Annotated in this window: 48 protein-coding genes (1 of these 48 running past the window's edge); 19 read left to right on the forward strand and 29 right to left on the reverse strand. The window is 35.8% G+C overall.

Features of this window, described 5'->3' with window-relative positions; all coding sequences use genetic code 11:
* Positions 1 to 29 precede the first annotated feature (29 nt).
* Both C1631_RS01310 and C1631_RS01315 read right to left on the reverse strand, forming a co-directional pair.
* Positions 30 to 260: a hypothetical protein gene (locus C1631_RS01310; protein WP_109709907.1), complete on the reverse strand. Its 231-nt coding sequence runs from the start codon at positions 258 to 260 to the stop codon at positions 30 to 32.
* 53 nt (positions 261 to 313) lie between these two features.
* Entirely contained in the window at positions 314 to 1,423 is a 1,110-nt protein-coding gene (locus C1631_RS01315; RefSeq protein ID WP_109709908.1) for an epoxide hydrolase family protein, read from the reverse strand.
* Between the two features lie 363 nt (positions 1,424 to 1,786).
* Here C1631_RS01315 and C1631_RS01320 point away from each other — a divergent pair, with 363 nt between their 5' ends.
* On the forward strand, positions 1,787 to 2,428 hold the full coding sequence (locus C1631_RS01320) for an NAD(P)-dependent oxidoreductase (protein ID WP_109709910.1): 642 nt from the start codon (positions 1,787 to 1,789) through the stop codon (positions 2,426 to 2,428).
* A 59-nt stretch (positions 2,429 to 2,487) separates the two neighbouring features.
* On the opposite strand, the gene C1631_RS01325 is transcribed toward C1631_RS01320, so the two are convergent.
* Positions 2,488 to 3,255, reverse strand: coding sequence for a methyltransferase domain-containing protein (locus tag C1631_RS01325; RefSeq protein WP_103249771.1), 768 nt, complete (start codon positions 3,253 to 3,255; stop codon positions 2,488 to 2,490).
* A gap of 99 nt (positions 3,256 to 3,354) precedes the next feature.
* Positions 3,355 to 6,147, reverse strand: a complete 2,793-nt coding sequence (gene uvrA, locus C1631_RS01330) for an excinuclease ABC subunit UvrA (RefSeq protein ID WP_109709912.1) — start codon at positions 6,145 to 6,147, stop codon at positions 3,355 to 3,357.
* A 540-nt stretch (positions 6,148 to 6,687) separates the two neighbouring features.
* Here uvrA and C1631_RS01335 point away from each other — a divergent pair.
* Together C1631_RS01335 and C1631_RS01340 are read left to right on the forward strand one after the other, a co-directional pair.
* A complete protein-coding gene (locus tag C1631_RS01335) occupies positions 6,688 to 8,589 on the forward strand; it encodes a TonB-dependent receptor (protein ID WP_228440959.1) in 1,902 nt (633 codons plus the stop codon).
* Positions 8,590 to 8,660: 71 nt separating this feature from the next.
* Positions 8,661 to 9,377: a DUF2490 domain-containing protein gene (locus tag C1631_RS01340; protein WP_109709914.1), complete on the forward strand. Its 717-nt coding sequence runs from the start codon at positions 8,661 to 8,663 to the stop codon at positions 9,375 to 9,377.
* Here the strand turns inward: C1631_RS01340 and C1631_RS01345 are convergent.
* The 10 genes from C1631_RS01345 to C1631_RS01390 all read right to left on the reverse strand — a co-directional run bounded on the left by C1631_RS01345 (position 9,374) and on the right by C1631_RS01390 (position 20,145).
* Positions 9,374 to 9,820: a phosphohydrolase gene (locus tag C1631_RS01345; RefSeq protein ID WP_109709915.1), complete on the reverse strand. Its 447-nt coding sequence runs from the start codon at positions 9,818 to 9,820 to the stop codon at positions 9,374 to 9,376. The two genes, C1631_RS01340 and C1631_RS01345, sit on opposite strands and share 4 nt — an antisense overlap.
* A 251-nt stretch (positions 9,821 to 10,071) precedes the next feature.
* On the reverse strand, positions 10,072 to 10,404 hold the full coding sequence (locus C1631_RS01350) for a YegP family protein (RefSeq protein ID WP_109709917.1): 333 nt from the start codon (positions 10,402 to 10,404) through the stop codon (positions 10,072 to 10,074).
* 334 nt (positions 10,405 to 10,738) lie between these two features.
* Positions 10,739 to 12,514 (reverse strand): acyl-CoA dehydrogenase FadE, encoded by a 1,776-nt coding sequence (locus C1631_RS01355; RefSeq protein ID WP_109709919.1) that lies wholly within the window; start codon positions 12,512 to 12,514, stop codon positions 10,739 to 10,741.
* A gap of 82 nt (positions 12,515 to 12,596) precedes the next feature.
* Positions 12,597 to 13,775, reverse strand: coding sequence for a thiolase family protein (locus C1631_RS01360; RefSeq protein WP_109709921.1), 1,179 nt, complete (start codon positions 13,773 to 13,775; stop codon positions 12,597 to 12,599).
* A 50-nt stretch (positions 13,776 to 13,825) separates the two neighbouring features.
* Complete coding sequence (locus C1631_RS01365) at positions 13,826 to 14,179, reverse strand: four helix bundle protein (RefSeq protein WP_103249978.1); 354 nt, start codon at positions 14,177 to 14,179, stop codon at positions 13,826 to 13,828.
* Between the two features lie 38 nt (positions 14,180 to 14,217).
* Positions 14,218 to 16,611 carry a 3-hydroxyacyl-CoA dehydrogenase/enoyl-CoA hydratase family protein gene (locus C1631_RS01370; RefSeq protein WP_109709922.1) on the reverse strand — a complete coding sequence of 798 codons (2,394 nt, stop codon included), beginning with the start codon at positions 16,609 to 16,611 and terminating at the stop codon, positions 14,218 to 14,220.
* 55 nt (positions 16,612 to 16,666) lie between these two features.
* On the reverse strand, positions 16,667 to 17,119 hold the full coding sequence (locus tag C1631_RS01375; protein ID WP_103250073.1) for a MarR family winged helix-turn-helix transcriptional regulator: 453 nt from the start codon (positions 17,117 to 17,119) through the stop codon (positions 16,667 to 16,669).
* A 169-nt stretch (positions 17,120 to 17,288) separates the two neighbouring features.
* The gene (locus tag C1631_RS01380; RefSeq protein WP_103250072.1) at positions 17,289 to 18,209 is read right to left on the reverse strand and encodes an ABC transporter ATP-binding protein; all 921 of its coding nucleotides are present in this window, start codon (positions 18,207 to 18,209) and stop codon (positions 17,289 to 17,291) included.
* A 379-nt stretch (positions 18,210 to 18,588) separates the two neighbouring features.
* Entirely contained in the window at positions 18,589 to 19,560 is a 972-nt protein-coding gene (locus tag C1631_RS01385) for a FecCD family ABC transporter permease (protein ID WP_185144649.1), read from the reverse strand.
* A gap of 24 nt (positions 19,561 to 19,584) precedes the next feature.
* A complete protein-coding gene (locus tag C1631_RS01390) occupies positions 19,585 to 20,145 on the reverse strand; it encodes a TlpA family protein disulfide reductase (protein WP_109709926.1) in 561 nt (186 codons plus the stop codon).
* A gap of 32 nt (positions 20,146 to 20,177) precedes the next feature.
* Here C1631_RS01390 and C1631_RS01395 point away from each other — a divergent pair, with 32 nt between their 5' ends.
* Both C1631_RS01395 and C1631_RS01400 read left to right on the forward strand, forming a co-directional pair.
* Positions 20,178 to 21,302, forward strand: a complete 1,125-nt coding sequence (locus C1631_RS01395) for a ferredoxin--NADP reductase (protein WP_109709928.1) — start codon at positions 20,178 to 20,180, stop codon at positions 21,300 to 21,302.
* A complete protein-coding gene (locus C1631_RS01400) occupies positions 21,299 to 21,916 on the forward strand; it encodes a SanA/YdcF family protein (protein ID WP_109709930.1) in 618 nt (205 codons plus the stop codon). The genes C1631_RS01395 and C1631_RS01400 overlap by 4 nt, the downstream gene beginning before the upstream one ends.
* On the opposite strand, the gene tamL is transcribed toward C1631_RS01400, so the two are convergent.
* Positions 21,913 to 24,513 carry a translocation and assembly module lipoprotein TamL gene (gene tamL, locus C1631_RS01405; RefSeq protein ID WP_109709932.1) on the reverse strand — a complete coding sequence of 867 codons (2,601 nt, stop codon included), beginning with the start codon at positions 24,511 to 24,513 and terminating at the stop codon, positions 21,913 to 21,915. The two genes, C1631_RS01400 and tamL, sit on opposite strands and share 4 nt — an antisense overlap.
* Here tamL and C1631_RS01410 point away from each other — a divergent pair.
* A complete protein-coding gene (locus C1631_RS01410; RefSeq protein WP_109709934.1) occupies positions 24,499 to 25,224 on the forward strand; it encodes a TrmH family RNA methyltransferase in 726 nt (241 codons plus the stop codon). The two genes, tamL and C1631_RS01410, sit on opposite strands and share 15 nt — an antisense overlap.
* A 104-nt stretch (positions 25,225 to 25,328) precedes the next feature.
* Here the strand turns inward: C1631_RS01410 and C1631_RS01415 are convergent, their stop codons facing one another.
* From C1631_RS01415 to porQ, 5 genes are all read right to left on the reverse strand, one after another.
* The gene (locus C1631_RS01415) at positions 25,329 to 25,826 is read right to left on the reverse strand and encodes a phosphoribosyl-ATP pyrophosphatase (RefSeq protein WP_103250277.1); all 498 of its coding nucleotides are present in this window, start codon (positions 25,824 to 25,826) and stop codon (positions 25,329 to 25,331) included.
* 3 nt (positions 25,827 to 25,829) lie between these two features.
* The gene (locus C1631_RS01420; RefSeq protein ID WP_047496002.1) at positions 25,830 to 26,138 is read right to left on the reverse strand and encodes a phage holin family protein; all 309 of its coding nucleotides are present in this window, start codon (positions 26,136 to 26,138) and stop codon (positions 25,830 to 25,832) included.
* Between the two features lie 83 nt (positions 26,139 to 26,221).
* Positions 26,222 to 26,572, reverse strand: coding sequence for a YtxH domain-containing protein (locus C1631_RS01425; protein WP_109709937.1), 351 nt, complete (start codon positions 26,570 to 26,572; stop codon positions 26,222 to 26,224).
* Between the two features lie 95 nt (positions 26,573 to 26,667).
* A complete protein-coding gene (gene cmk, locus C1631_RS01430) occupies positions 26,668 to 27,342 on the reverse strand; it encodes a (d)CMP kinase (RefSeq protein WP_109709939.1) in 675 nt (224 codons plus the stop codon).
* A gap of 72 nt (positions 27,343 to 27,414) precedes the next feature.
* Entirely contained in the window at positions 27,415 to 28,407 is a 993-nt protein-coding gene (gene porQ, locus C1631_RS01435) for a type IX secretion system protein PorQ (protein WP_109709940.1), read from the reverse strand.
* 167 nt (positions 28,408 to 28,574) lie between these two features.
* On the opposite strand from porQ, the gene pyrH reads away from it, so the two are divergent.
* From pyrH to C1631_RS01450, 3 genes are all read left to right on the forward strand, one after another.
* A complete protein-coding gene (gene pyrH / locus C1631_RS01440) occupies positions 28,575 to 29,282 on the forward strand; it encodes a UMP kinase (protein ID WP_109709942.1) in 708 nt (235 codons plus the stop codon).
* Between the two features lie 395 nt (positions 29,283 to 29,677).
* Positions 29,678 to 30,232: a ribosome recycling factor gene (gene frr / locus C1631_RS01445; protein WP_109709944.1), complete on the forward strand. Its 555-nt coding sequence runs from the start codon at positions 29,678 to 29,680 to the stop codon at positions 30,230 to 30,232.
* Positions 30,233 to 30,459: 227 nt separating this feature from the next.
* Positions 30,460 to 31,518 carry a 3-oxoacyl-ACP synthase III family protein gene (locus tag C1631_RS01450; RefSeq protein WP_109709945.1) on the forward strand — a complete coding sequence of 353 codons (1,059 nt, stop codon included), beginning with the start codon at positions 30,460 to 30,462 and terminating at the stop codon, positions 31,516 to 31,518.
* A gap of 46 nt (positions 31,519 to 31,564) precedes the next feature.
* On the opposite strand, the gene C1631_RS01455 is transcribed toward C1631_RS01450, so the two are convergent.
* From C1631_RS01455 to C1631_RS01470, 4 genes are all read right to left on the reverse strand, one after another.
* On the reverse strand, positions 31,565 to 32,350 hold the full coding sequence (locus C1631_RS01455; protein WP_109709946.1) for a hypothetical protein: 786 nt from the start codon (positions 32,348 to 32,350) through the stop codon (positions 31,565 to 31,567).
* Positions 32,351 to 32,473: 123 nt separating this feature from the next.
* Positions 32,474 to 33,931: an LptF/LptG family permease gene (locus C1631_RS01460; protein WP_109709947.1), complete on the reverse strand. Its 1,458-nt coding sequence runs from the start codon at positions 33,929 to 33,931 to the stop codon at positions 32,474 to 32,476.
* 121 nt (positions 33,932 to 34,052) lie between these two features.
* The gene (gene lolA1, locus C1631_RS01465) at positions 34,053 to 34,700 is read right to left on the reverse strand and encodes an outer membrane lipoprotein periplasmic chaperone LolA1 (protein ID WP_109709949.1); all 648 of its coding nucleotides are present in this window, start codon (positions 34,698 to 34,700) and stop codon (positions 34,053 to 34,055) included.
* A gap of 190 nt (positions 34,701 to 34,890) precedes the next feature.
* Positions 34,891 to 37,458 (reverse strand): FtsK/SpoIIIE family DNA translocase, encoded by a 2,568-nt coding sequence (locus tag C1631_RS01470; RefSeq protein ID WP_109709951.1) that lies wholly within the window; start codon positions 37,456 to 37,458, stop codon positions 34,891 to 34,893.
* Between the two features lie 629 nt (positions 37,459 to 38,087).
* Here C1631_RS01470 and C1631_RS01475 point away from each other — a divergent pair.
* Both C1631_RS01475 and C1631_RS01480 read left to right on the forward strand, forming a co-directional pair.
* Positions 38,088 to 39,776, forward strand: coding sequence for a DUF8202 domain-containing protein (locus tag C1631_RS01475; RefSeq protein WP_109709953.1), 1,689 nt, complete (start codon positions 38,088 to 38,090; stop codon positions 39,774 to 39,776).
* A 10-nt stretch (positions 39,777 to 39,786) separates the two neighbouring features.
* Positions 39,787 to 40,287, forward strand: coding sequence for a phage tail-like protein (locus tag C1631_RS01480; protein ID WP_109709955.1), 501 nt, complete (start codon positions 39,787 to 39,789; stop codon positions 40,285 to 40,287).
* Positions 40,288 to 40,359: 72 nt separating this feature from the next.
* Here C1631_RS01480 and C1631_RS01485 read toward each other — a convergent pair whose 3' ends face one another.
* From C1631_RS01485 to C1631_RS01495, 3 genes are read right to left on the reverse strand one after another with little or no spacing between them, the layout of a single operon-like run.
* A complete protein-coding gene (locus C1631_RS01485) occupies positions 40,360 to 41,052 on the reverse strand; it encodes a DUF3823 domain-containing protein (protein WP_165828213.1) in 693 nt (230 codons plus the stop codon).
* 16 nt (positions 41,053 to 41,068) lie between these two features.
* Positions 41,069 to 42,838 (reverse strand): RagB/SusD family nutrient uptake outer membrane protein, encoded by a 1,770-nt coding sequence (locus C1631_RS01490; RefSeq protein WP_109709959.1) that lies wholly within the window; start codon positions 42,836 to 42,838, stop codon positions 41,069 to 41,071.
* A 32-nt stretch (positions 42,839 to 42,870) separates the two neighbouring features.
* Positions 42,871 to 46,125 (reverse strand): SusC/RagA family TonB-linked outer membrane protein, encoded by a 3,255-nt coding sequence (locus C1631_RS01495; RefSeq protein ID WP_109709960.1) that lies wholly within the window; start codon positions 46,123 to 46,125, stop codon positions 42,871 to 42,873.
* Positions 46,126 to 46,701: 576 nt separating this feature from the next.
* Here C1631_RS01495 and C1631_RS01500 point away from each other — a divergent pair.
* The 3 genes from C1631_RS01500 (at position 46,702) to C1631_RS01510 (ending at position 51,627) form a co-directional block, all read left to right on the forward strand.
* Positions 46,702 to 47,346, forward strand: a complete 645-nt coding sequence (locus C1631_RS01500) for a cysteine hydrolase family protein (protein WP_109709962.1) — start codon at positions 46,702 to 46,704, stop codon at positions 47,344 to 47,346.
* A gap of 57 nt (positions 47,347 to 47,403) precedes the next feature.
* Positions 47,404 to 47,973, forward strand: coding sequence for a Crp/Fnr family transcriptional regulator (locus C1631_RS01505; RefSeq protein ID WP_103248757.1), 570 nt, complete (start codon positions 47,404 to 47,406; stop codon positions 47,971 to 47,973).
* 378 nt (positions 47,974 to 48,351) lie between these two features.
* A complete protein-coding gene (locus C1631_RS01510) occupies positions 48,352 to 51,627 on the forward strand; it encodes a cytochrome c biogenesis protein CcsA (RefSeq protein WP_109709964.1) in 3,276 nt (1,091 codons plus the stop codon).
* A gap of 72 nt (positions 51,628 to 51,699) precedes the next feature.
* Here the strand turns inward: C1631_RS01510 and C1631_RS01515 are convergent, their stop codons facing one another.
* A complete protein-coding gene (locus C1631_RS01515) occupies positions 51,700 to 52,473 on the reverse strand; it encodes a T9SS type A sorting domain-containing protein (RefSeq protein WP_109709966.1) in 774 nt (257 codons plus the stop codon).
* A gap of 167 nt (positions 52,474 to 52,640) precedes the next feature.
* On the opposite strand from C1631_RS01515, the gene C1631_RS01520 reads away from it, so the two are divergent.
* From C1631_RS01520 to C1631_RS01530, 3 genes are all read left to right on the forward strand, one after another.
* Positions 52,641 to 53,507, forward strand: coding sequence for an SPFH domain-containing protein (locus C1631_RS01520; RefSeq protein ID WP_109709967.1), 867 nt, complete (start codon positions 52,641 to 52,643; stop codon positions 53,505 to 53,507).
* A 39-nt stretch (positions 53,508 to 53,546) separates the two neighbouring features.
* The gene (locus C1631_RS01525) at positions 53,547 to 53,735 is read left to right on the forward strand and encodes a type II toxin-antitoxin system antitoxin (protein WP_103250095.1); all 189 of its coding nucleotides are present in this window, start codon (positions 53,547 to 53,549) and stop codon (positions 53,733 to 53,735) included.
* A 159-nt stretch (positions 53,736 to 53,894) separates the two neighbouring features.
* Positions 53,895 to 55,283, forward strand: coding sequence for a T9SS type A sorting domain-containing protein (locus tag C1631_RS01530; protein ID WP_165828214.1), 1,389 nt, complete (start codon positions 53,895 to 53,897; stop codon positions 55,281 to 55,283).
* Between the two features lie 52 nt (positions 55,284 to 55,335).
* On the opposite strand, the gene C1631_RS23910 is transcribed toward C1631_RS01530, so the two are convergent.
* Positions 55,336 to 55,485 carry a hypothetical protein gene (locus C1631_RS23910; protein WP_165828215.1) on the reverse strand — a complete coding sequence of 50 codons (150 nt, stop codon included), beginning with the start codon at positions 55,483 to 55,485 and terminating at the stop codon, positions 55,336 to 55,338.
* Positions 55,486 to 55,620: 135 nt separating this feature from the next.
* On the opposite strand from C1631_RS23910, the gene amaB reads away from it, so the two are divergent.
* Entirely contained in the window at positions 55,621 to 57,171 is a 1,551-nt protein-coding gene (amaB, locus tag C1631_RS01535; protein WP_109709971.1) for an L-piperidine-6-carboxylate dehydrogenase, read from the forward strand.
* A 113-nt stretch (positions 57,172 to 57,284) separates the two neighbouring features.
* Positions 57,285 to 57,671, forward strand: the beginning of a protein-coding gene (lat, locus tag C1631_RS01540) for an L-lysine 6-transaminase (RefSeq protein WP_109709973.1). The gene runs 939 nt beyond the window's last position; only the first 387 of its 1,326 coding nucleotides appear in the window; the start codon lies at positions 57,285 to 57,287; the stop codon falls past the right edge of the window.

The following is a 57,671-nucleotide window of genomic DNA, read 5'->3' on the forward strand; positions in this document are numbered from 1 at the left end:
CTCTGGAATATCTCTGATACAATGTAGTATTAATATACACATCCGCATCCTGTTTCCCATGGCATGCAATCACGCATGGGCTCATGGCAGCCACCACCTGGATTGCTGCCGCCTGTAGATCTGTAGCAGATTCCTCCACTGCAATAATATGATCCCGTAACAGCAGGGCAATTACCGTCAATGTCACAGTCTGCATAAGCATAATCACCACCACTAATCAATATCAGGTGGCTTCTTTTTAATTTTTTTAAATTCTTCATAGTTATTGATTTTTAATATTTTGTATTTGTTTTTAGAATGACTGTATACTTGTTTATTTTACAGAATAGAAAAAGGATCTGAGTTCATCAGCAAAAACTTTAGGGAGTTCAAGGGCTGCAAAATGCCCGCCTTCATCCATATTTTTAAAGCTGACAACATTAACGAAACGCTCTGCCCATTCTTTTGGGAATTGCGCCTCACGAGGGAATACGGCAATACCGGCAGGAACATTACTTTTTTTAAGAGGCTCACCCCCGCTCCATAACGCAGCAGCATCTTCCTTATACATTTTTGCGGATGAGCCAATGGTTTGGGTTACCCAATAAATCATGATATTGGTAAGAATTTCGTCTTTTCCTCCCATTGCTTTCTCTATTAATTCAGGGGGAGTGCCTGCATTGATAAAACTAATAATCCATGCGGCAAGCCCTACAGGTGAATCATTTAAGCCATATGCCAGTGATTGCGGCTTGGTAGACTGAACCATAGCATAAGCTCCCTCACTATACCACCATTGTTGTACAAACTGGGCAAATTTCTTTTCATCCCCGCTCATACTTTCAGGATCTTCCTGACCCATTGGGTATCCTGCATCCGTAAGGTGAATAGCTTCTATCGTATCAGGGTATTTTGAAGCGAGAGCTTTTACAACTCCCATTCCTATATCGCCTCCTGCGGCACAAAAATTTTTATATCCCAGAATTTCTGTCATCAGTTTTTTCCACAGATCGGCTACAGCTTCACTACTGATGGCTTTCTTATCAGAAAATCCAAAACCCGGAATAGAAGGAATTATAAGGTCAAAACTCTGTTCCCCTTCTGTAAGTAAAGGAATAATCTTATGAAAACGATAATAAGAGTCTGGCCAGCCGTGGGTCAGAATCAAAGGTTTTGGATTGGGGCCTTTTCCTTTTATATATTGAAAATGAATTGAAATACCATCTATGAGTACGGTATATTGAGGATATTGATTCAGTTGTTGTTCATATTTCCTCCATTCATACTCATTTTCCCAATAATTGGTGAGTTCTTTCAGGTACTTTTCGTTGGTGCCATAATGCCAGTCTGAGCCTTCAGCTTCTCCTGGCCATCGGGTATTCCGGATGCGGTTTTTCAAATCGGAGATCACCGATTCGGGAATGTTAACAGTAAATGGTTCCATAATAATATATTGTATTGGTGTAAGTCAATTTTTTATAATGGGTTGATAACAAAACTATTATCAAAGTTAATGACTTTAATTTTTAAATAACGTTTCTGTAACCATAAAATTTTTATTCTTTTTCAATCCTGAAAAAAAATGTATCTTTAAGTCATTAAAATCTCGTAATCAATATTACCCCGTTCAGGACTTATTCTAACCCCTGAAAACTTAAGGCTCAATTTATGAGCCCGGACTAATCATTATCATTAAATAAGGAAAAAACAGTGGAACAGGTATTACCTGTTTCCCTGTATCGATTGTGAAAGACTGTTTATTTGTTTTTTGACAATTGACCTTTATAAACTCCTATATAATTTCATTATGAAAACACATACAGTTGCCGTTATTGGCGGAACCGGAAAATCCGGAAAATATCTAGTACAAAATCTACTTAAGAAAGAATATTCCATTAAACTTTTATTAAGACATCCTGAAGATTTTAAAATAAAAGATCCCCTGATTGAAGTAATGAAAGGTGATGCAAGAGATGAAAAATCAATCAGCTTATTTCTTCAAGGTTGTCATACGGTAATAAGTACACTAGGACAGCCGAAAGGAGAAAAGTCTATATTCAGTGATGCCACCAGCAATATCATTAAAGCCATGGACGAACAGGGCCTTAAAAGATATATTGTAACTACGGGGCTAAGTGTAAATACAGAAGACGACCATAAAAATGACCGTGTAAAAATGGCCACAGAATGGATGCACCAGAATTACCCCGAAACTACTGCAGACAAACAGAAAGAGTACAATCTCCTCACAAAAAGTAACCTGGATTGGACTTTGGTACGATTACCTCTGATTCATCTGACAAACGAAACTTTCACTACTGAAACCAGCCTGATTGATTGTAAAGGTGAAAATATCAGTGCTACTGATCTTGCCCGATTTTTAGTTACTCAAATTGACGACCCGGAGTATATACAAAAAAGTCCGTTTTTGTACAATCTGAATGAGTAGATTTTTTTAAATCCCATGAATAAAGACAGTCACGATTTTGTGGCTGTTTTTATTTAATTTTATTTTTTACGGCCATACATGAGTATTCGTTTAAATGCATAAATAGCAGGATATCGGGTAAACCTATGTGCAATACGCGATTTAAATTCTGCGATAAAACGATCTTTTTGTTCTTTTTTGAGACGTTCAAGATAAGGTAGCAATGCAGTTCCGGAAATAAATGTATACAGAGTCTCACAATCATCAGCAATAATTGGGTATACCTTCTGATATATTTCTATTTCCTGGATTCCGTTATCAAACAAAATCTGAGCATATTCATCCATAGAAAGTACCGGTGAACTGCGGTTGAAATGGTTCAAATAGGATGAATAAGGTTCTTCATCTGCCAGTTGCATCAGGATCTGATTCAGGACATTTTCATTCTGAACGGGCATCTGGATGGCTAGCTGGCCTTCAGGAGATAGAGATCCAATGATTTTAGGAAATAAAGTTTCATGATCATCTACCCATTGCAGGGCTGCATTGCTAAAAACAAGATTCCATTTCTGGCCTGACTCTGCGGCATTTTCAATACTCTGAAGTTTGAAGTGTAGGTTTCCATTTTCATATTTTTTTGATTTTTCAAGCATTTCTGCTGATGAATCAATTCCTAAAAATGTGGAACCTGTCAGTTTTTCAGTTAAAATGGAGGTTTGTTCGCCGGTACCACAACCCAGATCAATGGACTTGATATCGTTTTCCGGCCTGATCAATGCTGCCAGATCATAAAATGGTTTGTAGCGTACATCTTTGTACTGATCGTAAAGCTCGGGATTCCAGGGCATAAAAATAATTTTGAAATGATACTATAAAGATAAGATAATCAATTGTAAAAATAGATTCAAAAATCAAAAAAGCGACTGTCTCAGACGGTCGCTTTTAATTTATTGTTCAAGTTTTTCCTTGATATATTTTGCTGTATAAGACTTTTTATTTTTTGTCAGGTCTTCAGGGGTTCCGGAAAAGACTACTTCACCGCCATGTTTTCCAGCTGCCGGGCCAATATCAATGATGAAATCAGCACATTTGATAATATCAGGCTGGTGTTCAATGACAATCACAGAATGTCCGAGTTCAATCAGAGCCTGAAGTGATTTTAATAACTTTTGAATATCATGGAAATGAAGTCCGGTAGAAGGCTCATCAAAGACAAATAAAGTCTTATCCGTAGTTACTCCTTTTACAAGGAATGAAGCCAGCTTCACACGCTGTGCCTCACCGCCGGAAAGAGTAGAAGAGCTTTGTCCTAACTGTAAATAACCTAGACCCACCTCCTGAAGAGGGCGCAGTTTAGTAACGATTTTCTCTTCATTATTATCTTTAAAGAATGCTAAGGCTTCATCTACGGTCATATGAAGGATATCAGAGATGCTTTTTTCATCAAATTTCACCTCCAGAATCTCACTCTTGAAGCGGGTTCCTTTACATACTTCACATTCCAGCTCGATATCTGCCATAAACTGCATGGAAACATTGATTACTCCCTCACCTTTACATTCGTCACATCTTCCGCCATCTACGTTGAAAGAGAAGTGTTTAGGTTTATAGCCCATCATTTTTGCTACTTTCTGCTTAGCAAAAAGATCACGGATGTCATCATAAGCCTTAAGGTAGGTTACAGGATTGGAACGTGATGATTTCCCGATAGGGTTCTGATCAATCAATTCAATATTTTTGATCAGTTTTTTAGGAAATTCTACAGAATCATAATCTCCTTTTTTTCCTCCCATTCCCAGTTGAATCTGGATGTCGTTGGTTAAAATTTCTTTCATCAACGTAGACTTTCCACTTCCTGAAACTCCTGAAATGACGACAAGGTTTTCTAATGGAATATCTACATCAATATTTTTAAGATTATTCTGACGGGCTCCCTTAATGTGGATCCATTCTTTTGCTTTTCTTCGTTTTTCAGGTACTTTTATTTCCAGTCTTCCGGTAAGGTATTCGGAAGTAAGAGTGTTGGCCTTTTTAAGGTCTTTATAATCCCCTGCAAATACAAGTTCCCCACCAAGATAGCCTGCTTCAGGGCCAATATCAATAATGTAATCAGCCGCTCTCATCACATCTTCGTCGTGTTCTACAACAATGACGGTATTTCCAAGATCACGAAGATTTTTCAATACTTCAATCAGGTTTTCCGTATCCTTTGAGTGAAGACCTATGGAAGGTTCATCCAGTATATAAATAGAACCTACTAAAGAACTTCCCAGGCTTGTGGCCAGATTGATTCTCTGACTTTCACCTCCTGAAAGGGTATTGGAGGTTCTGTTTAATGTTAAATATCCTAAGCCTACTTTTAATAAAAATTCAAGACGGGTAGTGATTTCATATAACAATCTCTTGGCCACTTCCTGATCATGCTCAGACAGTTTTAATCCATTGATTAACGGAGCCAGCTCATCCAAAGGAAGCTCTATCATAGACTGAATATTATGTCCGTCTACCTTTACCCAGCTTGTTTCTTCACGCAATCTCAGGCCTTCACAGGTAGGGCACAGTGTTTTGCCTCTGTAACGGGAAAGCATCACACGATACTGGATTTTGTATAAATTTTCTTCAAGCATTTTGAAGAAATTATTAATGGACGGGAAGCTGCCCTTTCCATCACCTTTCCAAAGGAAATTTTTTTGTTCTTTTGTTAATTGATGATATGGCTTATGAATAGGGAAGTCTCCTGCTTTTTTAATGAAATCTTTTTTCCATTCGCTCATGGTTTCTCCTCTCCAGGAGACAACAGCATCTTCATATACAGATAATGTTTTATTGGGAACTACAAGATCTTCATCAATCCCGATCACTTTTCCATATCCTTCACAGGCAGGGCATGCACCGTATGGGTTATTGAAACTGAAAAAGTGAATGTTGGGCTCAAGAAATTCTATACCATCCAGTTCAAATTTATTTGAAAATTCTTTTACTTTTCCGGTGTCTGTATTTTTTAATGAACAATAACCGCGGCCTTCATAAAATGCCATTTGGATAGAGTCTGCCAATCGTTGCAAAAAGCTTTCGTCTTTTTCATAGGAAAAACGGTCAATCACAAGATTGATCACCATTCCTTTTTCGGGAACGAATCCAAAGCTCTCCAGATCCTCTATTCCTGCAACATTTCCGCTGATTTCAAGTCTCGTAAAACCTGCCAGTTTTAAAATATTCAGCGTTTCCTTGAAATTGTCTGCATTATATTCCAAAGGAGCAGTCAGCAGAAAAGAAGTATCCTTTTTGGAAGCTTTGATAAAATCTACTACATCAGAAACTGAATCTTTTTTTACTTCTTCCCCGGAAACCGGAGAAAATGTTTTTCCGATTCGGGCAAATAAAAGTTTCATATAGTCATAGATCTCTGTAGAAGTTCCTACCGTAGATCGCGGGTTGGACGAGATTACTTTCTGCTGGATAGCAATAGAGGGAGCCAGCCCCTTGATATCATCTATTTTAGGTTTTTCTAATTTGCCTAAAAACTGACGGGCATAAGAACTTAAGCTTTCCACATATCTTCGCTGGCCTTCTGCATAAATCGTATCGAATGCCAGAGATGACTTGCCACTCCCTGAAACTCCCGTAATAACAATCAACTTGTTTTTAGGGATCAGGACGTCTATATGTTTCAGATTGTTAAGGTGGGCATTCTTAACGAAAATCTGTTTTTTAATATCTATTTCTGTAATATTAGCCATATTTTGTTTATTCTAAAAATACCTGTACAGCGTATAAACTGCCAGTATAATGGTGTTTTGTCCCAAAAAGTTCAGAACATGTCATCAATTGAACGTTAAATATATTCTCGACTCTCAGGGAGCATTCTTAAAAATGTTACCAGAATTATTGTTGAAAACGAACACCGTTATCGTAAAATTAAGACCCACAAAATTACGAATTTTTTGGCGAAAATGGTGTGCTTATTCTTTTTCAAAATTATCTATAGGTAAAGCCGAAAAAAGAGTTTTTTGGAGGAGGTAAGGTCATGAAAATAAGGCGGATATGTTTTATTTTTTTAGAATTATCTTGTTTTTTATGTTTATTTTTATTGTAATATAGCCTATTTTGCAATTTTCATTATGTTTTTGCATTGGGGTATTGTTTTATGTTTTAAAATTATTTAAAATTGTATTCATAAATATGTAATATAGAAATGAGAAAATTATTCAGAGATCTAGTTACGCATTTAATGAGAAAAAGATAAAATTTTCTCCCTCAGAACCAGATGTAGCATTTCGATGTTACATCTTTTTTATGACAAGTATCATTTGGCTGTCTTGATGAACTCTCTTACTTTTGAGTCCTTTAAAGAAACTACGGAAACGATTATGATCAAAAAGATAGGAAGTGTTTTTTTTGTGAGCTCTTTGCTTTGGGTAAATGCACAGGAAAAAATTACAGATATTGAAAGCGTTGAATTTCAGGGAAAATTTATTTCAACCCCCTATAAAAGTGCCAATCAGAATATTACAGTTATTAGCAGAAATGACATTGTGAATTCGCCGGCTAAAAGTATAGATGAAATCCTTCAGCAAGTTTCCGGAATGGATATTAGAAGGAGAGGAGCAAACGGAGTGCAGAGTGATATCACTTTCCGTGGAAGTTCTTTTGAGCAGGTTTTATTATTACTGAATGGAATCAGAATGAATGATTCACAGACAGGACATAATAATATGAACATCCCTGTTGATCTGGATGATGTTGAAAAAATAGAAGTGATAAAAGGCCCTGCTGCCAGACGATTTGGCCAGAATGCCTATGCCGGCGTTATTAATATCATTACAAAACCTACCCCGGGAAAAAGAGTGAAGATCAATGCGGAAGGTGGTGATTACAGCTCTTATGCTTTAGGGTTTAATGCACAAATAGGAAATGAAAAATTTTCAAATTCTCTTCAGGCAAACTCTTCTTCTTCACAAGGCTACATGTATAACACAGATTATGAGATCAGAAATGCCTTCTATCAGGGCAAACTAAATATTAAAAACGGAGATCTGCGACTTCAGGCTGGTTTTTCAGAAAAAAAATTCGGAGCAAATGGGTTCTATTCATCCAGCAAAGCGACAGAGCAATATGAGGAAATGCAGGCTTCAATAGTAAGTATAGCGCATCAGCAAACATTTGGAAAATTGAAGTTGAGCTCAAACGCTTACTGGAGAAGAGGACAGGATATGTATCTGTTTAACCGCCAAAAACCTGAGATCTACAGAAATATGCATATCGGGAATAATATTGGGGGTGAAGTGAATTCAAGCTATCAATGGGGACTAGGAACAACAGGAATAGGTGTTGAACTGAGAAAAGAGTTTCTGGTAAGCAGTAATTTGGGAAATCCTAATCGTTTTGTATCTCAGGTATTCTTTGAGCATCATTTTTCATTGTTGGATAAAAAACTGAATATCAGCCCGGGAATTTCCTGGGCCAATTATGCAAAAGAAGGGAACTTCTTTTATCCAGGACTTGACGTAGGATATAGCTTCAATGCCAACAGTAAAGTATATGGAAATATTGCCAAGGTACATCGTATTCCTACTTTTACAGAGTTGTATTACGTAAGCCCGACTGAAGTTGGAAACCCTGACTTGACTCCTGAGAATGCCATTTCATCGGAAGTGGGTTATCAGTATCAGAACAATAAGATTTTAGCTAAGGTAAGTGGGTTTTTAAGGAATTCAAACAATTCTATAGACTGGGTAAAAAAAGATCCGAATGGTACAGTTTGGTATGCTCAAAATGTTGGAGATATTAAAGTCAAAGGGATAGAGGCTGAGTTGAACCACAAAGTAACCGATTGGTTAAAATATATGGTAGGATATACCTATCTGGATAGTAGATATCAAAACTCCAATGAAGTGGTATCAAGATATATTTTAGATAATCTCAGACATCAGCTTATTTCAAAATTAGAGACTAAATTTCTTAATGGTTTTACCAATGAGGTTGTTTATAGATATAATAAAAGGGTAAATCAGGGAAGTTATCATCTTCTTGATGAAAAATTGAGCTATAGCCAAAAGGATTATTCTGTGTATGTGTTGATTAACAATATTACCAATACAAAATACACAGAAGCTTTTGGGGTAGCAATGCCGCAAAGGTGGTTCCACATTGGGTTTTCTTACACAATAAATATTAAGTAGATGTTAATTTGATATGAATGAAAGTTAATATTAACAAATTGTTAAAACATATACATTTGCAAAAATTTTTTATGAAACGTCTTTTAGGTTTAGGTTTACTACTTGGTATTTCTTTTTTCAAAGCACAGGAACATGTTTCCAGCTTCAATGCACTGACTCTGACCTATAAGTTTCATCCAAAGTTTTTTCTTTATGCAGAAGGGCAGCTCCGTGGCAACGAAGACTATACATATCCCGATTACTATGAGATAAAAGGAGGTATCGGGTATAACCTGACTAAAAATCATAAACCATTTGTAGGACTTGGAAGGTATGTTAATTACAAAGACCACAAACTGAGCCGGGAAGAGTTCAGGGTATGGCTTCAGGATGTTATTGATCTTAAGAAAGGTATTGTTAAGTTTGAAAACCGGTTTAGAGTTGAAAAGAGCTGGTTTTATGAGCCGCAAACTGATAAAACATCCCAAAGAATGCGTTATCGTTATCGTTTAAATGTAAGTGTCCCTTTAAATGCAAAAACAATCAAAAAAGGGACTGTTTTTGCAAATGTATATGACGAAGTTTTCGTAGTCACTCCAATGAAACCCAGCTTTGCCAGAAACAGAGTTTATGGTGGGTTTGGTTACCAGATCGATGAGCACTTCGGGGTTCTTGCAGGATATCTTTGGCAACGTGAATTCGAAGCAAAAGGAAACAAAAATTTACATTTTGTTTACCTTGCTTTGAACATCAATATTGATGATACAGATCATCACGTGAAAACCTATGATTTCCCTGGGGCAGATTAATATTTCTCTATCAGGTATCGATATGCTTTCAAATATTTATTAAATCTTTTGATGTCCTTAGGAGTAAGCTCCCGGTTTACTCTTCTAAGGTCCATATTATCCCGAAGATCGTTTAACTTTACTGCAATGGCAAGTGGTGATCTCTCTGTTCTTTTGACAAATTCATCATAATCTTCTTCAGGATCAAATTTAGTCAGACAACTTATGGCAAAAATGATATATTCCGGGAATCCTTCTGTTCGTAAATAATCCAGACTGAATTCTAAAGGATGATCTTCTACCACATCATGCAGTACTCCTACGATTTTCTCATCCATGGTTTTACCATATTCCATAACACGCATAACGTGAGCAATATAAGGAGCGTGGTATTTATCAGTTTGACCTTTATGTGCCTTATCGGCAATTTTTATAGCTTTATTGAGTAATTCTTCTTTTGTCATTTTTCTATGAAAATAGTATACAAAAATAAAAAATGCTTTAAAAAGACATGATATTTTTTAATATTATTTTACACCATTTTTTAAGCCTTACAAATAATTTTTAAAAGTAAATATGTTTTTTTTGAAATCAGGAAATTACATCATCACCAGGGAAACAGAGGAAGGAATAATTGATAAAATATAGGTAAGGTAACGTATTTTGGTATACAAAAACAGAAAGGGTTAATAAAGAAATTAACCCTTTCTGTTTTTTACTCATTTTCTTCCTCAACAGTGGCGTTAGGAGCATTGTTTTTTACGGATTCTATTCCGTTTTCCATGCCGTTATCCGATTCGTACATTTGACTGGTTCCTATAATCTGACCATTTCCTGCCTTAAGATTAAAATAACATCTGTTGTCTTTAGCCGTATTTCTTTCAAATTTTGAATCATCCTGTGAGTTTGTTTTCACAGATGTGATTCCGTTTTCACATGATGATTTTGAATTGTATCCCTGACTGGTTAAAATAACCTGTCCGTTTCCCGCTTTCAGATTAAATTGAAAGTCACCATTTGTTCTTTTTGAAATAATAAATTTTCCCATGATAATAATTTTGGATTATTTGTTTTGATTATTTTGAATGATCTGGCCATTTGATTTAAATTTTAAGCCTATCAGAGTTAAAGTAAGAAATTAACATTCTATGTAAAAAATGAACTTGCATCTTTCTTTGCATTATAGGAATAATAGCAAATAGTATGAATGAAAGTGATTGTATTCTCATGTGTGCTTTAATTTTAATTAAAAATAATAATTTTTTTTGAATTTTTCACAATTTTAAAAAATCAACCTTTTGAATATCACAGTATTGAATAACAAGCAAATAAAAAGCGTCTCACTAATGAGACGCTTTGAATCAAATTTATGTTATAAGAGACTAATAAGTTCCTTTTTCAATATAATGAGCTGCTACCTTTTCAGTTAGTGCTACTACGTTTGGATGATTAGTATACTTAGTGAATCTTCTTAATCCGGAAAGCATCATTCTCTGCTCATCTCCTTCAGCGAAAGAAATAATTCCTTCCTTAGCTGCTACGATGATTTTCTCAACAGCTTTGTAAAGGTTCAATTGTGCCATAGCAGCTTCTACAGAATCAGGAGAGAAGTGTTTTTCCGCTCTTAATATTGCAGATTCTGCCATATAAATCTGGTTAAGGATTTCAGAAGCATTCAACAACAGATGTTGTTGTTTTTCAATATCCATCATGAATTTTTGAAGTGCAGCTCCGGAAACCATTAAAAATACCTTTTTAAGATTTGCAATAATTGCTTTTTCTTCACTCATGAATTCTGAATAATCAGGAACTTCAAATGAAGGAATACCCATCAATTCTTTACTGATCGCCATAGCAGGAGATAAAAGATCCAATTCTCCTTTCATTGCTCTTTTGATCAACATTCCAACAGCTAATAATCTGTTGATTTCGTTAGTCCCTTCATAGATTCTTGAAATTCTTGAATCTCTCCATGCAGCTTCCATTGGAGTATCTTCAGAGAATCCCATACCTCCATATACCTGGATTCCTTCATCAGCAGTGTGCTGTGCAAGATCAGAAACAAATACTTTAAGGATGGAACATTCTACTGCGAATTCTTCAACACCTTTTAGTTCTGCTTCCTGATGGCTTAATCCTCCGGCTACCAATTCATTGATTTTATCTTCAACATTTTTTGCCGCTCTGTAAGATCCTGCTTCACTTACGAAAACTCCGGTTGCCATTTCAGCCAATTTCTTTCTGATTGCTCCAAAAGTTGAGATAGCCACTCCGAATTGTTTTCTTTCGTTAGAATACTGGATAGAGTGATTTAAGATCCTTCTTTGTGCATCAAGACAAGCTGCTGCCAATTTGATACGGCCTACGTTCAATGCATTTAAAGCGATTTTAAAACCGTTATTTCTTTCTCCTAAAAGATTCTCCACTGGGATTTTCATATCATTGAAGAATACCTGACGGGTAGAAGAGGCACGAATTCCTAGTTTGTGTTCTTCTTCTCCGAAAGTCAGGCTAGCAGGGTTTTCAAGTTCAGATCTGTTGACTACAAAACCTGTGATGTTTTTATCATCATCAATTTTAGCAAATAATGTAAATGTGTCTGCAAATCCTGCATTAGAAATCCACATTTTTTGTCCGTTGATGATATAATGTTTCCCGTCTTCCGAAAGTTTAGCTCTTGTTTTTCCAGAGTTGGCATCAGAACCAGCATCAGGCTCTGTAAGACAATAAGCCCCGAATTTCGTTCCTGTTGCTAAATCCGGAAGGTATTTTTTCTTTTGTTCCTCAGTTCCGTAAAGAACGATAGGAAGAGTCCCGATTCCTGTATGTGCTCCATAAGCTGTAGCTAATGAACCCGTAGTTCCGGAAATATAATCACAAGCAAGCATTGTTGTTACAAATCCCATTCCGAGACCACCATATTCTTCAGGAACAGCAATTCCTAACATACCCATTTCACCCAACTTACGCATTGTCTCTTCAGTAAATGCATAATCTTTCTTCTCAAAACGCTCTTTTTGAGGAACTACTTCTCTGTCGATAAATTCTTTCGCAGAATCACGAAGCATTTTTTGTTCTTCATTCAGCTCTTCAATACTGAAAATTTCGTTTGCAGGAATTTGTTTGATCAGAAATTCCCCGCCTTTTAATGTAGCCATATATTATTTTATTTTTTTTGAGATTGTTTAGAAAATAGACGTGTTATGGTGTCTATTTTCTCTCTGTCTATGATCGTATTGTCTATAAAAGTTCAAAAATCGAAGCTGCTCCCTGTCCGGTTCCTACACACATAGAAACCATTCCATATTTGTTGCCACGTTTTCTCATTTCGTCAAGAAGTTGAACAGTCAGTTTTGTTCCCGTACATCCAAGCGGATGCCCAAGAGCGATTGCTCCTCCGTTTACATTTAAGATGTCAGGATTTAGACCCAATTCTTTCTTAATCGCTACTGATTGAGAGGCAAAAGCTTCGTTAAGTTCAATCAACTCAATATCTTTTAACTCTAAGCCTGCCTGTTTTAAAGCTTTTGGAATAGCATAGATAGGTCCCATTCCCATGATTCTTGGCTCAAGACCAGCGGCTGCATAAGCTACTAATCTTGCCTCTGGTTCCAGCCCTAGTTCTTTTACCATTTCTTCACTCATTACCATTACGAAAGCAGCACCATCACTCATCTGAGATGAATTTCCAGCCGTTACGCTTCCTCCATTGGCAAATACAGGTCTTAATTTCGAAAGTCCGGCTAAAGAAGTATCAGCTCTTGGCCCTTCATCCACAGAGAAATCAAACTTTTTAGTCTGCATTTTCTGGTTTTCATCCAGGAAATTGTATTCAACAGGAATCGAGACAATCTGATTGGCAAATTTTCCTTCCTGATTGGCTTTTAAAGCTTTCATATGAGATTCAAAAGCAAACTGATCTTGTTCTTCTCTCGTAATATTATATTGCTTTGCTACTTCTTCTGCAGTATAACCCATTCCCCAATAGTAATCAGGGTTTGTTTTCGCAATATCTGTTTCCGGAACAGGTTTGTACCCTCCCATTGGAATATACGACATGGATTCTGTACCTCCGGCGATAATACAATCTGCCATTCCGGCCTGTATTTTTGCAGAAGCAATGGCAATGGCCTCACTTCCTGATGCACAATATCTGTTTACCGTTACTCCGGGAACTTTATCCGTATTCAATCCCATTAAAGAAATCAAACGGGCAACATTCAGACCTTGTTCAGCTTCAGGCATTGCATTTCCCACGATAAGGTCGTCAATTCTGTTTTTATCTAATTGCGGGAGTTCAGCCATTAATTTTTCAATAACGGTAGCCGCCATTACATCGGGTCTTGTAAATCTTAAACTTCCTTTTGGAGCTTTTCCAACGGCAGTTCTGAATCCTTTTACTATGTATGCTGTTTTCATTTTTTCTTGTATTAAAGTATTTATGTAAAATGTATTTATGATTAAAATGTTTAAGTATTAAATTTCTGCTTCAACTTTGCCAGCATATTTTGTATATGCTTGATTTCTGAATAAATAATATTAAAATCATCATCTTTAAAGAAACCTAAATCATTGGCAATTAATATCTGGGTTTCAAATTCAAATGAAGAGCCTAATGCTATATTTAAGAAATGTGAAAACTGAGCATTTGTATCTCTGCCTGCTCCTTCAGCGATATTAGAAGGAATTGAATATAAACTTCTTCTTGACTGGGAGGTCAATCCGAACATTTCATCTTTTGGAAAACTGTTTGAGGCCAGATAAAATATTTTACAAAGCTTCATCGATTTTGTCCAAACTTCTAAATCTCTAAAATTATGCATCGTGAATACATTAATACTTTTTACATTTTACAAAAAATCTAGTTTCTTAGTGGTTTACCATTTTGTAACATGTACTGAATTCTTTCCAAAGTTTTTCTTTCACCACAAAGCTGAAGGAAAGTTTCTCTTTCAAGGTTCAATAAGTATTGTTCAGTAACAACCGTTGGTTCAGATAAGTTTCCACCTACCATTACGTTGGCTAGTTTGTCTGCAATCTTTTTGTCATGCTCAGAAATATATTTTCCGGTAAGCATTTGATCTGTTCCTACGTAGAACATTCCTAATGCATCTTTACCCAGCACTTTTACTCTTTGTTCGATAGGTTGAGTATATCCTTGTTCTGCTAGTAGTTTGGCTACTTTTTTAGCCTCTGCAATCTGTCTGTTTTTACTTACAGAAACGATGTCTTTTCCTTTTTCAAGAATTCCCATATCGTAAGCTTCATATGCGGAAGTAGCTACTTTACCCATTGCGATATTCATGAACGCATCACGAAGTCTGTTATTTTTAACATCATCGCTGTGGAATTCTCTTGAAGTTCTCAAAGTCAGTTCTTTAGTACCACCACCACCAGGAATTACACCAACTCCAGTTTCTACCAGTCCGATGTATGTTTCTGCGGCTGCAACCACTCGGTCTGCATGCATGGTCATTTCGCATCCTCCGCCTAGTGTCATTCCGTGAGGAGCAACTACTACAGGAATAGAAGAGTAGCGCACTCTCATCATAGATTTCTGGAAGTATGCGATTGCCATATTCAAGTCATCCCAATCCTGCTCAATAGCCATCATAAGAATCATGGCAAGGTTAGCTCCTACAGAGAAGTTAGCTCCTTGGTTTCCTACAACCAGTCCGTCATATTCTTTTTCTGCTAAATCAATCGCTCTGTTTAATCCATCAAGAACTTCGCCTCCAAGAGAGTTCATTTTTGAACGGATTTCAAAGTTGATAATTCCATCTCCTAAATCTTCAATCGCAGCACCTGAATTACTCCAAAGCGTTTTATTTTTTCTGATATTGTCAAGGATAATAAATGCATCCTGTCCTGGGATCTTATTGTATTCTCCGGAATTTTTATCTACATAAATACTCTGTCCTTCATCATTAACTTTATAGAAAGTCTCTACATTTTTAACCCAATCCGAAACTTCATATCCGGCATCTTTAGCCAATTCTATACCTTTGGCAACACCTACAGCATCCCAGATTTCAAACGGACCATTTTCCCATCCGAAACCGGCTCTCATGGCATCGTCAATTTTATAAACTTCGTCGGATATTTCAGGAACTTTATGTGAAACATAAGCGAATAATGCTCCTAACGATTTTCTGTACAACTCACCGGCTTTATCTTTACCACCGATTAATACCTTAAACCTGTCGATGGGTTTATCAATGGCTTTTGTTAATTCCAGAGTAGGGAATGAAGATTTTCCTTGAAGTTCGTATTCTAAAGTATCAAGATTTAATCCGTGAATTTCAGATTTACCATCAGCGTTTTTTACTTTTTTATAGAAACCTTGTTCTGTTTTTGAACCCAACCATTTATTATCCATCATTTTCTGGATATAACCTGGAAGTGCAAATACATCATTGAAGTCGTTTGCTTCGGCGCCACTTTGACGAACTCCGTTTGCAACCATAACCAAAGTATCAAGACCTACCACATCAGCTGTTCTGAATGTTGCTGATTTAGGACGTCCGATTACCGGACCTGTTAATTTATCTACATCAGAAACAGTAAGGCCAAGTTTTTGTACGTTATGAAGAAGATCCATCATAGAGAATACACCGATTCTGTTGGCAATGAAGGCAGGAGTGTCTTTTGCTAAAACGGTAGTTTTACCCAAAAACTTAGCCCCATAATTCATGTAGAAATCAATAATTTCCGGATCGGTATCATTTGTAGGAATGATTTCTAAAAGAGGAAGGTATCTTACCGGATTAAAGAAGTGAGTACCTGCGAAATATTTTTTGAAATCTTCACTTCTTCCTTCAGTTAAGAAATGAATAGGAATTCCGGATGTATTAGAAGAAATTAAAGTACCCGGTTTTCTGAACTGTTCAATCTTTTCATATACCGACTTCTTAATGTCAAGCCTTTCTACTACCACTTCGATGATCCAGTCTGTATTTTTTATTTTCTGTAAATCATCATCGAAGTTACCCACCTTGATTCTATCTGCAAACTTTGGTGAATAAAGAAGTGCAGGACTTGCTTTTTTAAGTTTTTCAAAGTTCTCAGTAGCAATTCTGTTTCTTACTACTTTATCATCTTTGGTCAAACCTTTTTTCTGTTCAGCTTCTGTCAGTTCAAAAGGCACGATATCCAAAAGTGACACTTCCACACCGATATTGGCGAAGTGAGCTGCGATACCGCTACCCATTATTCCTGAACCAAGAACCGTTACATGTTTGATTCTTCTTTTCATATGTAAATTTTTATTATTTGTAAGATTATATGTCACCATACGGATCCATTATAATTTATTTCCTGTTGTTTAATAATTCATTTGCGATTTTCATGATTTCAGTCATTACATCTTTAAAGGCTTCCAGTTTTTCAGGTGCAATTTTTTCCATCACTTTCTTATTGAAATTGACAACAACCTCTTTAGACATATTCCTTGAGCTAAGTCCTTTATCTGTAAGTTTGATGATAACTTCTCTTTTGTCAGTGGTGGTCTTCTCCTTATAGATATATCCGTTGTCTTCAAGAAGTTTGATAATTCTCGTTAAAGAGGTGGGTTCTATAGCCATCTTAGGACCAAGATTGGTACTTCTCGTTCCTTCTTTGGGATCAATTTTAAGAAGGGTAAGGGCTTGTACTGCTGTAGAATCATGCTCTTGAGCCAATTCTGTGTACATTTTAGAAACAGCCAACCAGGTCTGTTTTAAAATTAAATCTACGTTTTCTATTTTTTCCTTATTATTATCCATCATTTTTTGCGCCAATGGTTTAACCCAAATTTAATAAATATTATGCATGCATAATATTTATTAACGTTAAATTTTGTTAATAGATTGATAATAAATGGGTTAAATTGTATGATTAGCATAATACTATGCATGCATAGTATGTGAAATAATTAAATAAAGTTGCTGATTATTAAATGTTTTGAATCAATTTTATGATTTCTTCAAAAGATTCGCATTGGTATTTGATGGTATCGTTAGTAATTACCCAAAAACCATTCTGAAATTCAAAATTAAGTGAAGAAAGATCTTTTTGAAAGTTTTTTTGAAGCAAAGAATAGAGCATTTCTTTGTAAAGAGCAGGAGCTAAGATACGGGGCGCAATAAATTCTTCATTGACCTGAAATAGCGATGCGTTGATTAACTCATCGTGCTGGAGTAAGAGGTCTTCTACAATTCCTGTGTGGAGCTGTGCTTCTTTTACATACCAAATTTTATCGGCAAATTCTTTAGCCAGCCTCCAGTCATGGGAAGAAAATAAAATGATTTTGTTTTGTTCTTTAGCAAGTTTTCTAAGGGTTTTCAGAATGATAATTTTATTCTTTTCATCCAGATGAGTTGTAGGCTCGTCCAAAATAATAATAGGTGAGTTCTGGGTGATAGCCCGCCCGATGAATGCCTTTTGAAGATTGCCGTCCGAAAGATTTTTTAGTAGCGTATATCTGTATTGATTAAGATTCAATTCTTCAATGATGTGGGCAACTTCTTCACGATCTTCTTTTTTTAATTCAAAATAAAAAGGATAATAGATGTACTTTCCCAGCGAAATAAGGTCTTCCACAGTATAATGCTGGGGAACTAAAGATTTTGAAAAAACAATAGCAATATTTTCTGCAATTTCTTTTACTGAAAGCTGTTTGATATTTTTTCCATTGATTAGAATTTCCCCATTCAATAAAGGAATCTGATGTAATATAGATTTGATTAAAGTGGTTTTTCCAACACCATTATTACCAATCAATAAGCATACATCGCCAAGATTCAAATCTGCACTGGCATTTGAAATTAATGTTGTATTGTAACCGATGTTGGTTTGCTTGATTTGTAGGTGCATGTTTGATGTAGGCTAAAACGCAAAGGCGCAAATTGTTTTTACAAAAATACAATTTTAAGACTCAGGGAATTTGACAAAGTCAAATTTTTATTCCGTTTTTTGATTTATAAATGATTGACAAACGCAAAGGCACAAAGATGTACTATGAAGGCGCAAGAAAATCTTGGATTTTCAGCAACGAAATACCGAATCATATTATTATTCTATATACCTGTGCATTTTAAAAATAACTACTTCGGTATATAGGTTTTATTCGTTGCCAGAATTATTTATGGATTTGTGTTGGTTATTATGCGGTATGCTATTTTATCGGAGATAAAATCTTTGCGTCTTAAAAACATAATGATATTTGAAAAAAATTGCGTTTTTCAACCAGAAATCAAACTTTATTCTGCTTCAAAAGCATGCCCAGGATAACAGGAATTCCAAATACTGAACTGATGACATTTAAAGGGATCTGTGTTTTTTCTGCAATAATGGAGAACACTAACATAACCAACATTCCCAGAAACATATTCAGGATCCATTGTTGCCATAATTTGGACGGATTATAGATCAATCTGCAGAAGTGCGGAACAATAATTCCAATAAACAAAATTGGGCCTAAAAATGCAGTAACAGAGGCGGAAAGGAGGGAGGAAGCAATGATAATCAAGAGCTTCAACTGTTTTAAGTTTACCCCTAAACTTTGCGCATAGGAGGTTCCCAGCGAATTTCCTATCAATGGTTTTATAGTTTTAAAACAGAAAAAAAGTCCTGTGAATAACAGTATTGATAAAACGTAAACCTGGTTTCTGCTGACCATATTATTGGCTCCGAAAGACCATAAAATATAATTCTTCAGACTTTGGTTTTCCGCATAAAACTGAAGCAATGAAACAATAGCTCCTGCAAAAGCAGATACCAGAAAACCAAAAATAATCAGATAGGATTTATCCTGAAATCTGTTGGACATTGATAATAAAATCAACATTAACACTAAACTACCTGCAATAGCAGATAAGCTTAAAAAACTGTTCTGAAGAAATTCCGGTATCAAAATATCATGCGAAAAGAAAATATAAAATGCCACAGAAAGGCTGGCTACTGAGGTAATTCCCAAAATATCAGGTCCGGCCAGCGGGTTTTGAAAATACTCCTGCATCAAAAAACCGGAGGTCGGTATTGAGATTCCGGCAAGAAGCATCACCAGCACACGATTGATACGAATTTCGGCGATTTGATTATGGGAAGAATTTTGAAAAAAATCCTCAATCCTTAAACTTAGAAATCCTGTGTTCAGATTAATTATTGCACCAATAATAATAGCAATAATTAATAATAAACACAGGATCTTAAATCTCTTTGACATCATTCAGATAGAGGTCTGTATATTTTATTTTAAAAAAGAATCAATCTTTGAATTCAATACTTCTTCAGTCATCATTCCCAGATACTCATCTGTTTTATCTCCTTTTCTCATGAAGGTAAAAGGAATTGAACCACCATCCCATTGTTTGAAATTACTGGAGAAGAAGTTGGCATCTATTTTTTGACCATCCAGGAGGATTACATTTTTCTCCAGATTATTTTCTACAACAAAGTTTTTAACGGAAGTATCCCATTCAGATTTATCATCAAGATTCACAAAAGTGAACTTTACAGGTTTACCCTGCAGCTCCTGCATTTTATTTTTAAAGCTTGGGATTTCTCTCATACATGGGCCGCACCATGTTGCAAAAAAATTAGTTACGTATAAAGTATCATTATTTTTAGCTAAATGCTGACCAACATTTTCAGGAGAAAACTCTTTTGGGGCATAGGTGCCGGTTTCCGTATTTGTATTTTGAGTTACAGAAAGGGAATCTGTCGTTGAGTTGCCATCAGTTTTCTGACCTTCTTTTTTGCAGCTGTAAACTGCCGTAAGAATCAACATGGATAAAATTATCTTCTTCATAAATTATTTTTTATCTATTTTTGAATTGAAGTATGGAACAACAAATCTATAAAGGGAAACTGATACAGTTTCATCCGTTAAAAATAGCGAAAAAGGAAGAGCTGACCAAAAATACTTTTTCTCTGGAGTTTGAAATTCCTGAGAATTTAAAAGAAAATTTTAAGTTTGAGGCAGGGCAGTTCGTGAGTGTGAAATTTCAATCACATGGGGAAGAGGTTATTAATGATTATTCAATGACATCGGCTCCTTATGAGGGAAAAATAAGTCTGGGAATAAAGGTGAATTCTTTTGAAGGTGCTACTTCACAGCTATTTCAACATTATCATGTGGGAGATGAGTTATTAATTGGTGAGCCGGCCGGAAGATTTACGATAGTTTCTAAACCAAGCGAGTTCAGAACAATTGTCGCTTTCGCAGCAGGTATTGGTATCACCCCGATTTTAAGTCATTTTAAAAATATTCTTCATAATGAACCCCGAACAAGATTGTTTCTGTTTTTTGGAAATAAGAGTTCTGATGAACTGATCTTTAGAGAGCAATTGGACCATCTTGCCAGAACATGGGGTGACAGACTTCAGATATTTTATTTTTTCTCACAAGAAAAGACAACAGACCAATTCTTCTATGGGCGATTGGATGAGAAAAAATTAAATTTAATCATCAATCAAATTCTTCATTTAGATGATACAGATGAAGAATCTACGATATGGGATGCTGTAGATGAAGTTCTTATTTGCGGAAAAGGGGAAATGATCAAAACCCTGGCTAATGCCTGTTATCATCACGGAATTCCGAAAAAGAATATCCATTTTGAGCTTTTTGAAGAATATAATGATGATATTTATCCTGTTGAAAAAGAATTTCCTCTTATTGAAAATATCGATGTAGAGTTTACCATGCTGGGTCAGAAATACACGACCCAACTGCCTGATAATAAGGATAGAATTCTGCAGCAGCTTCTGATTCAAAAATTTCCGGTTCCTTATTCCTGCAAATCCGGGATATGTGGAAGTTGTGAATGCTCATTGGAAGAAGGAGAAGTGGAATTGTTGGAGAATGAATACCTTACGGAAAAAGAAGAAGCTCAGGGGCATATATTGGCTTGTATGTCTATTGTGAAAAGTAAAAAAATAAAGCTTAACTTTGATCTTAGTTGAGAATTATTAAGAACATATTTAATTTAGGTTTCATATCATTAGAATTGGGAATTTTAATGATATGTCTTTGTAATGTCTGGGTTTTTGGCCTTACCAATGGACGTACCTATACCAAAATATCAAAAATACCACCCAGGGAAATCGCCCTTGTATTAGGAACTTCTCCTAAAATGAAATCCGGATTATCCAATCCTTATTTTACGAAAAGAATGGATGCCGCAGCTCTTCTATATCATCACGGAAAAATTAAAAAGATCATTGTAAGCGGGGAGAAGAGTAAGGGATATAATGAACCGGCAGCCATGAAAAATTATCTGGTGTATCAGGAAGGAGTTCCGGGAGATATTATCGTTGAAGACCCGAAGGGGTTTAATACTTATAAAAGTATTCTTCGCTGTAAGGATGTTTATAAAAAGAAAAATGTGATTATCGTATCTCAGGGATTTCACAATCTTCGTGCTTTATTTTTTGCAAGAAATAATGATATGAATGCTTTAGGTTTTGATGCGCAGGATGTCAATAAGCCTGAAAGTTTTTACAGAAATCAGGCGAGGGAAATCCTCGCCCGTGTGATTGCTGTTGTGTATTTTATTCTGGGTGTCTCCCCTGATTAGAAAGGATATCCGAATGCGATATTCAATGTAGGTTTGAATGGTTGGATATTCTTGATTCTCCAACGATCTCCTTCAGCTTTGTTAGGATCATAGATCTTATAGGCAAAGTCTAATCTGAAAGTAATATAAGCCACATTGACTCTAAGTCCAAATCCACTCCCTATACCCATTTGACCTAAAAACTTATTAAATCTGAACTGATCCTGATGGGCATCATTATGATTACGAAGACTCCAGGTATTTCCAATATCGGTAAATAAGGCTCCTTCATACATGCTGGTGAACGGAATTCTGTATTCAATATTGGTAGTAAGCTTAATATCATTGGTCATATAAGTACGTACTCTTTCATCCACCTGAGAATCTGCAGGACCTAATCCGCCAAAGGCAACCCATGCTCTGATATCGTTTGACCCACCATTAAAATAAGATTTAATAATAGGCATATCATCCGAATTTCCATAGGGAATACCAACCCCGATAAACTGACGAAGAACTAATGTCTGATTACCATTGAATTTAAAATACTTTCTGGTATCAATATCAAATTTTACAAATTGTGCATAAGGGATCCCGAAGATGGTTTTTTGAGGGCCCATAACAACTCCTCCGTCATTACTTCTTTTATTGAATAAGCTTAAAATATTACCTGCAAGCTCAACTTTTCCGTTAAAATAAAATGCGTTGGGATATTCTTTTTTACCAATTTCATTATAAACAAAATTGTAGATCATTGAGGAAATAAGCACGTCCTGTGTTTGTCTCTCTTTATTAATAAGACTTCCTCTGAATGTAGTTAACAGATCAAGACCCTGTTGATTAAGAGTACCACGATAGGTATTATCTTCAATAATTGTTTGAGATAACTGATCCATCGAAATTTGTCCGGATCTGTATTTAGTCTCTATAGTGGGATCATAGGCGAAGTATTTACTAAACATCTCATCCCTTACCAAACCATCATTGAAAAAATAATCATAATAAGCATTTTTATTCTTTGTTAAACTGATCTGCGTATTGAAAAGGGTCAGCTTATGATAAACCTGTTCGTTTACATTGGCCTGATAGTTCAAACCGGTATTAAAGTTTAACCTGCCAAGACCAATATTATTTTGTATGGAGGCTCCCAACAGAATTGATGATGTGGGAGTATATCTTTTAGGGATAAATTTATAATAATTAAAAGGTAATAATAATCTTGGAAAATTTAGAGAAGCCTGAGCAGATAGTTCGTATGCCAGAACTCTTTTATCAATATCTCCTGTACTCCTGATTGATCCGAATGTTCCTGAAAGGCTGGTGGACAGGTTTTCTGCTCCTCTGAAAACATTTCGGGTAGTAAGATCTACAGATGGAGAGATCCCCAGATTCAGAATCTGGGAGTAATTGAGATCCGTTCCTACTTTAAGTTCATATTTTGGAAGTGGTTTCAATACATATAAAACATCTACAATACTGTCGTTAGGCGTTGTCATTCCTCCTTGTCTCAAAGAGTCTCTCGCTTTTACAATACTGAAGTTGTTCATTGTCATGAGATTTCTCTTAGTCACATCCAGTTTTTGCTGATCAAAAAGCTGTTTATTATCAACAATAATTGCTCTCCATAATGATGATAATTTATACTTATCATTCATTTTATGAAACCTAATTCTTCTTAAGCTATCCTTAACAGTATTTTTTGGGTAATCACTTGCTTCATCTACAATAGCAACATCGATATTTCCAAATGTAGCTTTTTTATAAGGGCGGTCCAGAGAGTCTTTGTGAATTTCCAGAGTAAGCGGAACCTGTTTTTTATTTTTAAGGGAATCTGCAACAAAATAAATTTCGTCATTTGTACTATTGAATCTATAGTACCCTGATTCCTTCATTAAATCCGTGATTCTGGTTACCTCTTTTTCAAGGGCTGTCTGGTCAAGAATTTGTCCTGCTCTTACGAGTGTTTTATCAATATGATTGTTATAGATTTGTTTTATCCCCTGGTCAGGAATATTAAAATAGTAGTCTTTAATATAGGTAGGGTCGTTGTGCCTGATCAGGTAGTCTACAGTTGCCTTTTTTGATGCAGAGTCCAGTTTATTTTTAAATTTAACATCCGCATCCCAAAACCCTCTGTAGATCAATCTTTTTTTGATTGATTCTGCACTTTTTTCAGTTCTTCCCTGATCCAGAATAACCGGAGGTGTTCCCCAGTTGTGCAATAGACGATCAAAGAGCAAACTTTTCCCTACACTGCTTTTCATATTGTATTTTAGAAATAGGGAATCTCTCAGCTTCTGATTTCTCATTTCTCCCGGATATGTCATGTATTCGTTAAGGATAGTGTCATATTTCGGGTTTGCCATGTTGTAGAAGGCTAATCCTAATGGCATGAAAAGAAGTTGCTTTTTATTGGGTTTCTGCTGTACGTAATCTTTCAGTTCATCGTCAAAAAACTCTCTCTTATCTTCAAACTCAAAGTTGTTCTTGGTAAGGAGATATTCACCGTCCGGAACTTTTTTTGTTGTACTACAAGCATAAAGGAGACCAACAAATGTTGCAAATGAAATAATTTTATAATATTTTTGAGGAGAATTCTTATAATGCTTACAGCTCATACAATAAAAGTTTTACAATCTTTAGATAAAAAGAAGTTCAGACAAAAATACAATTTGTTTTTGGTTGAAGGTAATAAAATCATTTGTGAACTTTTTAATTCTAACTTTAAAGTTAAAGAAATATTCTCTACCGATCCACAAAAACTGGGCCGTACAGATAACCCTATTACTCATATCTCTGAAAATGAGTTAAAAAAAATCAGTTTTTTAAAAACCCCAAAAGACTCGGTTGCAGTATGTCATTTGGCTGACGACGGAGGACTGGAGGATAAAAATATTCAACTGGTTTTAGACGGGCTTCAGGATCCGGGAAATTTAGGAACGATTATTCGGTTGGCAGATTGGTTTGGGATCGAACAAATCATTTGTAGTGAAGACACTGTAGATTTTTACAACCCGAAAGTAATTCAGGCAACGATGGGATCTTTTACCAGAGTGAATGTGGTGTATACAGACCTGGTGGATTATCTTTCAAGAACTGAAAATATAAATATCGGAACAGATATGGAAGGAGAGAATATTTATAGTTTTGAAAAACCGGAAAAGATCAACCTGATTTTAGGAAATGAAGGAAACGGAATGAGACCGGAAACAGAAAAACTTCTTCAAAAAAGTATCAGCATCCCGCGATTTGGAAAATCTCAGTCTACGGAAAGCTTAAATGTTTCTATGGCTGCGGGAATTATTTTAGGACAGTTGTTTTCGAAATAGATTTAAGACTTCAGACATCAGATTTCGGACTTTAATACGTTTGAGAGAAATTAATCACTCAAAAAATATATCTGAAATCTGATGTCTGATATCTATACATATTGTTAAATCAGTTGTTCCATACTGGAAACACTTTTATTCTTTTGGTATACTTCCATCTTTTTACGCACGTATTTCAATGCGATAGGAGCGAGGTATATCATCGCTGCCCCAATAAGTTTTTTCTTCCAATTCGAACTTTTCATATTCTTTTTGGCATAATTTCCAACAAGGGCAGTCACTCCAAGTTTAATAAGACTATCTGTAATATTTCCATTGAACGCTGTACTTGCAAGACCTACTGCTGTATTTTTACTAATCAGTAAGTCTTTAACTTCAGAAGTAAGTTGTTTGGCAATGACATCTTTTCTTAAGACTACTTTTTCATCACCATCTTCGTCTATTTTTTCCTGAAGATATTGATCACTTAAACCATTGGTAAATGCACTCAGGCTTTCTTTTGTATTTTTAAAAGTAAGAAGATTCTCCAGATCATTTATTTCTCCCTGAAGCAGTTTTTTCTTTCTTCTTAATTCTTCTATGCTTTCGTATTTTCTGCTCATAGTTTAATGATTTAAAAATTTAATAACCTGATCTGCAACAGTATTGACGATTTTATTTTTGAAAGCAATCACAAATGCCATTACCAAAGCATAAAATGCAGCGACAATTAAAAAGCCGTAGGAGTAGTTATCCAAAGCTTTGCCGATAAGAAAAGCAATTCCAAAATTGAAAAGGATAATAAAAAAAGCAAAAGCAACAAGCAGTACTACAAAGTAGGTAATGAGCCCGGCAGAAAGAGAAGATTTTTCAGTAGCTTCAATTTTCAGAAGATCTATTCTCTTGGAGGCGTATTCTTTAATAGTTTCTATCATTGTTTTTTTTTAAAGTTACAAAAAAAGGAACTTTTATGCAAAAAGTTCCTTCTTGTAATTTATACTTAAAGAAGATAAATTACTTATTTTTTAAGATCATTTAATTCTGCTTCTACATCTTTTACAACATCTGCCGTTTTAGAAACAATCTGATCTTTGTATTTATCATATCCGTCTTTCACAGTATGTGCTACGTTATTTGCTGTTTCCTTGAAAGTAGAAGAAATATTGCCATACTGGTCTTTTACTTTTTCAGAAACCTCTCCGTATTTATTTTTAGCCTGATCTTTCAGATCATTTGTTTTATTTTTGATTTTTTTTCGGGTTTCTTTACCTTCTTCAGGTGCATATAAAATTCCTAAGATTACACCTGCTGCAGCACCTGCAAGAAGTCCTGCCAATATACCTGCTGTATTTTTTCCGTTTTTAGACATTTTAAGTTTTTTAATAATTAATAATAGATTAGTTTTTTCAGTATTAAAACTTACAATTTGTATACCAAAGGAGGCTTTATGCCTATTAAAAATTGTTAAATCTTTTGGATGTGAGACAGAATTAATTCTATAGTTCGCTCTTTGGTTAATTCTGAATTATCGATGATGATGGCATCGTCAGCCTGCTTCAAAGGGGCGATTTCCCGTTCACTGTCGATCTTATCTCTATCAATGAGGTTTTGTTTTACCTGTCCTTTATCTGCTTCAATTCCCAGACCCTTTAGTTCTAAAAATCTTCTGTTTGTTCTTTCATCAATACTGGCCGTAAGGAAGAACTTATAATCTGCATTGGGCAGAACTACTGTCCCTATGTCACGTCCATCCATAATGACACCTCCTTTTTCTGCCAGAGAACGTTGAGATTGCAGTAAAAAATCTCTAACTTCTTTTTGCTTGGCAACAAGACTTACATTATCTGAGACGCTATTTGTACGGATTTCCTTTGAAATGTCATTATTATTAAGGTACAGAATAAGCGTTCCATCATTATTTTTAAATTCAAGATTAATCTTGTCAAAAGAAGAGAATAGCTGATGCAGGTCAATTTGTCCGTTTTCATTCAGACAGTGTTGTAATGCATACCAGGTAACTCCTCTGTAAAGTGCTCCTGTATCCATATGAATAAGTCCCAGCTTATCAGCAATAATTTTTGAGATAGAACTTTTTCCGGTAGACGAGTACCCATCGATAGCAATTACAGGTTTTTTCATACTGCAAATTTCAAGATTTTTTTTAAAAAATCAAGAAAAGCCAAGAAATTTCTTACTTATTTTAAGATAGAATTATTCTCCTGCATGGCTGGAAAGATCCATAGAGACCCCTATCTGGTTGACGTTCGATGAGTTGTGATATCTTACGTGAGCATAATCAATACGGAACCGGGAAACTTTAATCCCGAATCCAGCCGAAAGTCCTGAGAAGTTTCTTTGATCCGCCACGGCAAGTTCATTTCCTCTCTTTACATTATATCCAAGTCTGATGTTGAAGTTTTTTTCCGGGAACAGCTCTGCTCCTAAAGAGAAGTGATCGGCAATCTTCCTGCCAGCATTTACTTTTTGACCCTCAACATTGTATTCTGAGGAAATATCAAACTTTTGAAGATCATGTGCTGTAATAGTAATGGCCAGAGGGAAATTTTTTAAAATTTTGGTATATCCCAGATCAATTCTGAACGGAAGGTTTTCACGTACTCCGTTGAAAGATTTTAGTTGAAAACCAAAATTTCTCAGTACAAGGGATAAAACTTCTTTGTTCTTTTTATTGTGATAGGTAACCCCTGCGGTTCCTGAAATGGCAGAAGAAGTATAATTATCAATTTTTGAAGTTACAAAATTCAATCCTCCACCAATTGTCCAGTCTTCTTCAAACTGATAGGCATATCCCGCACCGATGGCAACATCTGATGCTTTGAAATCTCCGTTTTGAAAACCACTTTCATCTGTTCTCGGGATACTGCCATAGCTCATATAACGGGCATTGATGGTAGCCATATGACCGTTTTCAAAGTCTTTGGCGTAGGCAATGGTACCGTATTTTGAATCAGCAAGGTAAGCTGTAGCATTTACAGAAAGCTGCTTATCAGAGTCTTTATTTAAGAGGGCCGGGTTTGCAATAGCAAAGGAAACATCATAATCTCTTATAGAAATTGCATCGCCACCAAGGGCTGCTTGTCTTGCAGAAACAGGTACATTTAAGAACGGATAAACATTTGTTCCTGTTTGAGCATAAGAAACAATTCCAGATAGAAATAATGAAAAAATGATAATTTTCTTCAATTCAGTTTATAATTAATGCAAAAATAATCCTTTTTCGTACTTTTCAAAATATTTCTGACATTATTTCTAATTAAATATTTTTCTTTTATCAATATCTATAATGATTATATTTGCAAAATCAAATTTGGGGCGAACCCATGCTAATAAAAAGTTACTAAAAATAAAAGATGAAATATAAAAGAATCCTTTTAAAACTGAGTGGTGAGGCCTTAATGGGGAACAGACAATATGGTATTGACAATGAGAGACTGCAGGAATATGCGGCAGAGATCAAAAAAGTTGTTGAAAAAGGTTGTGAGGTAGCAATCGTTATTGGAGGAGGAAATATTTTCCGTGGTGTTGCAGGCGCTGCAAAAGGAATGGATAGAGTACAAGGAGATTATATGGGGATGCTGGCTACTGTAATCAACGGAATGGCATTACAGGGAGCTTTAGAAGATGCTGGTATTAAAACCAGACTTCAGTCTGCTATCGAAATGGATAAAGTGGCTGAACCATTTATCAAAAGAAGAGCTGTAAGACATCTTGAGAAAGGTAGAGTCGTGATCTTCGGAGCAGGAACAGGAAACCCTTACTTTACTACAGACACTGCAGCTACACTAAGAGCTATCGAAATTGATGCTGATGTGATCTTAAAAGGAACAAGAGTAGACGGAATTTATGACAGCGATCCTGAAAAGAATGCAGATGCTGTAAAATATAATTCATTGTCTTTTGATGAAGTATATGCTAAAAATCTTAAAGTGATGGATATGACTGCTTTCACTCTGAGCCACGAAAATAAATTGCCAATTATCGTATTTGATATGAATAAAGATGGTAATTTAGAAAGAATTGTAGACGGAGAAAATGTAGGTACTCTGGTTGATTTGTAATAGAATAAATCAATAAATATAGGGGTGTTTTAAATATAGTGGCAGCCTATCAGATTACTGTTAATTTATAACCGAATAAAATTAGACAATACTTGAAAGAGTGTTGTCTTTTTTTGTAATTCGTGTTTTCCCTTTGCCCTCACTATTTCAATATAGATCGCCTTAATGCATGTGGATAAGCAATATGAAGACAAAATTTAGACAATGCTTCAGCTTGTTCAATGAAAAAGACAGGTCATTGTCACTTTATATCAAAAACAATTATTATTTTTGCACGACTAAATAGTAAAAAAATAGTAAAAAAGTACTGTATTTGGGTACATTACAAGGCTTAACTATTTGATTTTTAAATACTATTAATTTTAATGTGTAATTTATCAAACTATACTATAATAATGGAAGAATTAGATCTTATATTAGAATCCGTAAAGCAGGACATGGATGCAGGTGTAAAGCACTTGGATCACGCATTTCAAAGAATTAGAGCCGGACGTGCTTCTACAGCTATGGTGCAGGATGTAATGGTGGAATATTATGGAGCTCCGACTCCTATCAACCAGGTTGCAAATGTTTCTGTTCCGGATGCAATGACTATCTCTATTCAACCTTGGGACAGAACTGCAATCAATGCAATTGAAAAAGCAATTATCAATTCAAACTTAGGTTTTGCACCTTCTAACAATGGGGAAAACATTATCCTTAATGTACCGCCTTTAACAGAAGAAAGAAGGAGGGAATTGGCAAAACAGGCTAAAAGTGAAACTGAACAAACAAAAATCGTTATAAGAAATGCAAGACAAGATGGTTTGAAAGAACTTAAAAAGCTGGAAGGTGTTTCTGAAGATGTTGTAAAAGGGGTGGAAGAGGAAATTCAAACTTATACTGATAAATACGTAAAGATTTGCGATGAGCACCTTAAAACAAAAGAGGCTGAAATTATGAAAGTATAAATTTCATTTTTGAATATGCATAAAAGAGGTTTTCCTGGGAAAGCCTCTTTTTTTATGCCCCTTGGTTTTCAGGCAATAAAGGGTACTATTTCACTTATTTTTTTTTTTTTTTTCACTTAATTAGTTTGATTACTATAATATATTGATTAGTATTAACGTTAATTCATTATATTTATAAAATTATTCCTGCAAAACCTTATTAAAACAGGAAATTAACCATTACAAGGATGACAAAAATTATTGGGGTAGGGAACTACATACCATCTGAAACTATAACAAATCTATTTTTTGATAAACATATTTTTCTAAGTGAGGAGGGAATCTTATTAAAAGATAATAACGCATCGATTACAGAGAAATTAAAAAAGATCACCGGCATCGAAGAAAGAAGGTATGCACACAGTACACAGGTAACTTCAGATCTTGGTCTTATTGCAGCCCGTGCGGCGATAGAAAATGCAGGGATAGATCCTGAAACATTAGACTATATTATATTTGCCCATAATTTTGGAGATGTCCGTTTTGGAACTGTTCAGTCGGACATGGTTCCCAGTCTGGCAGCAAGGGTAAAACATTTATTAGGGATCAAAAATAACTTCTGTGTAGCGTATGATGTCTTGTTTGGATGTCCCGGATGGATTGAAGGAGTTATTCAGGCAAATGCATTTATTAAAGCAGGAATAGCAAAACGCTGTCTGGTCATCGGAGCAGAGACTCTATCCCGTGTTGTAGATATTCACGATAGAGATAGTATGATTTATGCTGATGGGGCAGGAGCTGCTATTTTAGAAGGTAATAATAGTGATGAATCCGGTATAAAAGCTCATTTATCAGCTTCCTATACCCTTAATGAAAAAGATTATCTGTATTTTGGAAAATCATATAACAATGAAAAATGTCCTGATACAAAATATATTAAGATGGACGGGAGAAAAATATATGAATTTGCTCTTTCGAATGTTCCTGATGCCATGAAAAAATGTTTTGACAACAGTGGATATTCTATTGATCAATTAAATAAAATTATTATCCATCAGGCTAATGAGAAAATGGACGAAGCTATTGTTAACAGGTTTTATCAGTTGTACGATACCCCGGTTCCTAAGGACATAATGCCAATGGTTATCCATAAACTGGGTAATAGCAGTGTGGCTACAATACCTTCTTTGTTAACGATGATTTTAAAGGATGAAATGGAGCAGCATAAAATCAAGAAGAATGATGTTGTTTTATTTGCTTCGGTTGGTGCCGGAATGAATATAAATGCTTTTGTTTATCAGTTTTAAACTAAATATTTGAAAAAAAGAGGTTCATCATTGAACCTCTTTTTTTTTATTTGCAGTTTTCATTATAATCATAGATCACTTCGTTTACCAGAGATAATTTATCTGTCATGGTATTGCTGATTTCATCCCTGATGAATTTACCCAGCCCCGTTCTTTTTTTCTCCTCATTTTTCAATGATCCATATTCTCCTTTTGTCATTTTTGCTTTTGCATAAGGGCAATCGGCAATAATGATTTTTGCTTTTGAAGGAGTAAGCTCTTCCACTTTTCCTCCTTTTTTAGAATAAATATAGTTGGGATTATCAATTAATCGGTTGGCTTCTGCCTGCGTGATTGCATAGGCAGTATTGGCAGTGACTGATGTAGGATAGCCATAAAGTTTATATACTGTAATTTTACCATCAATGATCAGCTCGGCAAATTGAGACGTTCTTGAAAGGTTGTTCAGGGCTTTAAACCCTGCACCTATTCCTGTAGTACTTTCAGAACCAATAAGAGCTTCTCTTGTGTTTGAATATTTTACAGCTTTAAAAATTCTCGGAGTATCCCCTTCATATATCATGTATTCTTTGATATCATCTGCATCGAAATTTTTAAACTTAATTCTGTTTTTCACTTTGTCAATATCAGAAGCCGCTCCGAATTTTACTTTTAACTGATTTTGCCAGGGGCTTGAAGAGCTTCCGTTAAGGCGTACAATCCCTTCTATCTTTTTCCCCGCCTTGTCAATAATGTATCCATATCTCTGGCCATTGTAGGTATCTGTCTCTTCCTGAGCATATATATTTAATGAAAGAAGCCCAAACAGGCTGATAAGTAGTAATTTCTTCATGGTTATTTTTTTAATTCACACAAAGATAATTTTTTCTATTAAAAAATGTATTAATTATAAATTTTTAATTAAAATACATAAAAAAGATCCGAAAAACTCCGGATCTTTTTATTATTATAATTATTATTGATATCTCTGATGTTCTTTACTCTTGACGAACAACCTGATGATGGGTTTAAAGAATACTTTGTATTTTTCCGCATCAAATAATTGAGAGTCTGTAAGGGCTTTAAAGGTCATCCAAACGCCAAACGGCAGAAGAATAAGATTAGGAAGCCATGCAGCCAGATATGGATTCATTTTTCCACTCCACGACATATTTTCCACCCCTACGTTCAATACATAAAATACAATGAAAATGACAATAGCAATGATCACCGGAAGTCCCATACCTCCTTTTCTGATAATAGATCCTAAACTGGCTCCGATCAGGAAAAAGATAATGCAGGTTATAGAATAAGAAACAATTCTTTGCTGATAAATAACAATTTTACTGAAATACTTTACATTGGTGCTGAATTCATTTTTCTTTGATTCCAATGTCGTTTTCAAATTATCCAGTCTGTTGTAGGAATTGTAGATAATATCCAGTTTTTTATTCCCTTTTATAGTATCCAGTTTTATCTGAGATTTTGGGGCTATTTTAGGCTTGTTACCCTTATCCATATAACTGATCACTGAATTGGTCTGGTTTAAAACATCGTTTCCGACGTTGGTAAAAAACAATTCGTTTTCCTTTTTACTGGTAGCGATGGTTTGATTCAGTTGATTATAGGTTTGGAAGCGGTAATCATCTGTAATTTTCTCTTCTTCGATAGCTTTATTAATAATCTCACTGATATTAAAATGAGAGACTAATGTGTCAAATTTAATGGCCTGATCCGGTTGTTTTTGTTTGACGAGATCACCTCTTCCTGCAAAGTTATCTTCAAATATATACCCGTTAAACAAAACCAGTTTCAGGTAATTTTTATTGGCAGCAGGGACAAACTTTCCTTTTTCTGCTACTACAGATTGTTGGTTTTCATAAGAACTTGCCTTTTTATGAACAAAAACCCCTTCAATATTTTCACCGTTTTCTCCATAAATTTTATCAAATTTTACCATGTATCCGGGAATCTGATCAATAAACTGGCCTGGAGTAAAGTTGATGGCGGGTTTAGTCTGGGCTATATTGAAAAGCATGTTTTTTGCTTTTTTCTGAAAATCAGGAATGATGTTATTGGAGAAAAAGAAAAGCATAATCGCCAGGATACCTGCAATTCCCAATAAAGGGGTCATTACCCTGGTCAGGGGAATTCCCGCGGCCTTCATTGCTGCAAGCTCATAACGTTCCCCAAATTCTCCAAAAGACATGATGCTTGCCAAAAGAATGGTAAGTGGAAGAACCATACTAATAACATTTACCCCAAGGTAAAAAAGAAGTTTCAGGATTTGCCAGTAGCTTAATCCCTTTCCCATAAATTGCCCCAATTGAACCCAGATAATGTTTACAATAAAAATGAAAAACAATACGCTGAATATAAAGAAAAACGGTCCAAAGAAGGTTTTTATAATATATCGGTCTAGTATTTTTAACATGCGCCAAAATTAATCAAAAAGCCACAAAGTTTACTTGTGGCTTCTTATATTTTGTTATTTTTTTTCTAAAGCAAAATTGCACAAAGGTAAAATTACCAATAGCAGTTTTAGTGTCAGCTTTTTAAAGCTCGGTAATCACATAGTTTTTAAACTTATTTTTATCAAAAACAAACATGTTAGGATCCAGATCCTGATTCTCCTTATATTCTTTAATAGCAATTACAGCAACATCCTTATTGCTTCCATGCTGTTCAAGTTTTACCATTTGCTTTTTCGCTGAGTCTATAAAAATATAAACGTACTTTATTCCGTTTGCTTTTACCGGGGTAAGTTTGATAAAATCAGCATTGACACCGTTTACCGTTTTTTTACCATTATAGGTCACGTTATAATCATTTCTGTAAGTAGAAAGATAGTTGATAGGGGAGAAGAGGGCACTGCTTCCGTTTGGTTTAGCAATCGTTACTTCCATATCTTCAGCATTGATGTTGTAGATCTTATTCCCATCAAAGATCTGTTCCGTTTCCATGATCTTCAATTTGTATTTATCTCCGGAAGAATAGTATATACCGGGCTCTGTTTTCGTTACCTGCTCGTTCAGACCGCTTCCAAAAGAAAATTTGAAGTAAGAATTCTTTTTAGAATTATAGTTGGCTGTAATATCATCCAATATTTTCTTGGCCTTTGCATCAATCTTCTGAGCATTAGCCATACCCACTGCACCTACAACGAAACTTCCTAATATAACTTTTGAAATAATATTTTTCATTTTTTATTTAATAATCTTTTAAACATTTTTAAGCTCTAAAGGAATAAAATGAGGTACATTTTTCCTTTATTGACGCAAATCTTTCAAAAACTGTTCCAAAGGATTGAGAGCATTAATCCTTTATGGTTTTATTTGCAGACAGAAAATATAGTATATCATTTTCTGTGAACATGTTAATATAAGATTCAGCTTAATTTCTTAAATCTTCCAGAAACTGCTCCAAAGAATGAAGGTCACTGATCAGAACCTCTCTGGCTTTTGCACCGTTGAAACCTCCTACTATACCACTTGCTTCGAGCTGATCCATAATTCTTCCCGCTCTGTTGTATCCAAGCTTCAATTGTCTCTGAAGCATGGAAGTGGAACCTTGTTGGGTAGAAACAATAATTCTTGCAGCATCTTCAAATAACGCATCCTTTTCATTAGGATCAAAAGTTCCCGCACTGCTGCTGTTGGAATCTTCAGAAACGTATTCAGGAAGTATGAATGCTGAGGCATATCCTTTTTGTTCTCCGATATATTCAGCAAGCCTTTCAACTTCCGGAGTATCTACGAAAGCGCACTGAAGTCGTAAAATTTCATTACCATTAAAGTATAACATATCTCCCTTACCAATCAATTGATCAGCTCCCGGAGAATCGAGAATAGTTCTTGAGTCTACACTCGAGATTACTCTGAAAGCTGCTCTTGCAGGGAAGTTAGCTTTGATCATACCTGTAATTACATTTACAGAGGGTCTCTGAGTAGCTACAATAAGGTGGATACCTACGGCTCTGGCAAGCTGGGCCAATCTGGCAATTGGTAATTCAACTTCTTTTCCGGCAGTCATAATCAAATCGGCAAATTCGTCTACTACCAATACAATATAAGGTAAGAAGCGGTGTCCGTTTTCGGGATTTAATTTTCTTTCTGCAAACTTCTTATTGTATTCTTTTAAGTTTTTACAAAATGCATTCTTAAGAAGATCATATCTTGTGTCCATCTCAATACAAAGAGAATTCAATGTATTGATTACTTTATTGGTATCCGTGATGATAGCTTCCTCCGCATCAGGGAGTTTAGCCAGGTAATGTCTTTCTATTTTGGAATATAATGAAAGTTCTACTTTCTTAGGGTCAACCATTACAAACTTCAGCTCACTAGGATGCTTTTTATAAAGAAGTGACGTTAAAATAGCATTAATTCCTACAGACTTCCCTTGTCCTGTTGCACCCGCCATTAGCAAGTGAGGCATTTTTGAAAGGTCAGCCATGAAAATTTCGTTGGAAATTGTTTTTCCGAAAACCACCGGAAGATCCATGTCTGTATTCTGGAATTTATGCGAACCAATTACAGAACGCATAGAAACCATTGTCGGATTTTTTCTTGGCACTTCAATACCGATTGTTCCTTTACCAGGCATTGGTGCAATAATCCTGATTCCTAAAGCAGAAAGGTTCAAAGCAATATCGTCCTGCAGCTTCTTAATAGCTGCAACTCTGATTCCTGCTTCCGGAACAATTTCGTATAAAGTAACAGTTGGCCCGATGGTCGCTTTGATCTCGGCAATGCCTACGTTGAAATTCTTTAAAAGGCCAACGATCTTATTTTTATTTTCTTCAAGTTCTTCCTGATTAATAGAAATTTCTTCACTTCCATAATCTTTTAACAGATCAACTGGTGGCATCTGGAAGTTGGCCAAATCTAGCTTATGATCATATAAACCATGTTTTTCAATCAGTTCCTGAGATTTTTTGTCAGAATCATCTAAAACATCAATGACAGGAGCTACTTCTACATTAAATTTAATATTTTCCTGAGAAGATATATTGATCCCTGTATTCGTAGGAGATGGAGTAGAAGGCCTGATATCAAAAGCCTCTTCGGGAGTCGAAACCGGAACCACAGGTTTTGTCACAATGTTCAGGCTAACCGGCTGCGAAACTTCTTTAGGTTCATTATCAAAAGACGTGTGATTGGGAGTATTGATGGTTTCTATGTTAGTAGAGACCGGAATTTCCGGAAATCCCTTTGGGATGTTTACATGCTCTTGTTCTTTGATTTTATTATTAAGAGTATTATCGGATGCATCACTTACAGTAATATTAGACAGTTCTTCTTCAGGTTCTTCTTTTAACTCCTCGTCAGCCACAAAATCCTCATCCGAGTCCGGCATCATGGATTTTACTTTCCCGATGGTATTTTCATTAATTTTATTCAGTTTGGCTTTAATAGAACTTGGTCGAAGGTTAAATTCTAAAATAAAGTACAAAAGAATACTTGCCACCAATACAGTCCATAATCCTACAGTTCCGATAATAGAATTCAGATAATCCATGATCTGATATCCGTAAACACCCCCTAGAACCCCTTGCCCTTTGGTGAGTGCTCCCATAAAAATAGGCACCCAACAGATAAAAAATAATGAATGACCTATAGTCTTCCAGGGTTTGAATATTTTCTTTTTGAGGATTAATGTTCCTACTACAAAGAATAAAAATGCAATAATGAATGAGGCAATACCAATACTTTCAAAAATAAAGATATTGCCAAACCAATCGCCCGCTTTACCAAAAATATTAGAAGATTTTATCGTTTTATCAAGCATAGTACCTGCCTGGCTTTGGTCTGCCTTCCAGTTCATTAAATAAGAAATGAATGATAGTGCTAAAACGATAGAGAAAAGTATAAGGCTAAGCCCCAAAAATATACGTGGCTTAGATAAAATCCGGCCTGATTCCGGTGTTTCAGTCTGTTTTTTTTGTGTCTTTTTGTCCATAATATCAATGTCGCAAATTTAATGTTTTTTCAATACTAAAAGAATCTTTTTTCTTCAAAAAACATTTTGCAATTCCCGATTTTACTGTGATTGTTTAGGTTTGATGAAAAGAGTATTTACCCCTGTTAATTGTAATAAAATAAGGTATTTTTTTTTGTTTTTCCAAATTCAGATCTGTTAAATTATATTAACTACTGGCCCTTTCTTAATGATATGGCTTTGAGCAGGGAATAAACTTCTATTCAAAACATATAATAATTCAAAAAAATAATAATTTATGATAAAAAAGTTAATATTATAAAAAATATATTTGTTTTCGTTATTGAATATATGGTGTTTTTCATTAAGAGATGAAAAATTTTAACAAATTCAAATAAATCATTATAATTCCATAAAAAAAATATATTATACATTTGCTGTAAATATCCAAAAAATTTAAAATTTATGAGCTGGTTTTCCTAGATATTCTAACAAATATTATGAACTATGCTTAACAGGTTTAATAAGAGACCGTTTTTAAATTTTGCTTTTATTTATTTTCCATATCCCTACTATTCCCAATTAATTAGTACAATTTTTGCAGATTTACTAATTTTTTTAAATAAATACAAACCTTAAAAGATACACGAATGAAAAAGCAGTTATTCTTTGTATTCTTGTTGGGTGGCTGTACGCTATGGGCACAATCTCCGGGTGGTGTTTCCAGTAATCTCCAGATTTGGGTAAAAGCAGACGCAGGTACCGGCACAACAACAGATAATACACAAGTCTCCATCTGGGAGAATCAAAAAGTCGGTGGAGTAAATGGGGTCGCCAATCAGGGAATGCCTGGCTACTATGCCGATCCTGGTGTTGGGGCAAGGCCTATTTACCGTGCGGCAACATCTATTCCTAGCTTTAATTTTAATCCCGCCATTCAGATTGTTAGTACAGACGGATACAGATCAGGGTATAAATTCCCTTCAGGTTTTCCGGATAATACCACTACATCTCTCACTTCATATACACATCTTTCCAGAACGGCACCCACTGTTTACAGAACAGTCTTTGTAATGAATGGTACTGCTCAAAGTTCTAATACTTCTGAAATTGCCGGAATCTGGCAATCTCCATTTTTTGGAACCCAAACAAATCGTCCTGAATTTTACAATGAAAAGGAATATGGGGATGTATATTTTGGAACAGAGACCATCAGTACAGTAGGAAGTAATGTTCCCAGCATCCAGTCCTATTATAATAAAGAAGTGGGGGGAAGTATGAAATATTTTTTTGATAATAACGGTCTAGCTTATGGAGAGCCGTCCAACAGTGTTGCTTCTGCCAAAAATTATCCTGGGCTGGTTCTTTTAATGGATAATGATGGAGGATCAGGATCGACATCTCTTGCCGGTGACAGGATTGGAGAATTTATTTTGTATTCGGACACCCAAACTCCTGAGGAAAGACAAAGAGTAAATTCCTATCTGGCTATTAAATATGGGGTCACCTTATCACAGCCGCAGAACTATTTGGGCTCTGATCAGTCAGTTACCTGGAATTCTGCTATTAATACGGCTTTTAACCATAATATTTTTGGTATGGCAAAAGATGATACCTCTGTCCTGAGCCAGGTAGTAAGTAGCAGTATTAATGAAGAAAATAATATTATGCTTACAGTTGCGACGACGAATGATTTTATTTCATCTAATGCGAATCCGGGCAGAGCTGCTTTTTCTCAGGATAAAACTTTTTTGGTAATGGGAGATAATAATGTTCAGGATCTTACTTTGATAAATTTTGGAACAGGTGTTGGAAAGATAATTCAAAGATCATGGTTGGCACAAAAAACGAATGATACAGGTTCAGTATGGCTGCAGACAGACTTTTCAAGATATATGGATATTGTTTCAACGGATAAGGTATTTATGATGATTGCAGATGATCCAGGATTCACACAGAATGTAAAAATGATTTCCGCAACAAGTTTCGTAGATGGTAAAGCAGTATTTAATTATTCATTTCCGGCTAATGCGTATTTTACTTTTGGAATCAATCTTCAGACATATTGCACCAAAGATCCTGCAACAGGAACTCCGGATGCTTATACTAAAATAGGAATTTCAGGGTATACCAACGTGCAGAATGGTTGGCCGGGAAGTGTGCCGAACGGATTTATGGCTTTAGAATCAAAAGATAAGGGATTGGTCATTACCAGAACAACATCGGCAAGTATTGCTTTACCGGTTGAAGGGATGTTGATTTACGATACATCAGATAAGTGTTTTAAATTGTACAATGGCACAAGTTGGAATTGCATTACCAAATCTTGTAACAATTAAAAAATAAAAAATGAAAAAAGTAATTATAATAATAACATTATTTCAGATAGGACTATTGTCAGCACAAATTGCTGTTGAAAAGCAGCAGGTTGATGGGGATGGTCTTTTAGATTTTCCTGCCAATACGACAAAAGGGATTTTATTGCCTATTGTAGAAACGCTTCCATCCAATGCCGTAGCAGGAACTCTTTTAATGGATAAAAATGATCAGATCATTAAAATGAATATAGAGTCTGCCTGGGTACCTTTGAGCGATAGTGGTTCCGTTGCCGGTGTTGTTTTCAATACAAATAATGAGATTCCCGGACAAAACAGAATTATCATGGGATCTGATACAACTGCTGCATCAGGTGTTTTGGTTTTGGAATCTTCCCATAAAGCACTTGTACTTCCTAAAATTGCAACTCCGCATACGAATGTAAAAAGTCCATATCCGGGCATGATTTGTTATGATACCACGAGTAAAAGTATGGCGGTATTTGATGGTTTGAAGTGGAGCTATTGGAAATAGTTTCACTATTATCAAAATGAATAATAGATGTCAGAATAAATTATTCTTTCCTTTAGGTTATAAATTAAGAGTTTATAACCTAAAGGAAAGAATTTCGGAATAATTATAATAACTGTTTGAATTATTACATCGGGCACCAGATCGGATATAATATTGCACTCCTTTTGATAACCCTGTGATCTCGGTAATGAAATCTTTTTCGGTAAGATCTGAATCCGAGATATCATTGGTATTGATGAAAGGGGATTGGTTAATGTAATTATTAATATCAACATAGGGTCTGTTACTTATCAATAGAGCTCTTCTTTGTATTTTTCTTTTTGCAGCAGATTGAGAGATTCTATATTTTACAACCACTGAACTTTCCTTTTTCTCCAAAATATCTATAGTAAGGTTTAGGAAAGGAATTACTTTAAAATCATATTTTGCTGCATTTTGTAATTGAAGGGACAAAGTATCCGATTTTTCAAAAGGCCCCTCAGCAATCACTTTGTAAGTTCCATCAAATAGTGCTTTGTTAACAAAATTACCCTCCTGCATAACCCAAAAATCTATCGGGTCTTTTGCATTGAATTTTCCTCCTTCGTACATACGGATCCTGGCTCCGTCAGGTTGTTGTCCTTGTATCTGCTTTCCTGTTTCCTTGTCGATAATTCTTCCACTAAAAGAAGAAGACGGAGCTGTGTAATTATCAATACGGTCTGAACATGAGAATATTATAAATAGGGAAACTATTAAACAGAGAATAGGGCATCTATTTTTCATATTTTTTATCATTGGATTAATATAAAGGATTCTGGATCAGATTAGGATTGGCAGATATACCAGGAATAGCTTCCCAATATAATTTTTCTGTATAGGTTTTATTGGGTCTGGAAAGAGCAACTTCTTCAAAAACGTAGGTTTTATCCTGCCAGTTCAGATAGGGGTACAAGCCTTTAAACTGACGGTTATTAATAACTGAAGTTCCTATTCTCCATCTGCGCAAATCCCAAAAACGATGGTTTTCAAATGCAAGTTCTACAAAACGTTCGTGTCTTATGACCTCAATGTCAACCGACACTTTTTCTGCAATACCCGCACGGCTTCTGATTTTATTAAGATAGGTTAAAGCCGGTCCGCTGTCTCCCAGTTCAAAAGCTGCTTCAGCTGCATTAAGATAAGTTTCTCCCAGTCTGAACACCATCCAGTTGGTATCTGATCTTCCATAGGGAACTCTGATAGAAGGATTCATGAACTTTTTGATGTAAAATCCCGTTTTTGTAGGATCCCAGGTTGTTAAAGGTCCATCTTTTCCTACAATAGTGATCGCGTTAGTTCCAGTACCATACATGTCGGTAAGTTTACCGGATTCTATTTTTTGACCATTATCTATAATTCCGCGTCTGATTTCCACAATATTACCTTGCCATGGAGCCATAGGATAGAGTATGGTAGCAAAGAAACGAGGGTCTTTTCCTGTAAAAAGATCAGTGGGACTATTATATTTTATGAGATTTCCATTGGCGTCTTTAATTTTTAAAGTTCCTTGGGAGCCGTCAATGTACTCGAAAGCTTCCACCATATCGATTGTGGGATTGGTCACGTTTCCGTAATCAACTCTGAAACTTTGGGGAGCATTATAGTAATCAAAGCTATGTGTTTTGTCCGGTGAGTTGAATGCTTTTACAAAAATAGCCTCACTGTGCATGCCTTTATCGAGAAAAAGTTGCTGGAAATTTTCTGCTTTATCAGGAGTTTTATTGTATAAAGTGAATTTACCAGATTCTATAATTTCCTTTGAGGCTTTGAGAGACTCTGTATAATATCTTTGGGCTTCGGAACCTGGGATACCAATCAATCCATTAATCTGTACGGAAGCATATTTTGCTATAGATCCTGCATAAAGCATCGCACGGCTTTTCAATGCTAATGCTGCCCAGCGGGTGGCACGAAAACGATTATTGTCATTTTGTGATACTGGTAACAGAGGAATAATTTCATTAAGTTCTTTCAAAATAAAATCGTAGGTTTCTTGCTCTGTATTTCGGGAAACCTGTAGAGGAGTAATATCTCCTCCGGAATATTCCTGAACTTTATCAATAATAGGAACTCCACCATACCGTTTTACTATTGAGAAATAATAAAAAGCTCTTAAAAACCTGGCTTCTGTGAGATAATTTGTCTTTTGCTCCACAGATAGGTTGCTTGTGGATATTTTTTGTATAAATAAATTGACCTGTCTGACTGCCTTATATCCCCACCATCCATACGTATTGGTAGGAATAATAGCTTGCGTTGAAAAACTTCCCCAAGTATAAGAGCGGAGGGCTTCATCAGTAGCCTGACTTAAATAACCTGCTTCATCATTTACTGTATAATTAAAGTCCTCCGTTTGCATATTATCATAGAGAGTCACCAAATTGGCTTCTATTGAAGAGGGGTTGCTCCATACCTCATTATCTGATATGATATCCAGGGGGCTTCGATCCAGAAAATCTTTAGTACAGGAAGTGCTGATGAAAAATAAAGCTCCTGCTATTCCTAATGTTATTGTAGTATATATTTTCATAATAATCGTGTTGGTAGTATTTAACAATTTTCTTATAATGTTGCTGTTAGTCCAAAATTAATTACCCTTTGCTGTGGATAATAGAGACCTCTGTTGTTGCTGTTTTCAGGGTCCAGATATTTAACTTTATCCCATGTGATAAGGTTAAATCCATTAAGATATACTCTGAGTGTTCTTACGCCAATTGATTGTAACATAGTATTTTTAAAGGTATAAGCGAGTTGAATGTTCTTCATCCGTAAATAAGAAGCATCTTTAAGCCAGAAATCTGATGTTTTTTGATTGTTAGGGGATCCACCTGGAACGGTTGCCGGATATTTACCCGGTACCCATGGGCTGTTTGGATCATAAGGATCTTGTCTGTGCCACCGATCCATAAACATAGCGAGAGAATTGGCGCCATTGAAAAATGGAGATTGATATTCGGCTTCAAAATATTGGTTGAAATTAGCGGCTCCTTGTAGTAGTACCGAGAAATTGAACCCTTTCCAGCCAACATTGATATTCAAACCAAACATGATTTCCGGATCTCTTCCTCTGCCGATCGGGCGTATATCTTTTCCGTCAATAATCCCGTCACCATTTATATCTTCGTATCTGATGTCTCCTGGTCGAAGTGATCGGTTGCCCTGACCATCCTGTACTGCCCAGGCATTGATTTCATCCTGATTCTGGAATTGTCCGAGAGATTTATAACCCCACCATATATTGGTCCATCTGTTGGTATAATCATTTCTCCATTGTTGAAAGGAATTATTATAGGGAGAAGCTTCAGTATATTTTGAGCGTGATCTTGTAAAGCTTACATTTCCCTTGATATCAAAATCTAATTCTCCATATTTTTTGTGATGCCCAAGGATAACTTCGAAACCTCTGGTATTGTCACTATTTAAATTTTCCTTGGGTAGCTCTGCCCCAAAAGTATTTGGGATAGATAAAGCTCTTGTTGCAAACAACCCGGTGCGTTTTCTGAAGAAATAATTGGTTTCTGCTGTAAATAATCCATTACGAACATTAAGAACCATTCCTATGTTGGTGGTTGTTGAAGTAAACCAGGTGATATATTGATTTATAATTCCTTTGTCACTAAGTCCGGGAATCGGATTATTTCCAAAAATGTAGTTTCCGGAGGGATAAGTATATCCCGGTATATATTGCCAGTTAGAAGAATCTCTGTTATTGATATCATTCCAACCGTCGTCTCCAACTTTGCCCCAGGATCCGGTAAATTTCAGATCAGTGATGTACTTCTTTAAACCCATTTTCTCAAAAAAAGGCTCATCGGAAATACGCCACCCGGCACTTACAGCAGGGAAGAACCCCCATCTTGAATTTTTAGGAAAACGGGATGACCCGTCGTATCTGAAAATTAATTCCGCAATATATCTGTTTTTAAAGTCGTAATACGCCCGACCGGCAAAACTTCGGCTTGCAAACTCAAAAGCTTTTCCGTTGTTATTTTTATTGTTGTCTACTCCTGCAAATAGATAGTCTTTACTGTTCAGTAAAAATTCACGGAAAGCCCAGAAATTATTTCCTTTATTGACCCGTTCCTCATAAACTAAAATACTTTCTACATTATGTCTTTCGGCAAACTTTCTTTTATAGCCCAGGGATAAGCTGGAAACCCTATCCGTTTCTTCATTGAAATCATGTTGAAGAGTAGTAGGAGAATTTCCTATATAGCCCTGTGTATAGGTATTTGTTGCCGGATTATATTTGTATAGCATATATGTAGGACGCCAGTTTTTTACCTGCTGATATTGTTTGATATAAGAATACTGACCATTTACATACAATCCCGGAAGAAATGGAGCATTGTATGTAAAGTTGATGATTCCGTTGAAAAAATTTTTAGTATCATTGGTATATCCGGATATGTTTTTGTTCATCAATGCTATCGTATTTTGTTGAGACTGATTCGTCTCTGCCGGATATTGAGGATTGTCATTTGCATAAGGACTAAAAATAGGATAGGTTCGTAGAAGTCCGCCTATCATTGTTGCTGCACCGGCTCCCGGAAAGTCCCGTTGTTCCATTCTTCCGGAAACATTCATTCCTACCGTCAGGTTATCTGTTATTTTTCCTTCAACTTTTGATCTGAAATTATAACGCTGAAATTGGGTGTCTCCACTTCGCCACATCCCGTCCTGCCCAAGATACCCAGCAGACATAAAATATTTAACCTGATCACCTCCACCGTTTACAGTAATATTATGCTGTTGTTGCGGACTGTCTGCCCGGATAGCTGCAGTAATCCAATCATAACTTTTTCTTTTGCCATTAAGATAATCTTCATAAACACTTTTACCATAGGCCGGTTTACCTCCTTTATTTATTTCTCCTTCATCGGTAAGTAAGACGAATTCGGCAGCATTGGCCATTTTAGGATAACGTGTGGGAGACTGGACTCCATAGTACATACTGTATTCTATGGTTGGCTTTCCTCTTGATCCACTTTTTGTGGTTACCAAAATTACTCCGTTAGCCGCTCTTACTCCATACACTGCCGCCGCCGCATCTTTCAATACGGTTAAAGATTCTATTTCATTGGGATCCAGTTGGGTAAAAGATTGAGGGATACCATCTACAACAACGAGAGGAGCTCCAAAGCCCCTGATGCTAATCCCGGCTCCGTCGTATCCCGGTTCACCAGATCGTTGTGTGGTTACCACACCGGGAAGACGTCCTGCAATCAGGTTGGATAAATTAGCTACCGGAGATTGAGTGATTTCTTTTGAATCAATAGTTGATATCGCGGAGGTAACGTTTTTCTTTTGCCGGGAAGTATATCCTATCACAACTACTTCATTTATAGCCTTGGTTTTAACCGCTTCTTCTTTCCTAAGCTTTATCTGTAAAGAAGAAGATTGTCCCACAACTGCTTCATATCTTTCGTAGCCAATCATTTCTAAGATTAAAATATCATTTTCTGCTGCTTCAATTCTAAATTTTCCGCTGAAATCGGTAGTGGTACTTTTGTGAGTGCCTTTAATTATAACCTTTACACCCGAAACAGGTTGACCTTGCTCATCAGTTACCATGCCTTGTATGGTATCGGGTGGACTTTGTTTACGTTCTGGTAGTGGAAAATCAGCAATCTTATTGATTATATTAAAAGAGGAATCGAAATGGTTGATCAACAGATTATGTTGAAAGTAATTACTGTGATATCTGATATTACCGGAACTGTAAATATTTGCATGAATGGAAACAGACATTAGTAAAAAAACAGAAGCTAAAGGTATAGGTAGATTTAGTTCATTCTTTGTGTAGAGGTTCTTCATATTTTGGAGTGTTATTTGATAGTTTTGTTACTACAAAAACAGGTGGTAACCGCTTATGATAAAAAAGCTGGGCTTTCTTTTATTCAAGTCACAGATGTTTTTTTGTTTTGAATGGAAATTGTCAGTGAATCTTATGAGTAGATATTGAGGATCATAAAAATAATGTTGATTTTCTGTGCTTGAAATTTGTGTTTATAGCTTGTATTTTTCTGTTTTCAACCATAAATTTTAGAAAATATCATTAAACTATTCTAAAAACATGCTTATACATATGTCATACATATGTCATACATGTGTGATATATTTTGACTGACAACTATTTCATATTCTGTATTGAAAGGTTGGCCTCTTCTCAAATGTGTATATAATGTATGTTTTACTGTGAAGATTGTCATATAAATGTAGTATATGTGAGGATTCTGCTACTTTTCTTATATGAGTTGAATAGGGATGAAATATTTCATTTGGTATAGCCTGAAATGCCCGGACGGGCAAATCTGTAATATTTATTTTTTTGAACTAGTTCAAAGGTTGGGAAATAGAACTGGTATAATTTTGTGCTATAAAATTTAATTAATGAAAAACAGATGTAAATGTATGCTGACTTTAAGCCTGGTTTTAATTTCAATGGTAACGATGAACGCTCAACAAAAAAGAAAAATGGAAAATACAGCACTATTAATTATCGACGTACAAAATGATTATTTTCCCGGAGGGAAAATGGAATTAAAAGGAGCAAAGCAGGCTGGTGAAAATGCAAAACAGATTTTGGAGTTTTTTAGGAAATATAGTCTTCCCGTCATTCATATCAAGCATATTTCAACGAACGAAGGGGCCACTTTTTTTCTCCCTAATACTTCAGGAGTAGAAATCAGTTCTTTCGTTTCACCCCAAAAAAATGAAAAAATTATTATCAAACACTTCCCAAACAGTTTCAGGGAAACTGATCTCTTGTCATATCTCCGTTCAGGAAATATTAAAAATCTGGTGATTACAGGAATGATGACGGATGTTTGTGTAGATTCTACCACGAGGGCGGCTTTCGATTTAGGTTTTAATAATACTATAATCGGAAACGCTACAGCAACCAGGGACAGAAATTTGAATGGTGAAGTCGTACCAGCGGAGGAGGTGCAAAAGTCATTTCTGGCAGGAATATCTGCATTGGGTAATCTTTACGCCGGTATTGTCAATGTTGAAGAGTTTTTGAAGGAAAAATAATCATTGAGAATAAAGGTATCATGAATAATGATATCTTTATTTTCTTTAAACCCATATATGTTCGACTCACTTTACAAAAATATAAGCAGACATGTTAATCTTTCCGAAGAGGAATTCAAGCGGTTTGCCCGGTATTTTCAATCTGAAAAATACAAGAAGAAGGATGTGGTCCTGAGAGAAGGAGAGTATTGTTCTTTTGAAGGTTTTGTCGTGAATGGGTGTTTTAAAATATATTATCTCAATGAAAAAGGTTTTGAACAAACCTTGTATTTTGCTGTAGAAGGATGGTGGATTACAGATCTTGACAGTCTGATCAATCATATTCCGTCGATATTGAATATTGAAGCCATTGAGGATAGTGAAGTGCTGATGATTTCAAAAAAAGATAAAGATCTTTTGTATGAAACGATGCCGCAGGTAGAAAGGCTTTTCAGAATGATGAATCAGCATTCATCTGTTGCATTGCAAAGAAGAATTCTTTCTTTAACCGGAAAGACCGCTGATAAGCGTTATCTGGAGTTTTTAGAAAAATATCCCGGGCTGGAACAAAGGCTGACTCAGCAACAAGTTGCTTCTTACTTGGGAATTACCCATGAATTCTTAAGCAAAATCAGAAAAAAACTATAGTAAAAATCATGTCTGATCTTTTACTAGAATACCGATAGAATGATTAATTTTTAAGTATAAATAAGTTACCTCAATGAATTGGTAAAATGACTTTATAGTAATCTTGGGAATTCAAATAAATACATGTTTTTTTAACTTACTTGTTTTTAGTTTTTTATCGAAAAGTTAAAGTTCTGGTATAGAATAATTCAATCGCCAACATAGTCATAATGAATCTATATTTTTTCGGATTTAGGAATTGAATTTTCCTTAATATTTTTGTTGTTATTAAGAATGATTCAAAATAAGCAAAACTCAGGCCAAAATGACAAAAAACAGCTTTTTTTAAGCTCTTTATGCTTTATCATCCTTATTTTTGCATGTCAAGTACAATAAATCATGAAGAAGCTCCAAGATATTCTTATCTCAACCAGAACAATGGCTGTATTGTTGCTGGTGTACGCATTTGCAATGGCTTATGCAACGTTCTTAGAAAACGACTACGGAACTCCTACAGCAAAAGCATTAATTTATGAAGCAAAATGGTTTGAATTAATCATGGTCCTGCTCATTCTTAACTTCATAGGAAACATCGGAAGATACAGACTATGGAAAAAGGAAAAATGGCCCGTTTTGGTTTTTCACCTTGCCTTTGTATTCATTTTTGTTGGTGGTGCTATTACCAGATACATTAGTTTTGAGGGACAAATGCACATTAGAGAGGGAGAAACCTCCAACGAAATTGTAACGGATAAAAATTTCTTTAAAATCCAGATCGAGGAAAAAGGAGATGTGCTGAATTATCAGGACGTTCCTTATTTGATGTCTCCGTTACACAAAGATTTCAACGCAACTTACGACTTCCACGGAAAAGAAGTGAAGATTGCTGCAAAGGAATATATTCAAAGAAAAAAAGACAGCCTTGTCGCTGAGCCAAACGGTGCTGAATATCTTCACCTGGTTTCTACGGGAAGTGCCGGAAGACAGAATATTTACATCAAGCCGGGAGAAACAAAATCGGTCAACGGAACTTTGGTGACTTTCAACAGAGCTATTGAAGGCGCTGTTGAATTTAAAAACGAAGGGGGGAAATTATTTATCAAAACTCCTGTTGATGCAAATTACATGACGATGGCAACTCAGGCTACCGGTACTACAACAAAAGATGAATTTCAACCTTTGGCATTAAGAAGTTTATATACGATTAATGAACTAAAGCTTGTTGTACCGGAAGGTCTTAAAAAAGGAAGACTGATCGCTATTGAAGGTGATAGAAAGAAGGATGCCAATGTTCCTGACATGCTTCAGATTGAGGTACAGGGACCAAAAACAAAGCGACTTGTTGATCTTTCTGTTGAAAAAGGAAATCCAAATGCCTACAAACAGGTGACCATGGATGGTTTAAACATGATGATTGGTTTCGGACCTAAAGTGTATAATACTCCTTTCGCATTAAAACTTGATGACTTCGTGATGGAAACTTATCCCGGAAGTTCATCTCCGAGTGCATACGAAAGCCACGTTAAAATTATTGACGAGGGAAAAGAAACCCCTTACAAAATTTATATGAATCACGTTCTGAATCATAAAGGATACCGTTTTTTCCAGTCAAGTTTTGATCCGGACAGAATGGGAACCGTACTTTCTGTAAACCACGATTATTGGGGAACATTAATTTCTTATATCGGATATGCTATGCTATTCCTGGGAATGTTTATTATCTTCTTCTGGAAAGGAACCCACTTCTGGAAATTAAATAAAATGCTTGTTGATGCCAGCAAGAAAAAGGCTAAAGCAGCAGCTGTACTTTTAGTGTTTTTAAGTTTAGGCTTAAATGCACAGAAAATTGAAACTCATGGGACCACAGACGGAAGCAGAGAGCACATCCACGTGGAAGGAGACGGGCACACACATGCACAACCAACAGATGTACAGCCGCTTGATGGGGCTGCTCCAAAGCAAAATTCATTGGCAACTCCAATGGCAAAAATGAGGTCTATCTCACCTGACGAAATTATTGCCAGAAACAAAATCAATAAAGAGCATGCAGATAAATTCGGGTATCTTTTAGTTCAAAGTTTTGAAGGAAGAATTGTTCCTATTAATACCGAAGCATTAGATGTTTTAAGAAAACTATACAAGAAAGATAAATTCAAAGGAACAGACGGAAAATATCTTACGGCGAACCAATGGTTCCTGTCTATTAATACGGATACTCCGAGCTGGACAATGGTTCCAATGATTAAAGTGGGACCTAAAGGTGGGGACGAGTTAAAAAATAAAACAAAGGCAGATGAGGAAGGGTACACTTCACTGATGAATCTTTTCCCGGCAGATGCCAATGGTAATCTGGTTTATATTTTAGAACACGATTATAATACGGCATTCCGTAAAAAACCTGCTGAGCAGACAAATTATGATAAAGAAGTAATTGCTGTAAACGAAAGAGTACAGATCTTCAATGAGTTTTTCAGCGGACAATTTATGAGAATCGTTCCTGTTAAAAATGATGCGAATCATACATGGCATTCATGGTTGGATCAGAAATTTGAACCGGATATGGAATCTCAACAGGTAATGGGACCTTATTTTGCAGAGGCCCTTACTGCGCAGAAAACCGGAAATTGGAGTAAAGCAGATGCAGAATTGGCAAAACTTTCAGAATATCAGCAAAAATGGGGTAAAGCAGTAGTTCCGGCGAAATCTAAAGTGGATCTTGAGGTTTTCATGAATAAAGCAGATATTAATTTTAAATTATTAATCTTCTATACCATTGTAGGGGGACTTCTTTTAATCTTAGGATTTATTGAACTGTTTAAACCTAGCAAAGTATTAAACAAAATAATCAAAGCGATTATTGCTGTTGGTCTGATAGGGTATATTTGTCACTTCCTGGGACTTGTTGCAAGATGGTATATTTCAGGTCATGCCCCTTGGAGTAACGGTTATGAAGCAATTATTTTTATCTCCTGGGTTGGGATTACAGCCGGATTATTCCTGTACAGAAATTCTAATGCATTAATTCCTGCAGCCGGATTTATGGTCGCTGTAATCATGATGGGATTTGCACATGGAGGTTCAGCACTTGATCCACAGATTACACCGCTTGTTCCTGTATTGAAATCTTACTGGTTGATTGTTCACGTGGCCATTATTACCTCAAGTTATGGTTTCTTTGCTCTATCCATGATTATTGCTGTGATTTCCCTTGTTTTCTATATTATTTCAAATAAAGAAACCTATAAAATTCACCACGATACAACGCTGAAAGAATTGGTAATTGTTTCTGAAATGTCATTGACTATTGGCCTTTTTGCTCTTACCGTAGGAAACTTCTTAGGAGGTATCTGGGCTAATGAATCATGGGGAAGATACTGGAGCTGGGACCCGAAAGAAACATGGGCTTTCATTTCAATTATGGTATATGCTTTCGTATTACACATGAGATTAGTACCGGGATTGAGAAGCAGATGGGCATTCCATGTAGCAACAATGTTTGCATTCTGTTCAATGGTAATGACGTATTTTGGGGTAAATTACTATCTGAGCGGGCTTCACTCTTACGCAGCCGGAGACCCTGTTCCGGTACCTGCATGGGTATACATCGGAATTGCAACCATGATTACCTTGTCAGCAGTTTCTTACTTTAAATTTAAAGCATTAACGAAGAAATAATTTTCCCAATATATTACTTAAAATCCCGGAATTTACTTCCGGGATTTTTTATAAATACAAGTCAGGAATGGGCTAGTTCTTTATAAATTTTGAGCGCATCGCACCTATCTGATAAAAATAAATTCCAACAGGAAGGGTTTCAATATTAATCGAAGTTCTGCTGTCCGATACGTTGACGTTTTGTGTTAAAACAATTTTTCCTGTACTGTCATAAATTTCTATTTTATTTGCCCCGTTCTCTGGATTTGTTATATTTAAAATCTTACTCGCAGGATTGGGAAAAGCGGAAAGTTTTGTTTTTGACTGAACCTCTTTTGTGGAAAGTGAGGTTGTAGGTAAACTATAGATTTCCGTCGAATTCGTATTTTGATTGAATAATCTTAGTTTGTTGATATTGGAAGTGTTGTCGTGATAGATATTGATGTCATATTCATCAGTAAACTTATAGTTTGGACCAAACTCACGTATTATGTTTCCGTCTTCGTTATAAATTTTTATAATGTATTCTCTTTCATATGTGACTGTATTGTATTTTTCAAAAGTTATAATTAATTCCAGTTTATTGTCAGTATTAAAAATGTTTTTGGATAGAATGAAATTATTATGGTATTGATCTACAAACATACTGTATCCGGTTGGCACCGTTGGACTAAATTGTTTGTAAAGGGAGTAGTCTGCTTTGTAAATCTTTACCACGTTCATTGTATGTCCTACGGAGTAATAAAATGTTTCATCTGCATTGGTATAAACTTGCAGATTTTCAGAAATGAAATTTTTATCCAGTGTGATTTGCCCAAAAGTAAATCCTGTAATAGCTATCGCAGCCGCGAGCATGAATTTTTTCATAGTTCTTAAATTTTAATTTTCACAAAAATATTTTGGCATCCGATAACTTCCTTATGGTTTCCCGTACCTTCACCCCCATATCTCTGATCTCAAAACTTTTTCATCTGTAATTCAAAATTTTTCACGAACTTTATGATATCAAAATAATATCAAAATAAAATTAAATCATGGAAAAAACCTTAAAACCTATGTCGGGCTATCTTACATTAGTTATTTGCCTTGCATTATTTGTAGCATCCGTATATTTCTTTATTTCCGGGGTGGATCAAAGTTTAGTATATGTCATTTTAGCGATGTTTTGTTTTTTGATTTCGTGTTTCTTTTTGAAGGGGTTAATGATTATTCAACCTAATCATTCCCGGGTACTGAACTTTTTCGGGAAATATGTGGGCTCAGTTAAAGAGAACGGATTGTTTTTCATCAATCCTCTGTATTCATCTCAAAAGATATCATTACGTTCAGAAAACTTACAGGGGCAGACTTTGAAAGTGAATGATAAAATGGGAAATCCTATTGAAATTGCTGTTGTAATGGTTTGGAAAGTAGGAGATACTTATAAGGCCGCATTTGATGTTGAACGGTACTCAGACTTTGTAAGAATGCAGAGTGAGGCAGCGGTGCGACATTTGGCCATGAGTTTTCCCTATGATAACTTAGAAGATGATCATGCTCCTATCACTTTGAGAGAAGGTGGTGATAAGATTAATTCTATTCTGGAGCAGGAACTTACAGACCGTCTTTCCAAAGCGGGCATTGTTATTCAGGAAGCAAGAATTTCTCACCTTGCTTATGCATCGGAAATAGCTGGAGCAATGCTTCAAAGACAGCAGGCAACAGCAATTGTTGCCGCAAGAACAAAGATTGTGGAAGGAGCAGTAGGTATGGTAGATCTGGCGTTAAAAAAGCTTTCAGAAGAGAATATTGTTGAGCTTGATGACGAAAGAAAAGCCGCTATGGTAAGCAATTTAATGGTGGTTCTTTGTGGTGAAAAAGCGGCAACTCCCATCCTGAATGCTGGAACTTTATACAATTAAGAAATAAAATTTTCAAACCATTTTGTTAAAAACAGGAAAATGAAATCAGAAAAAGCTCAGAACTCTTCAGAAAACAAAAGCAAAAAATCTTTTGTGATAAGAATAGATGAGTCTACTTATAAACTCCTTGAAAAATGGGCGAATGATGAGTTCAGGAGTGTGAACGGGCAGATTGAATATTTGCTGCATCAAAGTCTGGTCAATTCCGGGAGAAAGAAAAAAGAATAAATCATTACGAACTTGTCTCAACAACTAATCCGTCTCAAATAATAAAATTGAGACGGATTATTGTTATGTTAAAATAGCTCAAAAAGCCTTTTCTTACAACCATATTTTAAATGTTTGCACATTTTCAATCTTTAACATTTATCTTTGCAAAAAAATATTTTGAAAAAAACACTAATAACCTTAACTGCCATTCTTGGGCAGTTATATTCATCACAATGCTTTAAAGAATTTAGTCCTTCAAAAATAGGTAGATACACAGCAGGTATAAAATCTGATGGTACACTTTGGACATGGGGAGAAAACAGTGATGGAGGGCTAGGAAATAATACACCAAATTCATCTTATTTCCCAAAACAAATTACTTCAGATACCTGGAAGAGTTTTTCTCTGGGAAGATATCATACATTAGCCATTAAATCTGACGGTACACTCTGGGCGTGGGGATTAAATAATTACGGACAGGTTGGTGATGGAACAAATACAAAGAAGCTTGCTCCTGTACAAATTGGAACAAGCAATAACTGGATTTTTGTAATGACCACCGAATATTCTTCTTTTGCCATTAATACAAACGGTGAGCTTTGGGCATGGGGAATTAATGCCAATTACAGTTTGGGATTAGGTGATGGTGCAGACAGAAAAGTTCCTAACAGAGTAGGTACAGATACAGATTGGAAGAAACTTTCAGGAGGAGGAAGTCATGTAATTGCACTTAAAAATAATGGAAGTATCTGGGGTTGGGGATCCAATTCAGCAGGGCAGGTTGGTACAGGGAACACTTTTGTGAAAATTCCAAAGCAGATCGGTACAGACACAAACTGGAGAGACATATCGGTAGGATATATAAGTTCTTATGGTATAAAAAATGATAACACCATTTGGGCATGGGGTGATAATTATGGCGGACAAATAGGAAATGGCGGATGGGGCGCTCAGATATATACCCCTATCCAGGTAGGAACCGACAATAATTGGAAATCTGTAAAAGCAGGCTCCTATCAGGTGGTAGCTTTGAAATATGATAACACCTTATGGGGGTGGGGTTCAAACGGATTGTCACAATTAGGTGGGTATCACGGAACACCCAGTTATAAGACTCCGGTGAGGATTGGTCTGGATTCTGACTGGAAAAATATTTATCCGGGATATGCTGCGACTTACGCTGAAAAAAATGATAATACCATGTGGGTAACAGGAGATCAGTGTTGCGGAGAGTTTGGAAGTAACTTCTCAAGCGGGAAGCATTATCCTCTGGCAATCGTTTCCGGCTACTGTGCAGACTCTGTACTTGGCACAGCAGATTTGCCTAAGAAAGAGAATACAATAAGCTTTTATCCTAATCCTGTAAGAGATGTACTTACCATTTCTTTAGATTCAACCATTGAAAAAGTTGAAGTATTTGAAATGAGTGGTAAAAAGATTAGAGATTATATTGATGTGAATAATTTCCATCTAAAAGTTAATTTTTCGGAATTACTTCCTGGTACTTATCTGGTAAAAATTAAAACCAGAAATGAAGCGAAGACTGTAAAAATCATCAAAGAATAGCAGAATTAAATCATCTAACAAAAAGAAAAGCAGAGAAAATTTCTCTGCTTTTTTATTTCATACAACTTTGAAGGGTATCTGCTCCAAAGTAGAATATTACGAGCCAAACCAAGCCTTTAATGGTAAAGAAAGCCAATCCTGCCCATCCTACACGCTTGAACCACTTTTTAAGCTTTGAGTTATTTTCTTGTGAATTTTCCATTGGTGAATATCAAAAAGATTACCCTGCAAAGATAAGCATGTTTATAATTAGTCCAAATAAAAAACAGGCTAAAAATTAAAGTTTTGAGGTTCGCATAATATTTTTATCTTTAGAGAGAACGAAAAGTAAGATTTTATGTCAAAAAAAGTAAAGGATTTCGGAATCGAAACATCACTCAAGAATCTTGGGATTAAAGCTGAAAATAAAGGCACTTCTACAGGCGGAAAATATTTCGCTTCAGGAAAGACTATTGAAAGCATTTCTCCCGTAGATGGGAAATTGATTGCTAAAGTAAAGACTTCCGGAGAAAGTGATTATGACAAAGTAATTGAAACTGCTCAAAAGGCATTTCAGGAATTCAGGTTGATCCCGGCTCCTAAAAGAGGAGAGATTGTGAGACAACTGGGTCTAAAATTAAGAGAATATAAGGATGATCTTGGTAAACTTGTTTCTTATGAAATGGGTAAATCATTGCAGGAAGGACTAGGAGAAGTACAGGAAATGATTGATATCTGTGATTTTGCTGTGGGACTTTCCAGACAACTTCAGGGATATACAATGCATTCAGAAAGACCGGGACACAGAATGTATGAGCAATACCATCCGCTTGGAGTAGTAGGAATCATTACAGCATTCAACTTCCCGGTAGCAGTATGGTCTTGGAATACAGCGTTAGCATGGATCTGTGGTAACGTGACCATCTGGAAGCCGTCTGAGAAAACACCACTTTGTGCGATTGCATGCCAGAATATTATGAATGAAGTTTTAAAAGAAAATAATCTTTCAGAAGGAATTTCAAGTGTATTAGTAGCTGACCACGAAATCGGACAAAAACTGGTGGATGATAAAAGAGTTGCGCTGGTATCTTTCACTGGGTCTACAAGAGTGGGAAGAATGGTTTCTTCCAAAGTAGCAGAAAGATTCGGGAAATCAATTCTTGAATTGGGAGGAAATAATGCCATCATCATCACAAAAGAAGCTGATATCGATATGTCGATCATAGGAGCTGTTTTTGGAGCTGTAGGAACTGCAGGACAGAGATGTACTTCAACAAGAAGGCTGATCATCCATGAAAGCGTTTACAATGAAGTGAAAACAAGATTGGTAAAAGCATATGGCCAGCTGAAAATCGGAAATCCATTAGACGAAAAGAACCATGTAGGGCCATTGATAGATACTGATGCTGTTAACCAGTACGAAGAAGCGATCAAGAAATGTAAAAAAGAAGGCGGTAAATTTGCTGTTGAAGGAGGAGTTTTAACCGGAAAAGACTACGAGTCCGGCTGCTATGTAAAACCATGCGTAGCGGAAGTAAAAAACTCTTATGAAATTGTACAACACGAAACTTTTGCACCGATTTTATACTTAATCAAATACAAAACATTAGAAGAAGCTATTGCCATTCAGAATGATGTTCCGCAAGGGCTTTCTTCTGCAATCATGACCCAAAATCTGAGAGAAGCAGAATTATTCCTTTCTCATGCAGGTTCAGACTGTGGTATTGCTAACGTAAATATTGGTACTTCAGGAGCCGAAATCGGAGGCGCTTTTGGTGGTGAAAAGGAAACCGGCGGGGGAAGAGAATCCGGATCTGACGCATGGAAGTATTATATGAGAAGACAAACTAATACTATAAACTACACGGCTCAACTTCCTTTAGCACAAGGTATTAAATTTGATCTATAAAAGCTTTACTTGAAGCGTTAAAAAACAAAAAACAAAAATTAATAACCGAATGGTGAAGAGATTCATCAGGGATCTCTTCACCATTCACTTATTAAATCACACATCAATTTATTATGGAACAGACATTAGATATAAAAGCAAATAAAGTAAAAGAAACAGTAGGAAAACACGTTTTGGCAGACGGTTTTGATTTTGTGATGGATATTGAGAAATCACACGGATCGTGGCTTTACGACAAACTAACAGACAGAGAGTACCTGGATATGTTCTCCATGTTTGCTTCAGCTTCCGTAGGATATAATCATCCTTATCTTGTGGAAAGATCAGAATGGCTAGGAAGAATGGCCGTTAACAAGCCTACCTTAGCTGATGTATATTCAGAAGAATATGCACACTTTTTAGAAGTATTCGAAAGAGTGGTTATTCCTGAAGAATTACAATATGCTTTCTTTATCGAAGGCGGAACTTTAGGAGTGGAGAATGCCATGAAAGCATGCTTC

Origin of the sequence: Chryseobacterium phosphatilyticum, from assembly GCF_002899825.2 — a bacterium.
Lineage (GTDB): Bacteria > Bacteroidota > Bacteroidia > Flavobacteriales > Weeksellaceae > Chryseobacterium > Chryseobacterium phosphatilyticum.

Coding starts and splice junctions, on each gene's coding strand:
- C1631_RS01310 (WP_109709907.1), bottom strand. CDS start 260: ATGAAGAATTTAAAAAAATTAAAAAGAAGCCACCTGATATTGATTAGT.
- C1631_RS01315 (WP_109709908.1), bottom strand. CDS start 1,423: ATGGAACCATTTACTGTTAACATTCCCGAATCGGTGATCTCCGATTTG.
- C1631_RS01320 (WP_109709910.1), top strand. CDS start 1,787: ATGAAAACACATACAGTTGCCGTTATTGGCGGAACCGGAAAATCCGGA.
- C1631_RS01325 (WP_103249771.1), bottom strand. CDS start 3,255: ATGCCCTGGAATCCCGAGCTTTACGATCAGTACAAAGATGTACGCTAC.
- uvrA (WP_109709912.1), bottom strand. CDS start 6,147: ATGGCTAATATTACAGAAATAGATATTAAAAAACAGATTTTCGTTAAG.
- C1631_RS01335 (WP_228440959.1), top strand. CDS start 6,688: ATGTTACATCTTTTTTATGACAAGTATCATTTGGCTGTCTTGATGAAC.
- C1631_RS01340 (WP_109709914.1), top strand. CDS start 8,661: ATGAAACGTCTTTTAGGTTTAGGTTTACTACTTGGTATTTCTTTTTTC.
- C1631_RS01345 (WP_109709915.1), bottom strand. CDS start 9,820: ATGACAAAAGAAGAATTACTCAATAAAGCTATAAAAATTGCCGATAAG.
- C1631_RS01350 (WP_109709917.1), bottom strand. CDS start 10,404: ATGGGAAAATTTATTATTTCAAAAAGAACAAATGGTGACTTTCAATTT.
- C1631_RS01355 (WP_109709919.1), bottom strand. CDS start 12,514: ATGGCTACATTAAAAGGCGGGGAATTTCTGATCAAACAAATTCCTGCA.
- C1631_RS01360 (WP_109709921.1), bottom strand. CDS start 13,775: ATGAAAACAGCATACATAGTAAAAGGATTCAGAACTGCCGTTGGAAAA.
- C1631_RS01365 (WP_103249978.1), bottom strand. CDS start 14,179: ATGCATAATTTTAGAGATTTAGAAGTTTGGACAAAATCGATGAAGCTT.
- C1631_RS01370 (WP_109709922.1), bottom strand. CDS start 16,611: ATGAAAAGAAGAATCAAACATGTAACGGTTCTTGGTTCAGGAATAATG.
- C1631_RS01375 (WP_103250073.1), bottom strand. CDS start 17,119: ATGGATAATAATAAGGAAAAAATAGAAAACGTAGATTTAATTTTAAAA.
- C1631_RS01380 (WP_103250072.1), bottom strand. CDS start 18,209: ATGCACCTACAAATCAAGCAAACCAACATCGGTTACAATACAACATTA.
- C1631_RS01385 (WP_185144649.1), bottom strand. CDS start 19,560: ATGTCAAAGAGATTTAAGATCCTGTGTTTATTATTAATTATTGCTATT.
- C1631_RS01390 (WP_109709926.1), bottom strand. CDS start 20,145: ATGAAGAAGATAATTTTATCCATGTTGATTCTTACGGCAGTTTACAGC.
- C1631_RS01395 (WP_109709928.1), top strand. CDS start 20,178: ATGGAACAACAAATCTATAAAGGGAAACTGATACAGTTTCATCCGTTA.
- C1631_RS01410 (WP_109709934.1), top strand. CDS start 24,499: ATGCTTACAGCTCATACAATAAAAGTTTTACAATCTTTAGATAAAAAG.
- tamL (WP_109709932.1), bottom strand. CDS start 24,513: ATGAGCTGTAAGCATTATAAGAATTCTCCTCAAAAATATTATAAAATT.
- C1631_RS01415 (WP_103250277.1), bottom strand. CDS start 25,826: ATGAGCAGAAAATACGAAAGCATAGAAGAATTAAGAAGAAAGAAAAAA.
- C1631_RS01420 (WP_047496002.1), bottom strand. CDS start 26,138: ATGATAGAAACTATTAAAGAATACGCCTCCAAGAGAATAGATCTTCTG.
- C1631_RS01425 (WP_109709937.1), bottom strand. CDS start 26,572: ATGTCTAAAAACGGAAAAAATACAGCAGGTATATTGGCAGGACTTCTT.
- cmk (WP_109709939.1), bottom strand. CDS start 27,342: ATGAAAAAACCTGTAATTGCTATCGATGGGTACTCGTCTACCGGAAAA.
- pyrH (WP_109709942.1), top strand. CDS start 28,575: ATGAAATATAAAAGAATCCTTTTAAAACTGAGTGGTGAGGCCTTAATG.
- frr (WP_109709944.1), top strand. CDS start 29,678: ATGGAAGAATTAGATCTTATATTAGAATCCGTAAAGCAGGACATGGAT.
- C1631_RS01450 (WP_109709945.1), top strand. CDS start 30,460: ATGACAAAAATTATTGGGGTAGGGAACTACATACCATCTGAAACTATA.
- C1631_RS01455 (WP_109709946.1), bottom strand. CDS start 32,350: ATGAAGAAATTACTACTTATCAGCCTGTTTGGGCTTCTTTCATTAAAT.
- C1631_RS01460 (WP_109709947.1), bottom strand. CDS start 33,931: ATGTTAAAAATACTAGACCGATATATTATAAAAACCTTCTTTGGACCG.
- lolA1 (WP_109709949.1), bottom strand. CDS start 34,700: ATGAAAAATATTATTTCAAAAGTTATATTAGGAAGTTTCGTTGTAGGT.
- C1631_RS01470 (WP_109709951.1), bottom strand. CDS start 37,458: ATGGACAAAAAGACACAAAAAAAACAGACTGAAACACCGGAATCAGGC.
- C1631_RS01475 (WP_109709953.1), top strand. CDS start 38,088: ATGAAAAAGCAGTTATTCTTTGTATTCTTGTTGGGTGGCTGTACGCTA.
- C1631_RS01480 (WP_109709955.1), top strand. CDS start 39,787: ATGAAAAAAGTAATTATAATAATAACATTATTTCAGATAGGACTATTG.
- C1631_RS01485 (WP_165828213.1), bottom strand. CDS start 41,052: ATGAAAAATAGATGCCCTATTCTCTGTTTAATAGTTTCCCTATTTATA.
- C1631_RS01490 (WP_109709959.1), bottom strand. CDS start 42,838: ATGAAAATATATACTACAATAACATTAGGAATAGCAGGAGCTTTATTT.
- C1631_RS01495 (WP_109709960.1), bottom strand. CDS start 46,125: ATGAAGAACCTCTACACAAAGAATGAACTAAATCTACCTATACCTTTA.
- C1631_RS01500 (WP_109709962.1), top strand. CDS start 46,702: ATGAAAAACAGATGTAAATGTATGCTGACTTTAAGCCTGGTTTTAATT.
- C1631_RS01505 (WP_103248757.1), top strand. CDS start 47,404: ATGTTCGACTCACTTTACAAAAATATAAGCAGACATGTTAATCTTTCC.
- C1631_RS01510 (WP_109709964.1), top strand. CDS start 48,352: ATGAAGAAGCTCCAAGATATTCTTATCTCAACCAGAACAATGGCTGTA.
- C1631_RS01515 (WP_109709966.1), bottom strand. CDS start 52,473: ATGAAAAAATTCATGCTCGCGGCTGCGATAGCTATTACAGGATTTACT.
- C1631_RS01520 (WP_109709967.1), top strand. CDS start 52,641: ATGGAAAAAACCTTAAAACCTATGTCGGGCTATCTTACATTAGTTATT.
- C1631_RS01525 (WP_103250095.1), top strand. CDS start 53,547: ATGAAATCAGAAAAAGCTCAGAACTCTTCAGAAAACAAAAGCAAAAAA.
- C1631_RS23910 (WP_165828215.1), bottom strand. CDS start 55,485: ATGGAAAATTCACAAGAAAATAACTCAAAGCTTAAAAAGTGGTTCAAG.
- amaB (WP_109709971.1), top strand. CDS start 55,621: ATGTCAAAAAAAGTAAAGGATTTCGGAATCGAAACATCACTCAAGAAT.